General features: G+C 37.5%; 52 protein-coding genes, 9 pseudogenes and 2 riboswitches (1 of these 63 running past the window's edge). Of the genes and pseudogenes, 39 read left to right on the top strand and 22 right to left on the bottom strand.

All coding sequences use genetic code 11. The features are described 5' to 3' along the window. Nucleotides 1-732, bottom strand: partial view of an MBL fold metallo-hydrolase gene (locus J7E77_RS20805; protein ID WP_214716779.1) — the 5' portion only. The gene continues 177 nt to the left of window position 1, outside the view; only the first 732 of its 909 coding nucleotides appear in the window; its start codon is at nt 730-732; its stop codon lies beyond the left edge, outside the window. A 249-nt stretch (nt 733-981) separates the two neighbouring features. Here J7E77_RS20805 and J7E77_RS20800 point away from each other — a divergent pair, with 249 nt between their 5' ends. After that, on the top strand, nt 982-2,532 hold the full coding sequence (locus tag J7E77_RS20800; RefSeq protein WP_214716778.1) for an amino acid permease: 1,551 nt from the start codon (nt 982-984) through the stop codon (nt 2,530-2,532). Between the two features lie 680 nt (nt 2,533-3,212). Here J7E77_RS20800 and J7E77_RS31835 read toward each other — a convergent pair. Continuing rightward, nucleotides 3,213-3,309 (bottom strand): annotated as a pseudogene (locus J7E77_RS31835) (EamA family transporter); the annotation flags it as partial. Nucleotides 3,310-3,689: 380 nt separating this feature from the next. Between J7E77_RS31835 and J7E77_RS20790 the strand changes: the two are divergent. From J7E77_RS20790 to J7E77_RS31475, 5 genes and pseudogenes are all read left to right on the top strand, one after another. Continuing rightward, nucleotides 3,690-5,378, top strand: a complete 1,689-nt coding sequence (locus tag J7E77_RS20790; RefSeq protein WP_214716776.1) for a DUF6044 family protein — start codon at nt 3,690-3,692, stop codon at nt 5,376-5,378. Between the two features lie 23 nt (nt 5,379-5,401). After that, nucleotides 5,402-6,394 (top strand): glycosyltransferase family 2 protein, encoded by a 993-nt coding sequence (locus J7E77_RS20785; RefSeq protein ID WP_214716775.1) that lies wholly within the window; start codon nt 5,402-5,404, stop codon nt 6,392-6,394. An 8-nt stretch (nt 6,395-6,402) separates the two neighbouring features. Further along, entirely contained in the window at nt 6,403-6,834 is a 432-nt protein-coding gene (locus J7E77_RS20780) for a GtrA family protein (protein ID WP_214716774.1), read from the top strand. A 24-nt stretch (nt 6,835-6,858) separates the two neighbouring features. Next, nucleotides 6,859-6,999 (top strand): annotated as a pseudogene (locus tag J7E77_RS31830) (hypothetical protein); the annotation flags it as partial. Between the two features lie 39 nt (nt 7,000-7,038). Continuing rightward, a pseudogene (locus J7E77_RS31475) lies at nt 7,039-7,261 on the top strand (hypothetical protein); the annotation flags it as partial. A gap of 298 nt (nt 7,262-7,559) precedes the next feature. On the opposite strand, the gene J7E77_RS20770 reads toward J7E77_RS31475, so the two are convergent. Next, the gene (locus tag J7E77_RS20770) at nt 7,560-7,715 is read right to left on the bottom strand and encodes a hypothetical protein (protein ID WP_214716773.1); all 156 of its coding nucleotides are present in this window, start codon (nt 7,713-7,715) and stop codon (nt 7,560-7,562) included. A gap of 142 nt (nt 7,716-7,857) precedes the next feature. Continuing rightward, entirely contained in the window at nt 7,858-8,043 is a 186-nt protein-coding gene (locus J7E77_RS20765; RefSeq protein WP_214716772.1) for a hypothetical protein, read from the bottom strand. Between the two features lie 542 nt (nt 8,044-8,585). Between J7E77_RS20765 and J7E77_RS20760 the strand changes: the two genes are divergently transcribed. The 3 genes from J7E77_RS20760 (at nt 8,586) to J7E77_RS20750 (ending at nt 11,675) form a co-directional block, all read left to right on the top strand. Then, nucleotides 8,586-8,933, top strand: a complete 348-nt coding sequence (locus J7E77_RS20760; protein ID WP_214716771.1) for a hypothetical protein — start codon at nt 8,586-8,588, stop codon at nt 8,931-8,933. Nucleotides 8,934-9,164: 231 nt separating this feature from the next. After that, nucleotides 9,165-11,045, top strand: a complete 1,881-nt coding sequence (gene htpG, locus J7E77_RS20755; RefSeq protein WP_214716770.1) for a molecular chaperone HtpG — start codon at nt 9,165-9,167, stop codon at nt 11,043-11,045. Between the two features lie 399 nt (nt 11,046-11,444). Then, entirely contained in the window at nt 11,445-11,675 is a 231-nt protein-coding gene (locus tag J7E77_RS20750) for a hypothetical protein (protein ID WP_214716769.1), read from the top strand. 100 nt (nt 11,676-11,775) lie between these two features. Here the strand turns inward: J7E77_RS20750 and J7E77_RS20745 are convergent, their stop codons facing one another. Beyond that, on the bottom strand, nt 11,776-11,979 hold the full coding sequence (locus J7E77_RS20745) for a VOC family protein (RefSeq protein WP_214716768.1): 204 nt from the start codon (nt 11,977-11,979) through the stop codon (nt 11,776-11,778). 216 nt (nt 11,980-12,195) lie between these two features. On the opposite strand from J7E77_RS20745, the gene J7E77_RS20740 reads away from it, so the two are divergent. Next, nucleotides 12,196-13,179, top strand: coding sequence for an aldo/keto reductase (locus J7E77_RS20740; RefSeq protein ID WP_214716973.1), 984 nt, complete (start codon nt 12,196-12,198; stop codon nt 13,177-13,179). Nucleotides 13,180-13,289: 110 nt separating this feature from the next. Here J7E77_RS20740 and J7E77_RS20735 read toward each other — a convergent pair whose 3' ends face one another. Together J7E77_RS20735 and J7E77_RS20730 are read right to left on the bottom strand one after the other, a co-directional pair. Further along, nucleotides 13,290-13,835, bottom strand: coding sequence for a TetR/AcrR family transcriptional regulator (locus J7E77_RS20735; RefSeq protein WP_214716767.1), 546 nt, complete (start codon nt 13,833-13,835; stop codon nt 13,290-13,292). Nucleotides 13,836-14,194: 359 nt separating this feature from the next. Beyond that, nucleotides 14,195-15,583, bottom strand: coding sequence for an aminotransferase-like domain-containing protein (locus tag J7E77_RS20730; RefSeq protein ID WP_214716766.1), 1,389 nt, complete (start codon nt 15,581-15,583; stop codon nt 14,195-14,197). 224 nt (nt 15,584-15,807) lie between these two features. Here J7E77_RS20730 and azlC point away from each other — a divergent pair, with 224 nt between their 5' ends. The 3 genes from azlC to J7E77_RS20715 all read left to right on the top strand — a co-directional run bounded on the left by azlC (nt 15,808) and on the right by J7E77_RS20715 (nt 17,601). Then, entirely contained in the window at nt 15,808-16,551 is a 744-nt protein-coding gene (azlC, locus tag J7E77_RS20725; protein WP_214716972.1) for an azaleucine resistance protein AzlC, read from the top strand. Beyond that, nucleotides 16,548-16,880: a branched-chain amino acid transporter permease gene (locus tag J7E77_RS20720; RefSeq protein ID WP_214716765.1), complete on the top strand. Its 333-nt coding sequence runs from the start codon at nt 16,548-16,550 to the stop codon at nt 16,878-16,880. The genes azlC and J7E77_RS20720 overlap by 4 nt, the downstream gene beginning before the upstream one ends. A gap of 349 nt (nt 16,881-17,229) precedes the next feature. Next, on the top strand, nt 17,230-17,601 hold the full coding sequence (locus J7E77_RS20715; RefSeq protein WP_214716764.1) for an iron chaperone: 372 nt from the start codon (nt 17,230-17,232) through the stop codon (nt 17,599-17,601). Between the two features lie 142 nt (nt 17,602-17,743). Here J7E77_RS20715 and J7E77_RS20710 read toward each other — a convergent pair whose 3' ends face one another. Then, complete coding sequence (locus J7E77_RS20710) at nt 17,744-18,553, bottom strand: MFS transporter (RefSeq protein ID WP_308160737.1); 810 nt, start codon at nt 18,551-18,553, stop codon at nt 17,744-17,746. 112 nt (nt 18,554-18,665) lie between these two features. Here J7E77_RS20710 and J7E77_RS20705 point away from each other — a divergent pair, with 112 nt between their 5' ends. The 6 genes from J7E77_RS20705 to J7E77_RS20690 all read left to right on the top strand — a co-directional run bounded on the left by J7E77_RS20705 (nt 18,666) and on the right by J7E77_RS20690 (nt 23,687). After that, entirely contained in the window at nt 18,666-19,580 is a 915-nt protein-coding gene (locus tag J7E77_RS20705; RefSeq protein ID WP_214716762.1) for a VOC family protein, read from the top strand. A 451-nt stretch (nt 19,581-20,031) separates the two neighbouring features. After that, nucleotides 20,032-20,481 (top strand): CBO0543 family protein, encoded by a 450-nt coding sequence (locus J7E77_RS31825; RefSeq protein ID WP_374102993.1) that lies wholly within the window; start codon nt 20,032-20,034, stop codon nt 20,479-20,481. 96 nt (nt 20,482-20,577) lie between these two features. After that, on the top strand, nt 20,578-21,603 hold the full coding sequence (locus J7E77_RS20700) for a threonine aldolase family protein (protein WP_214716761.1): 1,026 nt from the start codon (nt 20,578-20,580) through the stop codon (nt 21,601-21,603). A 93-nt stretch (nt 21,604-21,696) separates the two neighbouring features. Continuing rightward, nucleotides 21,697-21,777: riboswitch (ZMP/ZTP riboswitch) on the top strand. Nucleotides 21,778-21,960: 183 nt separating this feature from the next. Beyond that, on the top strand, nt 21,961-23,160 hold the full coding sequence (locus tag J7E77_RS20695; RefSeq protein ID WP_214716760.1) for a phosphoglycerate dehydrogenase: 1,200 nt from the start codon (nt 21,961-21,963) through the stop codon (nt 23,158-23,160). 131 nt (nt 23,161-23,291) lie between these two features. Next, nucleotides 23,292-23,417 carry a hypothetical protein gene (locus J7E77_RS31255; RefSeq protein ID WP_285290631.1) on the top strand — a complete coding sequence of 42 codons (126 nt, stop codon included), beginning with the start codon at nt 23,292-23,294 and terminating at the stop codon, nt 23,415-23,417. A 123-nt stretch (nt 23,418-23,540) separates the two neighbouring features. Beyond that, nucleotides 23,541-23,687, top strand: a complete 147-nt coding sequence (locus J7E77_RS20690) for a hypothetical protein (RefSeq protein WP_214716759.1) — start codon at nt 23,541-23,543, stop codon at nt 23,685-23,687. 272 nt (nt 23,688-23,959) lie between these two features. Here J7E77_RS20690 and ppnP read toward each other — a convergent pair whose 3' ends face one another. Next, a complete protein-coding gene (gene ppnP, locus J7E77_RS20685) occupies nt 23,960-24,274 on the bottom strand; it encodes a pyrimidine/purine nucleoside phosphorylase (protein WP_214716758.1) in 315 nt (104 codons plus the stop codon). Nucleotides 24,275-24,735: 461 nt separating this feature from the next. Between ppnP and J7E77_RS20680 the strand changes: the two genes are divergently transcribed. After that, nucleotides 24,736-26,133, top strand: a complete 1,398-nt coding sequence (locus tag J7E77_RS20680) for an NCS1 family transporter (RefSeq protein ID WP_214716757.1) — start codon at nt 24,736-24,738, stop codon at nt 26,131-26,133. 93 nt (nt 26,134-26,226) lie between these two features. Here the strand turns inward: J7E77_RS20680 and J7E77_RS20675 are convergent, their stop codons facing one another. Then, the gene (locus tag J7E77_RS20675; protein ID WP_214716756.1) at nt 26,227-27,837 is read right to left on the bottom strand and encodes a PucR family transcriptional regulator; all 1,611 of its coding nucleotides are present in this window, start codon (nt 27,835-27,837) and stop codon (nt 26,227-26,229) included. Between the two features lie 150 nt (nt 27,838-27,987). On the opposite strand from J7E77_RS20675, the gene allC (J7E77_RS20670) reads away from it, so the two are divergent. The 11 genes and pseudogenes from allC (J7E77_RS20670) (at nt 27,988) to J7E77_RS20620 (ending at nt 40,773) form a co-directional block, all read left to right on the top strand. Next, nucleotides 27,988-29,229 (top strand): allantoate deiminase, encoded by a 1,242-nt coding sequence (gene allC, locus J7E77_RS20670; protein ID WP_214716755.1) that lies wholly within the window; start codon nt 27,988-27,990, stop codon nt 29,227-29,229. 55 nt (nt 29,230-29,284) lie between these two features. Then, nucleotides 29,285-30,490 carry a pyridoxal-phosphate-dependent aminotransferase family protein gene (locus J7E77_RS20665; protein WP_251028146.1) on the top strand — a complete coding sequence of 402 codons (1,206 nt, stop codon included), beginning with the start codon at nt 29,285-29,287 and terminating at the stop codon, nt 30,488-30,490. 108 nt (nt 30,491-30,598) lie between these two features. After that, nucleotides 30,599-31,933 carry a uracil/xanthine transporter gene (locus tag J7E77_RS20660; RefSeq protein ID WP_214716753.1) on the top strand — a complete coding sequence of 445 codons (1,335 nt, stop codon included), beginning with the start codon at nt 30,599-30,601 and terminating at the stop codon, nt 31,931-31,933. Nucleotides 31,934-31,937: 4 nt separating this feature from the next. Beyond that, nucleotides 31,938-33,131, top strand: coding sequence for an amidase (locus J7E77_RS20655; RefSeq protein WP_214716752.1), 1,194 nt, complete (start codon nt 31,938-31,940; stop codon nt 33,129-33,131). Beyond that, complete coding sequence (locus tag J7E77_RS20650; protein WP_214716751.1) at nt 33,128-33,994, top strand: fumarylacetoacetate hydrolase family protein; 867 nt, start codon at nt 33,128-33,130, stop codon at nt 33,992-33,994. The genes J7E77_RS20655 and J7E77_RS20650 overlap by 4 nt, the downstream gene beginning before the upstream one ends. A 58-nt stretch (nt 33,995-34,052) precedes the next feature. Beyond that, on the top strand, nt 34,053-35,411 hold the full coding sequence (locus J7E77_RS20645) for an allantoinase (protein ID WP_214716750.1): 1,359 nt from the start codon (nt 34,053-34,055) through the stop codon (nt 35,409-35,411). Nucleotides 35,412-36,381: 970 nt separating this feature from the next. After that, nucleotides 36,382-36,684 (top strand): annotated as a pseudogene (locus tag J7E77_RS20640) (LLM class flavin-dependent oxidoreductase); the annotation flags it as partial. Nucleotides 36,685-36,797: 113 nt separating this feature from the next. Then, nucleotides 36,798-36,944, top strand: a complete 147-nt coding sequence (locus tag J7E77_RS20635) for a hypothetical protein (RefSeq protein ID WP_214716748.1) — start codon at nt 36,798-36,800, stop codon at nt 36,942-36,944. Nucleotides 36,945-37,060: 116 nt separating this feature from the next. Beyond that, nucleotides 37,061-38,308 carry an allantoate deiminase gene (gene allC, locus J7E77_RS20630; protein WP_214716747.1) on the top strand — a complete coding sequence of 416 codons (1,248 nt, stop codon included), beginning with the start codon at nt 37,061-37,063 and terminating at the stop codon, nt 38,306-38,308. A gap of 123 nt (nt 38,309-38,431) precedes the next feature. Next, a complete protein-coding gene (locus J7E77_RS20625) occupies nt 38,432-40,012 on the top strand; it encodes a phytoene desaturase family protein (RefSeq protein WP_308160722.1) in 1,581 nt (526 codons plus the stop codon). A gap of 293 nt (nt 40,013-40,305) precedes the next feature. Next, nucleotides 40,306-40,773: an SRPBCC family protein gene (locus J7E77_RS20620; protein ID WP_214716745.1), complete on the top strand. Its 468-nt coding sequence runs from the start codon at nt 40,306-40,308 to the stop codon at nt 40,771-40,773. A 115-nt stretch (nt 40,774-40,888) separates the two neighbouring features. On the opposite strand, the pseudogene J7E77_RS20615 reads toward J7E77_RS20620, so the two are convergent. Then, nucleotides 40,889-41,584: pseudogene (locus tag J7E77_RS20615) on the bottom strand (AraC family transcriptional regulator); the annotation flags it as partial. Between J7E77_RS20615 and J7E77_RS20610 the strand changes: the two are divergent. Then, nucleotides 41,540-41,743, top strand: a complete 204-nt coding sequence (locus tag J7E77_RS20610; RefSeq protein ID WP_214716743.1) for a hypothetical protein — start codon at nt 41,540-41,542, stop codon at nt 41,741-41,743. The pseudogene J7E77_RS20615 and the gene J7E77_RS20610 overlap by 45 nt on opposite strands. Nucleotides 41,744-42,438: 695 nt before the next feature. On the opposite strand, the gene J7E77_RS20605 is transcribed toward J7E77_RS20610, so the two are convergent. The 3 genes from J7E77_RS20605 to J7E77_RS20595 all read right to left on the bottom strand — a co-directional run bounded on the left by J7E77_RS20605 (nt 42,439) and on the right by J7E77_RS20595 (nt 44,119). Next, complete coding sequence (locus tag J7E77_RS20605; RefSeq protein ID WP_214716742.1) at nt 42,439-42,594, bottom strand: hypothetical protein; 156 nt, start codon at nt 42,592-42,594, stop codon at nt 42,439-42,441. A 188-nt stretch (nt 42,595-42,782) separates the two neighbouring features. Beyond that, nucleotides 42,783-43,022, bottom strand: a complete 240-nt coding sequence (locus J7E77_RS20600; RefSeq protein WP_214716741.1) for a DUF6429 family protein — start codon at nt 43,020-43,022, stop codon at nt 42,783-42,785. Nucleotides 43,023-43,990: 968 nt separating this feature from the next. Next, nucleotides 43,991-44,119 (bottom strand): hypothetical protein, encoded by a 129-nt coding sequence (locus tag J7E77_RS20595; RefSeq protein WP_214716740.1) that lies wholly within the window; start codon nt 44,117-44,119, stop codon nt 43,991-43,993. A gap of 155 nt (nt 44,120-44,274) precedes the next feature. Then, nucleotides 44,275-44,419, top strand: a riboswitch (cyclic di-AMP (ydaO/yuaA leader). A gap of 159 nt (nt 44,420-44,578) precedes the next feature. On the opposite strand from J7E77_RS20595, the pseudogene J7E77_RS20590 reads away from it, so the two are divergent. Further along, nucleotides 44,579-46,320: pseudogene (locus J7E77_RS20590) on the top strand (APC family permease). Here J7E77_RS20590 and J7E77_RS20585 read toward each other — a convergent pair. Next, nucleotides 46,309-47,076 (bottom strand): annotated as a pseudogene (locus J7E77_RS20585) (DUF3231 family protein); the annotation flags it as partial. The pseudogenes J7E77_RS20590 and J7E77_RS20585 sit on opposite strands and share 12 nt — an antisense overlap. Further along, complete coding sequence (locus J7E77_RS20580) at nt 47,058-47,546, bottom strand: transposase (protein ID WP_251028138.1); 489 nt, start codon at nt 47,544-47,546, stop codon at nt 47,058-47,060. The gene J7E77_RS20580 and the pseudogene J7E77_RS20585, both read right to left, overlap by 19 nt. Nucleotides 47,547-47,580: 34 nt before the next feature. On the opposite strand from J7E77_RS20580, the pseudogene J7E77_RS20575 reads away from it, so the two are divergent. Then, nucleotides 47,581-47,673: pseudogene (locus J7E77_RS20575) on the top strand (DinB family protein); the annotation flags it as partial. A 243-nt stretch (nt 47,674-47,916) separates the two neighbouring features. Beyond that, nucleotides 47,917-48,738, top strand: coding sequence for a squalene/phytoene synthase family protein (locus J7E77_RS20570; protein WP_214716739.1), 822 nt, complete (start codon nt 47,917-47,919; stop codon nt 48,736-48,738). A 528-nt stretch (nt 48,739-49,266) separates the two neighbouring features. On the opposite strand, the gene J7E77_RS20565 is transcribed toward J7E77_RS20570, so the two are convergent. From J7E77_RS20565 to J7E77_RS20550, 4 genes are all read right to left on the bottom strand, one after another. Continuing rightward, on the bottom strand, nt 49,267-49,737 hold the full coding sequence (locus tag J7E77_RS20565) for a hypothetical protein (protein WP_214716738.1): 471 nt from the start codon (nt 49,735-49,737) through the stop codon (nt 49,267-49,269). Nucleotides 49,738-49,748: 11 nt separating this feature from the next. After that, a complete protein-coding gene (locus J7E77_RS20560) occupies nt 49,749-50,753 on the bottom strand; it encodes a DUF3231 family protein (RefSeq protein ID WP_214716737.1) in 1,005 nt (334 codons plus the stop codon). A gap of 182 nt (nt 50,754-50,935) precedes the next feature. Further along, complete coding sequence (locus J7E77_RS20555) at nt 50,936-51,889, bottom strand: TIGR03943 family putative permease subunit (protein ID WP_214716736.1); 954 nt, start codon at nt 51,887-51,889, stop codon at nt 50,936-50,938. A 12-nt stretch (nt 51,890-51,901) separates the two neighbouring features. Next, nucleotides 51,902-52,900, bottom strand: a complete 999-nt coding sequence (locus J7E77_RS20550) for a permease (protein WP_214716735.1) — start codon at nt 52,898-52,900, stop codon at nt 51,902-51,904. A 352-nt stretch (nt 52,901-53,252) separates the two neighbouring features. Between J7E77_RS20550 and rpmG the strand changes: the two genes are divergently transcribed. Together rpmG and J7E77_RS20540 are read left to right on the top strand one after the other, a co-directional pair. After that, nucleotides 53,253-53,402: a 50S ribosomal protein L33 gene (rpmG, locus tag J7E77_RS20545; protein WP_214716734.1), complete on the top strand. Its 150-nt coding sequence runs from the start codon at nt 53,253-53,255 to the stop codon at nt 53,400-53,402. Nucleotides 53,403-53,516: 114 nt separating this feature from the next. Continuing rightward, nucleotides 53,517-54,716, top strand: a complete 1,200-nt coding sequence (locus tag J7E77_RS20540; protein ID WP_214716733.1) for a GTP-binding protein — start codon at nt 53,517-53,519, stop codon at nt 54,714-54,716. 288 nt (nt 54,717-55,004) lie between these two features. On the opposite strand, the pseudogene J7E77_RS30815 reads toward J7E77_RS20540, so the two are convergent. Together J7E77_RS30815 and J7E77_RS20530 are read right to left on the bottom strand one after the other, a co-directional pair. Continuing rightward, nucleotides 55,005-55,306: pseudogene (locus tag J7E77_RS30815) on the bottom strand (TIGR03943 family putative permease subunit). Next, entirely contained in the window at nt 55,296-55,535 is a 240-nt protein-coding gene (locus J7E77_RS20530) for a permease (RefSeq protein WP_251028137.1), read from the bottom strand. Before J7E77_RS20530 ends, J7E77_RS30815 begins: the two are co-directional and overlap by 11 nt. A 278-nt stretch (nt 55,536-55,813) precedes the next feature. Here J7E77_RS20530 and J7E77_RS20525 point away from each other — a divergent pair, with 278 nt between their 5' ends. Both J7E77_RS20525 and J7E77_RS20520 read left to right on the top strand, forming a co-directional pair. Continuing rightward, nucleotides 55,814-56,755, top strand: coding sequence for a metal ABC transporter substrate-binding protein (locus J7E77_RS20525; RefSeq protein ID WP_214716732.1), 942 nt, complete (start codon nt 55,814-55,816; stop codon nt 56,753-56,755). Nucleotides 56,756-57,100: 345 nt separating this feature from the next. Beyond that, complete coding sequence (locus J7E77_RS20520; protein WP_214716731.1) at nt 57,101-57,277, top strand: hypothetical protein; 177 nt, start codon at nt 57,101-57,103, stop codon at nt 57,275-57,277. The last annotated feature ends 394 nt before the right edge of the window (nt 57,278-57,671 follow it).

Raw genomic sequence — 57,671 nt, 5'->3', positions numbered from 1 at the left:
ACTGTCTTCTGGTGATATATGGGCAGGCGCCATGAACCATTCTGGCTCAAAGGCACCAATCGGCATAAACACCGTATCAATGGTAAATCGTTCGGCTATTTGTTTAAAACCACTAAAATAGCCGGTATCGCCTACAAAATAAAGCGTTTCATCTCGTGTTTGAAAAATCCAGCCACCCCAATGAGATGTATTCATATCCTTCAGCGACCTTCTTGTCCAATGCTGAGCGGGGACGAAATGAATAGTTACTCCCTCATGTTCCGCGCTTTCCCACCAATTCATTTCCATTACCTTCTGATAGCCTTTTTTGTTAAAAAGGGACTTCATACCCGCTGGAACAAAGTATTGGGGATTCCCATTTAATTTTTTTAGTGTGGGGAAGTCCAAATGATCGTAATGACCGTGAGAAATTACAACCACATCAATCTCTGGCAGATCTGCTAACGAGAGGCCCGGTTCCGTTAATCTTTTTTCTAGTCCCATCCGCTTGGCCCAAACAGGGTCCGTTATTATATTCATCCCATTTATTTGAATCAAAAAGGTGGAATGTCCAATCCAAGTATAAGAAGTCTGGCTCCTGTTCTCATTTAATTCTCTCACTTTTTTAGAAGGACACTGTTCAATGTTTACGGATAAATCTTTCACTTTCTTCCTTCGTTCACTCTGCCATTTCCTCATGTCCTTAAACGATTTGTAGCTCTTCACATTATCCAAATTAGTATATATCTTCATTAATAATCACCGATTTTCTTTTGAACTTTTTTATAACCAAATCATTGATATTTAAGTAAAGGATACCATGTATCAAAGCATTTTTAAAAAAATTTATGATCAATTAATCAAAGTTGTCTTTCGTATATGGCATAACTGGGAGACCTTGCATGTCCGACGTTTTTCCATGTCAGAATCTTTTTGTAAAGCTGAGTAAATAATAACCGTTAACCTCAGTTTACAAAATAAATGGTAGGGAGAAAAACCTTAATGGAGAAAAAGCGCAAAGGACTGTCCGCATGGCAACTCACAATGATGGCCTTAGGAAGTGTAATTGGCGGGTCCTTTTTTCTAGGTTCATCAATCGCCATTCATGCAGCAGGGCCCTCAATATTAATATCCTATATTTTAGCAGGTGGATTGGTATATTTAATTCTTTACGCTTTGTCAGAAATGACTGTAGCTAATCCTACAACAGGTTCTTTTAGTAATTTTGCATCACGAGAACTTGGGGAAGGGACGGGATTCGTTGTTGGATGGCTGTATTGGACAGGTACAGTTTTATCCATGTCTAGTGAAGCAACAGCTATATCGATACTAATTAGGGAATGGGTTCCAAATGTATCAATAGGCTTGCTAGGAAGCGCGATTATCATAGGTGTTACGCTGCTTAACCTTTTAGGGGCTGATAAGATTGGTAAGCTCGCAAGCGGTCTTTCTGGTGTAAAAATATTTGCGATTATTTTTTTCATCCTTACGGCATTAGTACTAATTTTCGGAGTACTTCCAGGGTCCCCGCCGGTTGGTGCTGGAGAGTTGAGGACAGAGCCAATCATGCCAGGAGGAATAAAGGGGATTGCCGGAAGCATGCTCCTCGTGATTTTTGCCTATGCAGGTTTTGAAATCATTGGATTAGCCGCGACGGAAGCAGAGAATCCGCGAGATACGATTCCAAAAGCCATTCGTTATACAGTGTTTTCTTTGGTCGGATTGTATATCGTCTATGCTGCAGTCCTACTGCCACTCATCCCAACAGCCTCTCTGAATGAAAGTGTAAGTCCGATGGTCTCCTCGCTTAAAAGATGGGGTATCGGTTGGGCTGGGCGGGCCATTAATCTGGTGTTAATTTCGGCCATTCTATCGGCCATGCTGTCATGCATATTTGGTCTTGGACGAATGATCAGGTCGCTCAGAGATGAAGGGCATGCGCCGAAATGGCTTCAGGATGATCAGGACGTACCTTATAGAGGGATATTATTTTCGGGATTTGCGATGCTTGTAGGATTAGGTTTTGGGCTCTTGTTTCCGAGAGTTTACTTGGTTTTAATCACCACGGGCGGCTTCGCTTTAATTTTTACCTATATTGTCATAATGGCCAGTCATATCCGCTTTCGCAAAAGGAATGGCTGTCCCCCAGAAGGAATTTGTCAAATGCGCGGTTATCCGTACACTTCTTGGATTGCGTTAATAAGCATGATCATAGTCCTTATGTGTATGCCGTTTATTCCCGGGCAGGGAGTTGGTTTGGTAGCAGGGATCGTAATGGTTGTCTTATATTCTTTGATTTATTACGTGATGAGATTTAGCACTAGGTCCAAAGTACAAAATACGACAAGAAAAGGAAAACCGATTATGAAAAAACAACCAAGTTTTGTGCCTGAATTTTCTGAGGAACTGAACGGAAATACCAATGAACAAGAGATTCTCTCGCAAAAAAACGATTCGCACAAATCACAGGATTTGCTCAAGGGCAACCCAATCAAAGATAATGACGAAATGTTTGAGGAAGAAGAGAGAGAAAGAGAACACTACGATGGATGATAGATATCATTAGGTGCGATGCTTCTATTTAAGAAGGATCGCTTTTTCTTTTTAATGCTGGGCGATAAAGAGAAGCATTCGCGGTAAATGGAAGAGAGGTTACATTGACCAAGTAACGAAAAAATGAGCATCCGCGGTAAATGAAAGAGGGTTACATTGACCGAGTAAGGAAAAAATGAATAGCCGTGGTAAATGAAAGAGGGTTACATTGACCGAGTAACGAAAAAATAAGTATTCGCGGTAAATGAAAGAGCGTTACATAGAAGGGTAAATTGGATGTGAGTGTGGAGAAACCTTTACATTAGAAACGGTTATTATGAACTGTCCAAAATGTGAAATGACCTATGCAGTAACACCTTGTGGGTCACATGATAAATACAATATTAAACTTGCTGGCATAAAGTACGCATAATATTAGACAATTAAAAATAATGTCATATCCATCATGATTTTTGCCTTTTGAATTAAAAAGAATAGGTTGCTTCTGCAACCTTTTTTTTTGAGCAAACAAGCAGAGAGTTTAATATGAATAAGTGTCCGAAAGAGTACTAAATAGACAAACTAATGCCATGCTGTTATGATCACGCCGAGAGCAATAAGGGCTATGCCAATTACATTTACCAAACTAAGCTTTTCCCCGATAATTACCGGGATTTCCCCTAAATTCCCCTCGAAAATGAACACTCCCATTAAAAAGATTGCCATAATGATGGCCCTAATGGCCGTCGCAGTGTTGGCATCAATATTTTGTAAACCTAATTTTCCAAATACGGACACTAATGCAGCTGATGTAGCTGAAAGTAGAGCAAATACAAGTCAGGACATATCCACTCACATCCTTCTTTTTCTATCAATCTACTGTTTCGACTTTAGGAACACTAATCCCCTTACTATGGATTTTTTAATTAACTTTTAATATTGCATTAATACAATTTTTAGGTTATCAGACTATACTTTACCTGTATCAATATATTGAAACTTTTGATAAGTGATCATCGAATATAGAAAGATATAAAGTAAAGGAGTAAAAAGGAAATTCATTAAAATTCTTAAACTGTCTGATAATTTGGAGATGCACATAAACAGGTAGCAAATGTCATAAATGAAGCAAACGATGATATTAGTTTACGAAGAAATTTATATAATGTGGTGAAAAAATGTTTAATTTTTGGAAAAACGCTAATCAAGAGAAAAAGCATTTATATTTTGCAATACTTTTATTGATAGTTTACGTTTCGCCCTTATTTATTTTAGGGGAAAACGCCCATATTAGGATTCATGATAATTTAGATTCTAACATTGCCTGGTACAAAGTGTTGAAAAATAGCGGACAATTATTTGGCGGAATTAACAGTACAATCCCGCAAATTATTAATGGCCTGCCGCGAAATGCTTTTGGAACCGAATTCAGCGGGATTCAATGGCTGCATAACTTGTTTCCATCCATGCTCGCGTATTCCATAAGTCAATCGATTACAAGAGTGTTTGCCTTTTTAGGTATGTATCTACTTCTAAAGAAGCATTTTGTAAGAGATGAAGAAGCGTACCTTATCCGTGTATGGGTATCGGTGGCTTTTGCCCTGACCCCATTTTGGCCGTCCGGTATGCTTAGTACTTTGGGAATGCCACTTGCATTATGGGCTTTTTTGAATATTAGAGAGGGTAAACATACCTGGAAAGAGTGGCTCACTCTTATATTGTTACCTTTCTATTCTAGTTTTGTGTTAGGATTTTTCTTCTTTTTATGTTTCATGGGGTTATTGTGGCTAAGAGATTTTCTTGTGAAACGAAAAAGCAATTGGTGCTTCTTTTCCAGTATCGCACTAATGACAGTTATTTATTTACTGATAGAGTATCGTCTTGTTTACTCGTTAGTGTTTCCCGAAGCACCAACCAGCAGAAATGATTTTGTTAATTCAAAGCTTGGACTTTGGCGCACCATCCGATTAGTTTTTAAAAACTATTTTTTAGGCCATACACATGTATTAACACTTCACACCTTAGTAATCGTCCCTCTTTCTTTTCTAGTTCTATGGATGTTGAAAAATAAAAAAAGAAACTGGTTAGAAAATCGCTATCTTTATCTTTTCATGTTTAATATCGTTTTATCCGTTTGGTATGCTTTTTGGTTTTATAAAGGCTGGGAGCCGCTAAAGGAGCGCGTCTCACTCTTAAATACATTCAACTTTGCAAGATTTCATTTCCTAAGACCGTTAATCATTTACCTCATGTTTGCAGTTGGTTCCTATTTACTTTGGAGGATGGGAAAGAATTGGCGGAGATTTGTTAAAATATGTCTCATTGTTCAGATTTTCGTCTTGTTTGCAGCAAATGATGAAATTGTCTACAGGAGTGCTGGAAAGCCCTCTGTAAAGCAATTCTATTCGACAAGCCAATTTCATGAAATTAAAAAATATATCGGTAAACCCCAAAGTAGTTACAGGGTGGCAAGTATAGGACTCCACCCGGCGATTGCTCAATATAATGGTTTTTATACACTAGATACCTATAATAATTTCTATCCCTTAGCTTATAAACGAGAGTTTCGGAAAATTATTTCGAAAGAATTAGATAAAAGTCCTACCTTGAAGGAATACTTCGATGAATGGGGCGGCAGATGTTATCTTTTTGTCGCAAAATTAGGTAAAAAATATGATTTTAAAAAAGATTCAAAGGTAAAGATTGACCATTTACAACTTAATACAAAAGTATTTAAAAAGATGGGCGGACAATATATCTTCTCAGCAGTCCCTATCTTAAATGCGGATGAAAATGGGCTTGTATTCAAAAAGGCCTTTGAGCAAAGAGATTCTGCCTGGAAAATTTACCTTTACCAAGTCAAATAATGTGGTTACAGGAGTGATTCCATATGAATAAACCGGTGTTAACGATTGTGGTCCCTTGTTTTAATGAAGAGGAAGTATTAGCTGAAACGTCGGCACAATTATCTTCTGTTTTATTTGAATTAATGGAGGAGTCGCTTATTTCAATAGACAGCAAGATCCTCTTTGTAGACGATGGCAGCAGGGATCGGACCTGGGAATTAATTGAAGTGGAAAATGAAAGAAATCCAAATATAAGAGGATTGAAGCTTGCTAGAAATGTTGGTCATCAAAATGCACTCTTAGCTGGATTAGAGATAGCCTCTAAGCAATCAGATTGTGTCATTTCAATCGATGCGGATTTGCAGGATGACATAAAGGTCATCCATCAATTTATTGAAAAGTTTTGGGAAGGACAGGATATTGTCTATGGTGTAAGGGATAGCCGAGAGACGGATACGTATTTTAAGCGGACAACTGCTTTAGGTTTTTATCGGATGATGGAAAGAATGGGGATAAAACTTGTCCCAAACCATGCAGATTTTCGTCTTATGAGTAAACGTGCTTTAGATGAGCTATTAAAATATAAAGAAACAAACTTATTTCTTCGTGGACTTGTTCCACTTGTAGGTTATAAATCCACAAAGGTCTACTATGACAGAAAAGAGAGATTTGCTGGAGAATCAAAATACCCACTAAAGAAAATGCTTGCCTTCGCATTTGATGGAATGACATCCTTTAGTGTCGCCCCAATTCGATTTGTCACATTTATTGGATTTATGGCCGTGTTAATAAGTGCCATAGCAGAGGGCTATGCGATAACCCAAGAAATATTAGGTCACACTGAATCCGGATGGACTTCTTTAATTATTTCCATTTGGTTTGTTGGAGGTTTACAAATGTTGGGTATTGGTATTATTGGAGAATATATCGGTAAAATCTATCATGAGGTTAAAAGACGGCCAAGATATGCTGTTGAAAAAGACTTATACTCGCGTTTAGTAGTGGAACAACTGCAAAAGGCAGCAGTTGAAAAATAGGAGAAGCTATGAAATATTCATTCGTTCGCTTTATTATAGTAGGAATTGTTAATACTGTGGTTGGGTTATCCGTTATGTATCTTCTTTTACATCTACTTGGACAGTCCTATTGGATGGCCACTTTTGTTGGCAATTCAATTGGAGCCTTTGTTAGTTTTATTTTAAATAGAAATTTTACGTTCAAAAGCCAAAATTCAATGTCAAAGAGTGCGGTCCGCTTTGTAATTGTTATCTTGTGCTGTTATTTCCTTTCATATGAAATGGGAAGGCGTTTCGTGGTAGACATGTTAAAAAATAATGACTTCATCCCAAAGAATATTCAAACTGATCTCTCAGTCCTAGTTGGTACTTGTTTGTACACGGTATTAAATTATTTAGGACAAAAGCTATTTGTGTTTTCAAAAAAGGATACCGCTATATTCAGTACTGATTCAAAATAAATAAGAAAAAGAGGAGAATTTTAAATGAGTTATTCAGGGGATATACAAAATCCATCCAGTGGCCGTCAAATGTTGAATAATGATCCAGAAGTTACAATCTTCTTCTGGATCATTAAAATTTTGGCAACCACGGTGGGGGAGACAGCTGCAGACTTTTTGAACGAGCAATTGCCACTAACCCAATCAGTACAGCAAACATTGCACTACAAATTCAAGCTATATGCAGTGCTGTCCTTCTGGATTGCCTATGTCTTGGACCCGTCCATTCGGCGCTTCTCTTGGTGATTTCCTGTCACAGTCTCAAAAAAACGGTGGTCTTGGTTTGGGTACGGTGGGAACCAGCACAATCTTCCTGATAACCATCTTGGGATTGCTTACCTACCTAACTAAGACGAAGATCGACTCTCCGAGTATAGTAGAGAAGTAGAACTTGTCTTGGTACAATATTACAAGTTTATTAGGGAAAGAAAATGGACGTTACGTGATTATATTATTCTTGTGATATTATTGCCGGATATTTAACGAGCGGATTTTGGTAACAGTTCCATTTGGTTTTTCCAATACTATGAAAAAAAGGTTACACCAAGAAATATAAACGAGGAGAATAATGGTGAAAATTATAATGGAGTAGCCATACTCCTTTTCAATTTTGATCTTATTCGCTTTTTCTTCACAGTATTGGAATTACTTTATAGAGATCGTACATGTTCTACCCTTAGATTAAATCAGCTAGGATCGTTTTCATCCAGAGACAAAACAGTTACATTTGTTGAATCCCCATTTTCAATTTCTGTTTGAGTGGCATCTCTATTTAGTACATCCTCTGTATCCATACCTTCTGCAATAGTTGGATCTCCTTTTGAATATGTATCTTTTTTCATTTTAGATTCTCCTTTAAATCGGTTTGAGTAATAAATAACACTATTTTATTGTTTGCAAAAATAATTAATTTATTTTATTAGTTGGATAACATTTAATTCAAAGAGAAAAGCACCCTATTTAGAGTGCTTTCCATAATCATATTTACTTACTGAACAAACTTCTAACTCCTTTATAAATTAAGACGAGTGAGAAGATTAAAACAGTTAGTATACCAATGATATCAGTGATTGGGGAAACGCTTTCAAGAAATGAATCAGCTAAGGGAACTCTAATAAGTGCGAAACCAGATAAAATTGTAGCAAGAAATAAAAAAATTCGATTATCCATTTGGTTTACCCTCCTTCCGATGCGATTGATAAAATATATGTCAATATTGTTACGGATATGTCAATTGCGTAAAAAATATAATTACAAAAGAAATGTGTAGAAGTGAAATGATTTTAGAAATAAGGAGGAAGAATGAACCAATAAAACTCAATTTAAGTCTAAATGTAAAATTGACATAATATTTTCATAAATTGCACATTTAAAAAGCCAATTAATATGATATGTTATACAAAAATAGTTCCCAAAATGGTGGGTGTGAATCTGGCTAACTTTTATGATAAATTACCGCTCGATGTACTTGCACAATTTCTTTATCATATTAATAAAAAAATTGAAAATGGCATACTTTCCAAATCGTTGAACTATGAAATTGAACTCATCAATAATTGCGTTAATAAAAAGGGATTAAGTATTACAGAATTAGATAAATATTTAATTAAATAGTTGGTTTTTAATTTAAATGAGAGTTGGGTTTGCAGCCTTTTTTCATATTCCCATTAGGAAGAAAAGCGTATTAATATGCCGAAATTCGGAGGTTAACCATGTTTATTAAAACCTTAGAAAATACAGAAGTTAGCTCAGTCATTTTTATTAGAGATTATTTGCAGTTTTATTTTGAAGGTGAACAGATTAATGGAACCTTGACTACATATTCATTGCCAGTTTCAGTCGTGAATGGCCGATATTTTGAAAGCGCCTCATTAGGATATCGAGATTCTTTATGTTCTCTTATTAACCATCAAGTAAAGAAGTCGAAAATTATTAGTGATCAAAATATTGTTTTAACATTCGATAATGATGATAGGTTAGAGGTTTCATTAAAAAAAGAAGATCGTAGTGGACATGAGGCAGCAATGCTCCGGGTCAATAACGAGATTGCAGTTTGGTAAAAACGCTCTTCATAAAACGGAAGAATAAGCTGCCTTTATTGGTGGCTTTTTTTCACTTTGTTAAAAGATTTGTGAAATAAAAATAGATACTTATTGACACGACAACGTGAAATATGATATTTAAATATATGGATTAGCACTCAGGTGGTGAGAGTGCTAATAGGTGCTGATTTACTTTTTAGATAATCTAAATCAGTTTTTACATATTAAGAATAGAAAGGGGCTTTTTCTATGTCGAAGATACAGTTTAAAGCAGAATCTAAACGATTACTAGAGATGATGATTAACTCCATTTATACTCACAAAGAGGTATTTTTAAGAGAGTTAATTTCGAATGCCAGTGACGCCATTGATAAAATTTATTACAAAGCCTTAACTGACGATGCTTTAAGTTTTGATCAATCCAATTATTATATTAAATTAGAAGCTGACAAAGAAAACCGTACACTTAAGATTATCGATACAGGGATCGGGATGACCAAAGAAGAACTGGAAACAAATCTTGGGACGATTGCCAAAAGTGGTTCCCTAGCATTTAAAAAGGAAAACGAATTAAAAGATGGCTATGACATTATCGGTCAGTTCGGAGTAGGTTTTTATGCTGCTTTTATGGTTGCTGACGTAGTTACTGTGATTAGTAAAAATTTAGATAGTGATGAGGCTTTTAAATGGGAATCCACAGGTGCTGATGGATATACGATTGAGCAGGTAGAAAAAGATTCAGTTGGGACAGAAATTATTTTAAAGATTAAAGAAAATAGTGAAGATGAAAACTATGATGAGTATTTAGAGGAATATCGCTTAAAAGCGATTATCAAGAAATATTCAGATTTCATCCGTTATCCAATCAAAATGGATGTTACCAACAGAAGACTCAAGGAAGGCAGTGAGTCCGAATACGAGGATTATCAAGAAGAAGAAATTATCAATAGCATGGTTCCAATTTGGAAAAAAAATAAGAGCGAGCTTACCGATGCAGATTACGAGAACTTTTATACCGAAAAACGCTACGGTTTTGACAAGCCAATTAAACATATCCATATCAGTGTCGAAGGGACCATTAGATATAATTCAATCCTATATATTCCTGAAAAAACTCCGTTCGACTTCTATTCGAAAGAATTTGAAAAGGGCTTAGAACTCTATTCCAATGGGGTTCTGATCATGGAAAAATGTGCTGACCTGCTGCCAGACCATTTCAGTTTCGTTAAAGGGATGGTCGATTCCGAAGATTTATCTCTTAACATTTCAAGAGAAATGCTCCAGCATGATCGCCAATTGAAGCTGATTGCTAAAAACATTAACAAAAACATCAAAAGCGAATTACTAAGCCTTCAAAGGAAAGAACGAGAAAAGTATGAAGAATTTTATCAATCCTTCGGTCGTCAGTTAAAGTACGGAGTTTATAATGACTTCGGTGCAAACAAAGAATTATTACAGGACCTGATCATGTTCTATTCTTCTAAAGAGAAGAAACTGGTTACGTTAGATGAATATGTATCAAGGATGCCAGAAGATCAAAAATATATTTATTACGCTTCCGGTGAATCGATTGAACGAATTGAAAAATTACCACAGGCCGAATTCGTTTCTGAAAAAGGCTATGAAATCCTTTATTTCACTGAGGATATCGATGAGTTCGCAATCAAAATGTTAATGACCTACAAAGAAAAAGAATTCAAATCCATCTCAAGTGGTGACCTGGGAATCGAAGGGGAAGAAAACAAGGACGATTCCGAATCAACAGAGACGGAAAACAAAGAACTCTTTGACTATATGAAAAATATTTTAGCGGATAAAGTGAAGGATGTAAGGATTTCAAAAAGGTTAAAGTCCCACCCGGTCTGCCTGGCAACTGAAGGGGAAATATCGATTGAAATGGAAAAAATTCTTGCTGCGATGCCGAATAACCAAAATATCAAAGCGGATAAGGTCTTAGAAATCAATAACAATCACGAAGTCTTCCAATCATTAAAAGAAGCATTTGAAAACGATAAATCAAAATTAGATCTCTATACCAAGTTATTATACAATCAAGCACTATTGATTGAAGGATTACCAATTAGTGACCCAGTAGAATTTACGAATGATATTTGCAAAATAATGGTGTAATCTTCTAATGAACTGGCCGTTCTCGCATAAAGTGAGGGCGGCTTTTTAATTTTCATAGGCAAGTATCTGAAATGGTAATATTTAGATCATTGGCGACAGAAATCTAATAAAAATGGCTAATATGGTATCCTATAGGGCTTATTGGCAACAATAATCCGATAAAAAAGGTGAAAAATGAATCCAATAGGGCTTATTGGCAATAATAATCTGATAAAAAAGGTGAAAAGTGAATCCAATAGGGCTTATTGGCGACAATAATCCGATAAAAAAGGCTAAAATAGTATCCAATAGAGTTCATTGGCGACGTTTTTCAGATAAAAAATCCATGAAATGTATCCAATCAGTGTTTTTTATAACAATAAAAAAATACTTCAGTTAAAAGAAAGGCAGGCTACTAAATTGATAAGAGAAATTGTTGTCGAGGCTGACAGTGTAATCATCGATGGGGTGGAAATCTATGGCACATTTGTGAGAGAGTACTGTAAGTCTTGTGGGAATGAATTAATCCTTTATGAGTTATATGATTCGGAATTTTGTCCTCAATGCAACGAGTGGAAAGCTAATGTTTGTGGCGATAATAGTTGTACCTTTTGTAAGGAAAGACCAGAAAAACCATTACCGTTGAAATAGACATTTTTTCCTTAAAAAGAAAAGGCTATCTGTTGTGCGATTCTAATATTTCCTATCAAAATAACTCTTCTTACTTTAATGAGTAAAATCTGTATACGTATTACCTACCTACCAATCTATCTTCTCTTATTAAATAATCATTTCCATCTTGATCTTTAAATGAGAACATGTTTCCAAATGGAAGTCTTAGCATTTCCTCTACTGATACTCCATTTTGTTTCATTTTTTCAAAAGCTGCTTCAATGTCAGTGGTGCTGAAAAGAATGGAGGGATGGGCAACTTTAGAAGGTTGATGTTGTTCCATATTCTACTTAGGAGGGTTTACTGAAGGTCTACTATTATTGGAGCTAGTGTGTTGATTTTATTTATTTTCCTTACAATTTTTAGAGATAATGAACAATTTTAATGGATTTGTTTAGTAATACACAAATTCCGTTCATTTAACAATTGAATGTGCTTTCCTTCTGGTTATAATAGGAAATAGTTAACTATGTTATTTAAGAAAGCGAGGACAAATCAATTGGATTATATGAAACTTGGAAATACCGGTTTGGATGTATCTCGGCTTTGCCTTGGCTGTATGGGTTTTGGTGTAGCAGAGAGTTGGATACATCCTTGGGTAATAGGTGAGGAACAAACTCGTCCTATTATTAAAAAAGCCCTTGAGTTAGGAATCAATTTTTTTGATACAGCAAATGTATACTCAGATGGAACAAGCGAAGAGATTGTTGGAAAAATTTTAAAGGAATATGCCAATCGAGATGAAGTCGTTCTTGCAACAAAAGTATATTTCCCTATGCATGCAGGTCCAAATGGAAAAGGTCTTTCTCGAAAGCATATTATGAGTGAAATTGACAAGAGTCTTAAACGGCTAGGGACAGATTATGTGGATCTTTATCAAATACACCGGTGGGATTATAATACCCCTATAGAAGAGACTATGGAAGCATTGCATGATGTTGTGAAGGCTGGTAAGGCAAGATACATTGGTGCTTCTGCCATGTTGGCATGGCAGTTCCTAAAAGCAAACCATGTCGCTGAAAAAAATGGTTGGACGCGGTTTGTATCCATGCAGAATCACTTAAACCTTTTGTATCGTGAAGAGGAACGTGAGATGCTGCCGTTATGTAAGGAAGAAAAAATCGGAGTGATTCCGTATAGCCCGCTTGCTTCAGGAAGATTGACGCGTGATTGGGCTGAAACAACGCATCGTTCCGAAACGGACCAAGTACAAAAGTCTAAATATGATGCTACTGCTGATACGGACAGATTGATCGCGAAGCAAGTTGCTGCCATTGCCGAAAAACGTGGCGTACCTCGCGCCCAAATTGCACTTGCTTGGTTGCTGCAAAAGGAACCGGTAATAGCTCCTATTATTGGGGCTACAAAAATATCGCATCTTGAAGATGCAGTACCAGCTCTTTCAATCAAGCTAACACCTGAAGAAATAGCATCACTAGAGGAACCATATGTACCGCACCCAGTAGTTGGTCCCTTAGTTTAGGTCAACACGAGCTATACATTGTGTTTTAACGGTGTTCATGATAACAAAGACCAAAACAGTAAAGAAACGGAACTTCCTTCGGAGCAGTGTGCCAACACTGCTCTGTTTTTTTATAAATTCCTATCTAATAAAATCCCTACTTGTTCTGCCATCACACGAGGCGTACAAGGCATTCCATTGTTGAACCACCATTCCACTAGCCCTACGTAAGAAGTGACAATAAATTGAAGAATAATATCTTCATTTAATCCTTGATTTTTTCCTTTTGCTACATCCACTTCATCTTTAAATTCTTCGATGAGAAATTCAAGGAACTGATTACGAAATGAAGGGGCTCCTTTACTGGCTAACATCGTGGAAAAGAATAAATAATGATTTTCAAGGTATTCGAACCAAGGGAGATTTGCATCTATATAATCCAATTCAGATGACGATTCACATATCTCCCGTAGTTTTTCAATATGTTCTGCAATGAGCTTATCCAGTAGATCATATTTATCCGTGTAATGAAGATAGATCGTTCCCCGGCTAACATTGGCCCTGTCGGAAATATCTTGTATTGTAATGTCATCAAAATTTTGTTCGGACATCAATTCAATAACTGCTTTTTTAATCGCTTCTTGGCTTTTGGCTATTCTTCTATCCACTTTAGGCATTGTGAGGGTCACCAAACTTTCATAAAGATATTTAACAATTTAAATGGATTTGTTCATTACTTAACAAAACGTGTTTATTTAACCATTGTAAGTATTTTGTATCTGATCATAATTATAGACATGTGTTCACTAATTTATCAATGTTTATTATATAAATCATCTTGATATGGGAAAATCGAATAATGTACATTCAAATTTTTAGTATTACCAAGTAAGAATTGTGTTGTCTTAATGTGTAACAATCATAAAAACCTAATGACCCGTGTTCTAAGTGTCCCAGGTGCAAAAGCACCATTTGAAAAAACTACTATTGGAAAAAAACGGATGATTTTTCTCATCCGTTTTTCATGTTGTTCGAATTAATTGAGATACTGTCTTAATATACTTAATCCTATTTTTAACTCATCTAATGAGTTTGTGGAAGCTAGTGCAATACGCAAATACTTATCAGGGGTGGTCTGCCCACTTAAAAAACGATCAGAATGAAAGACTCTGATACCTTGTCTTTTCAAATCCGATTCAAGCTGAAAGGCATCGTTAAATCCTTGAATTGGAAGCCAACGATAAAAACTAAAAGGGTGTCCAACATTCTTCCTTAAAGGAAAATATTCAAAATAAATATCATTTGCAGTTTGTGCAAGCTGTTTCTTTAGAGAGACAATTTCATGAGCCTTCCCTGATAAGATAAGCTCTGTGATCACCTCTGCGTCTAAAGAAGAGGTTTTTACATTGATGTTAAAAATAGCCCGCTGAATTTTCTCGCATAACGCATCACCATAGACCATATAGGCAACTCTTAAGCCAGAACATATGGACTTAGAGGTGCCGCAAATATAAATGCTCTGTTCTGGGAGTGAATTGAACATTGGCTGCTGGTAATCGGAGATTATACCTGCCGTCAGAAAAGCATGAATATCATCCTCAATTAATATTAAACGATGCTTACTGATGACTTTAGCTAATTCTTGCTTTCGAAACTCTGGAATCATCACTGTGGTAGGATTACAGCAAGAGGGCATTAGGAAAATGCCGTGAATATTTATTTGGCTACACTGCTTTTCAAGTTCGACTGGTAATATCCCAAACTCGTCTCCAAGAATGGGGACTAACTGAATATGGAACATTTTTGCCAACTCGATAAAATTTGAATACGTGTATAAATCGGTGGCAATTCTATTGCCAGGCTCAAACAAAGCAGCTAAAGCAATTGCCAGTGCATTTTGGGCACCAGAAACGATTGCTATATGCTCATGGTCCGTGTGAATTCCGAAAGACTCAATCCAGTTTAGAGCTGCTGTTTTTTGATGTAGAATCCCTGTCGGTTCGTTGTAGTTTAGTAGCTGTTCTACATAACTTTTGTTCACAACCTTTTGAATAACCTCTGTTACGATAGCATTGGTTTGCTCAAACGATGCCACAAATCCGAGCTCAATGAGGTTTGCTGTTTTATCAGCGGAAATGGTTATAGAACGGGCGGCATTTGGAGCTACAAATGTTCCACTTCCCGTAACGGCATAAATCAATCCCTTGACCTCACATATTTTGTAGGCACGGGTAATCGTGGTGAAGTTTAAGTCAAGAAAATCCGCTAATTCTCGTTGCGGAGGTAACTTTGTCCCAGGTGCCAAAAAGCCATTAATAACATCCTGTTCAAGTAGTAACGCAAGAGATTTATAAAAAGGACGATTTAAGGCTTTCTTATCAGGTTTCCAAGACATTGGATAATTTTCAAATGAATTGATTGGCATAGTACACCTCTAATATTTGTTTTCCATACAATCATATCATTTTTGTATGGAAAACTTATAATTAAATCGGATCGTTTGAAAAGGTGAAGAAACGAGTTTGTTTTATGTATGGAAAAATCAATCTGTACCCTCGTTTTGATAAAAGGGGGTATTTTCTATGTAGGGATAATTGTAATCCATACAATTTTTGAGTTTTTTGTATGGATTTTGTATGTTAAATTTAAATAAATTTAGCAATTGAGGATGTGAATCATTTGAAAAAAAGAAATCAAATATGGATTGCATTTCGTGCGGCTTTTCCATATACAGTCCCCATTTTTGCTGGATTTGTATTCTTGGGAATTGCATATGGCATCTATATGAATTCATTAGGGTTTAGTGCATTTTACCCGATTCTGATGAGTCTATTCATATTTGCAGGATCAATGGAGTTTGTGGCAGCCAATTTATTGCTTGTCGCTTTCAATCCGATTAACGCCCTTTTTCTAACTTTAATGGTGAATGCACGACATTTGTTTTACGGCATATCCATGCTGGATAAGTATAAGGGAATTGGGAAAAAGAAGATCTACATGATTTATGGGCTTTGCGATGAGTCTTTTTCAATCAATTGTACTGTTGATATTCCGAAGAATGTAGACAAGGGCTGGTTTATGTTCTTTGTGACACTACTCAATCATTCCTATTGGGTCATTGGTTCAGCAATTGGCGGCATTTTTGGATCACTTGTCAAGTTCAACACAGAAGGACTCGATTTTGTTATGACAGCTCTCTTTGTAGTCATTTTCATTGAACAGTGGATGAAAGAGAAAAAGCACCACAGTGCTCTCATCGGTGTTGGGCTTTCAACTGTCAGTCTCTTTATTTTTGGCGGAGACCACTTCATTATCCCTGCGATGTTTGCCATTCTTGGGATACTGACCCTCCTTAGAAAGCCAATGGAGAAAGTTGAGGTTAGCACCATATGACAATGAGTTTAACGCAACAGATTATTACGATTGCTATGGTGGTTTTGGGCACAGTGCTTACAAGGTTTCTTCCATTCATCGTTTTCCCATCGGGAAAGCCTACACCGCAGTATGTACAGTATCTCGGTAAAGTGCTGCCAACAGCAGTAATTGGGCTTTTGGTCATTTATTGTTTTAAGGACGTGAGTTTAGTTTCTGGAAGTCACGGTTTACCTGAATTGATTGGGGTAGTAGTAGTGGCATTGCTTCACTTTTGGAAGAAAAACATGCTCCTGTCTATAGCTGTAGGAACGATTGTATACATGATTTTGGTTCAATTGGTATTTTAATTCATCACGTATACCATCCAGTTTATTGAAGCAGCAAAACCAGGACACAGAATAGTTGCCCATGCGACTGAAATAAGACGAAACTTTCGTACAGGATTTTATCGAATTGACAATTTTCATGAGCAAAATCTAATTGCAACCATGGTGTCAGTGTCATATCGTAAGGATCATTATTTTATTGAGCTTGATGAACAAGTCTGAGTCGACGACCTTTTTTCTTGTTTCACAAACGAGGCAGTTTTATGGAAGAAGGAGATTGTGTATTATCTGTAGAAGTTTAAAAAGTTACAAACGAATGGGTTTGAGGAATTTCTCTGAACGACTACATTTTATTTTAGGAGGGAACAACATGGAAGTTTTTGCAGAATATTTAGCGCATATTGATAACCCGCAACATCGGGCCCGAACGGAAGAAGTTTTGGCTTGGGTATCTAAGAAATTTCCAAATTTAATGCCAAAAGTTGCGTGGAATCAGCCTATGTTTACCGATCACGGCACATTTATTATTGGCTTTAGCGTAGCCAAACATCATTTGGCTGTTGCCCCTGAAAGGGCAGGGATTATTCATTTTTCTGATGAAATTGTGCAGGTTGGCTATGACCACACCAAGCAGTTGGTACGTATCCAGTGGGATAATCCGGTTGATTTCACATTACTTGAGAAAATGATCGAGTTTAATATTTTGGATAAGGCAGACTGTTCAACTTTTTGGCGGAAATAATGAGCGTAAAAACAACCACTTTTTTGGTTGCTTTGGTTTTAGGATTTGATTTTAAAAGCGTTCCCGAAGCAAATGAAATTTATCGTGTGCAATAAGAAAAGCGGCAACTCATGAGATTGCCGCCGTTTGTATTGATTAATTTCTAACTAGCAAGTTGTTGTTTGATAGAACTATATATGTAGTTTCTTAGTAATATGGATACCAAACTCAATAGTAAGAATAGTAATCCACCTAAAACGATATATTGAGTACCCATTCCTGATATAAATAATCGGCCAACGGCTGTACCAAATGTTATCCCTAAGTTTCCAAATGATAGAAACAATCCATTAGCGAAATCAGGAGCTTCTGGAGCCGCAGATGTAATCCAAAATTGATTAATCATACCTCCAATAGCAAATAACATTCCCCATGTCAAAACAGTGAGTATCATAGGTAATGTGGACTTCCCCGTTAGAAATGACAATACATAAACTATTGCTAATACGATTGGGTAAGATGTTACAGTTTTCACGGCATTTTTAGTAAGCAACTTACCACCTACTAGGTTTCCTACTAAACTTGCTAAACCAAGTAAAAATAAAACCAAACTTAAACTTTTTCCCGATATATTAGTAGTCGTTTCAAGGTACTCTGCAATGTAACTATTGATACTAGATTGTGAAGAACCTATAAATACGACAGTAGCAATAGCTAACCAAGTAATTGGTTTTTTTAATACGCTTAATTGGGTTCCGTAAGAAAGTCCTTCTTTAACAGGCATAGATGGTACGAATAATAATGTAGCTATGAATGCCATAGCGTTAACGATAGCAAAGAATAACATCGCCATTTCTATGGAAGTTTCACTGGCAATATAATTAGTGATTGGTGAACTAACTAATAAACCTGCGGTTACTCCCAACATTACTTTAGAAACAGCCTTTGGTGCTACTTCCTTGCTGCAAACTATAAGAAATTAAAACAGAATGAAAATGGTAAAATAAATTGGAAAGATAACTAATTTCTTTACACTGGAATTTTGGACACATTCTTGTCGAATAAAAATTAAGGAGGAATAACTATTGTCAAAAACAAATCAAAAAATCGTTCCGCATTTATGGTATGACAAGGAGGCAAAAGAAGCAGCCGAGTTTTACGCTTCGGTATTCCCGGACTCAAAAATTACGGATGTAACAACAATCCACGATACTCCTTCAGGTGACTCCGATATTGTCTCGTTTGAACTTTGGGGGCAGAAGTTCATGGCAATCAGTGCAGGGCCCTATTTCAAGCTCAATCCGTCAGTGTCTATCGTCGTAAATTTTGACCCATCGCGAGAAAAAGAAGCGGGAGAAAAAATAAATGAGGTTTGGAACAAATTGTCCGAAGGTGGCACCGTGTTAATGCCACTTGATAAGTATCCGTTCAGTGAGAAGTTTGGCTGGATTCAGGATAAGTATGGTTTGTCCTGGCAGTTAATCCTTACCAATCCAGATGGTGAAGAGCGGCCTTCATTAGTGCCGTCACTTTTGTTTGTCGGCGATAATGAAGGCAACGCGGAAGAGGCGATTAATTTTTATTTATCCGTATTTAAGAACGCAAAGCAGGGACTTATCGCCCGCTACCCTAAGGGCATGGAACCTGACAAAGAAGGAACCATCATGTTCTCTGATTTCATGCTTGAAAATCAGTGGTTTTCCGCAATGGATAGCGCACATGAGCACAAATTCAGTTTTAACGAGGCATTCTCATTTATGGTGTACTGCGACACACAAGAAGAGATTGATTACTACTGGGAAAGGCTCTCTGCCGTTACTGAAGCCGAGCAATGCGGCTGGCTGAAAGATAAGTTTGGCCTATCCTGGCAGATTGTGCCAACTGAGATGGACGAGATGATGAGCAAAGGCACTCCAGAGCAACTTGCGCGCCTAACGGAAGCATTTCTTAAAATGAAGAAATTTGATCTTGTGAAATTACAGAAAGCATACAAGGGCTAATGAGAATACAGCCTACGGAAGATCTGAGTTAGTCGATCAAATGATGAAGAGTTCAGTGAAATGCTTATATGAAACTAAATTTTCCTTGATGAATGATAATTTTACATAAAAATGTGATTGAATTAACGGGTGCAAGAGTTTAAAATCCGGCTACATAGCCGGATTTTGTGTTCTTCGACTAACGATGCATGTGATATTTAATGTGGAAGACGGCATTCTGTTAGTTGTACTTCGAAACAGAATTGTTCATTGCGCTTTGAGAGAAAGTAAAATGATTGAATTTTGCCATATCCAAATCCATTGAACAAGTTATTTAAAAAGCAATATAGAATTTTAAAAGAGACCCTCAGAGGTCTCTTTTATAATGAACTTCTTTCATAGAATAGACGAAACCAAATTTTGGAATACTGTGGGTAGTATGTAAAGCCGGATATAAGGAGGGAAATTTAAGATGTGGATCCTAATTTTTATCATATTTATTATCTTTAATATAATTTCCTTTTTTGTTCCAAAAAGGATAGGCAGAATTGAGATTTATGCCACTTGTTTTTTTGCTTATGCATACGGAATGACGACTGACATGGTACTCGATTTGCATTATCATCTTTATGGTTATTTTGAAAAGGGTTTTCAATGGAAATCTCTTCTTGGGATCCTTCTCTACTTTCCTTCCATTAGCTTTTTATTTCTTAATTATTATCCGTCAAAAAGAAAGATAGCTTATAAAGCACTTTATATTATCCTTTGGTCCATATTCTCAGTGATTTTTGAATGGTTCACCGTGCAAACTGAATTTTTTTATTATAGTGGATGGAAACTTTGGTATTCTGCGGTAGTATATCCGCTCATCTTTTTAATTCTTGTAATTAACATGAAATTTGTTCAAAGACTAATTAGATAATTACCGATTTATCCTCTAATTACCCATCTTTCTTTAAGAAATATGTTAGGATGGACATGAAGTTACACTTATAAATAATTAGACGGGGGCAATCTGATGTATAGCTTTAAGAACGATTACAGTGAAGGCGCACATCCTAGAATATTAAATGCTTTAATAGAATCCAATCTTGTCCAAGATGATGGCTATGGGGAGGATCAATTTTCCCAAAAAGCGGTTGAACTGTTAAAGGAGAGAATGGGACGGACAGACGTTGATATTCACCTCTTATCGGGCGGAACACAAACAAATCTAATTGCGATTTCTGCTTTCTTAAGACCGCATGAAGCAGCAATGGCAGCGAGTACTGGCCATATTTTGGGGCATGAAACAGGAGCCATTGAAGCGACAGGACATAAAGTACTATCAATTGAAACAGAGAACGGGAAACTTACCCCATCTGATGTGCAAGCGGTACTCGACGGTCATCCAGATGAGCATATGGTCAAACCTAAGCTGGTATACATATCAAACTCCACCGAAATTGGCTCAATTTATAACCGGAGTGAACTCGTGCAGTTAAGTGATTTTTGTAAAAAGAACCATCTCATATTGTATATGGATGGTGCAAGGTTAGGCTCAGCACTTTGTTCAACAGAAAATGATCTTCAGTTTAGCGATCTGCCAACACTTGTGGATGCCTTCTATATCGGGGGAACAAAGAATGGGGCGCTTATTGGTGAGGCTTTGGTGATTTGCAAGGATTCTCTTAAGGAGGATTTCCGATACCATATGAAGCAAAAGGGAGCACTGCTCGCGAAAGGGAGACTTTTGGGCACCCAGTTTCTTGAACTATTCAGGGACAATTTGTTCTTTGATTTGGCCGCGCATGCTAATAAGATGGCTACCATACTTAGAGATGAAATCAGCAAAGCAAATATTCCGTTTCTAACCCATTCACCATCGAATCAAATCTTTCCGATTTTACCAAATGCGCTGATTTCGGAATTAGAGAACCATTATGCCTTTCATATTTGGGAAAAGGTCGATACCGATCACTCGGCGATTCGACTTGTAACATCCTGGGCAACAAAAGAGGAAGAGGTAGCAGCTTTCCTTGAGGATTTGAAAAAATTAATGTAAGAAGTGGAAATAATTTGAACACAAACCTCAAAAAATAATGCCTTTTCTAGCTTGATTATTGTAAGAAAATTTGATATAGTAAGAGAAATTAAAAAGACGATGTGTAACTGGCGAAACACGGATTACCGTGAGGGAGCACATAATGTCTCGTAGCCGTTCGCCTGGGCAGAGGTAGGGATTTATTCCTTACCTCTTTCTGTTTATAGGAGGGGATATTTCAACCGGCTAGGAGCCAAGATTACTTTAATATTTTAAAAATCAAGTAGATACAGATTTTAATAAAATTTGACCATTTCCGCTTGCTTAATGAATTTAGGGAATTTCAAACTATCATATAAGAATAGAGGAGAATACGAGATGAGCACAACAACACTAGACAAAATGAAAACAATCAAAACGTTAAATAATATCGCTGAGAGCGGGCTAAATGTATTCAATAAGGATCATTTTACGATTGACAATGACAGTGAAAATCCTGATGCGATTGTTGTGCGCAGTTTTAATATGCATTCACTAGAATTAGGTCATAATGTAAAGGCCATTGCACGTGCCGGAGCGGGTGTTAATAACATTCCGGTTGAAAAATGTACAGAACAGGGAATTGTGGTTTTCAATACCCCTGGTGCGAATGCGAATGCTGTAAAAGAAATGGTTCTTACTACATTGATGGCTTCATCCCGAAACCTTTTTGACGGCATAGCATGGACAAAGACATTAGAAGGCCAAGGTGACCAAGTACCGAAGCTAGTTGAAGCAGGTAAGAAACAATTCGTTGGAAAAGAAATTAAGGGGAAAACGCTGGGAGTAATTGGTTTAGGCGCCATCGGAGCACTTGTAGCGAATGATGCCCTTGATTTAGACATGGACGTGATTGGTTTTGACCCGTTTATTTCTGTTGATACAGCTTGGAATTTGTCTAGAAATGTTCAGCGCGCGATGACGATTGAACAGTTGTTTGCTAATTCTGATTATATTACGGTTCACGTTCCATTAACCGATGACACAAGAGGAATGTTTAACCAAGCAACCTTTAGCATTATGAAGCCTGGAGTTCACATTTTGAATTTCTCACGCGGAGAGCTTGTGAATGAAACAGATATGGCAGCAGCGCTTGAAGGCGGCAAGGTTGGTAAGTATATTACAGACTTCCCAAATGAAAATGTATTGAAAATGAAAAATGCAATTCCAATCCCTCATCTAGGTGCATCTACGCAAGAATCAGAGGAAAACTGTGCAATTATGGCTGCTCGCCAGGTGAAGAATTTTCTGGAAACCGGAAATATCAAGAACTCAGTGAATTTTCCGAACGCATCCATACCTTATACAGGAAAGAAACGTGTGGCAGTATTCCATAAAAACGTTCCAAACATGGTTGGACAGCTTACACTAGCTATTTCAAGCTATAATTTAAACATCGCAGACATGATTAATAGAAGCCGTGGTGAATATGCTTATACGATGATTGACATTGACAATAAAGTAAATGGCGATATCATTCCTAGTTTGCAAGAAAAAATCGATCAAATCGGTGGAATCGTAACCGCACGTATTATATAAACAAAAAAGTTCAAGGTCCCATTAATAAAATTAATGGGGCCTTGAACTTTTTTTATTTCTGATGTTTTTCTTTGATTAATTGTATCTTGATTTTTGTCTGTTTTATAATCATACTTGCTGGGGTCAAAAGCATGGCCATTTCTAGTGGGTTTTTACTTCCGCTTGTTCTGTTATTTGGGATATTTATTGCTCTTATTAACACACACGTAAAAGACCCAAGGCTGCAGGGATTTATGCGGGATATTAATCAGGTATAAGGACGAGAATTGTATACCGTAATTACTCCTTTGCAAATATTACGTAAGATAAGGTAACAAAAATGGAGACTCACAAAGATAATTGTATTAAATTATCTATATATAAATATTAGAGGGCTTGATATGAGCACGAATGACAAAGTTCTTTTTGCTGGAGATGTATATACGATAATATACGATTATAAAAATGGTCTGTACGAAATTAAAAAAGAAGATGAACGCGGGAAAGTGGTATTGGTTACTGAAAATGAGATAAATATGTTGTTGTAATTTTTATAAGAGGTGCAATCGATTCTAGAGTCTATTCATTTAAGGGAATAGGCTTTTTTTAATAAAGCAACTGGCAAAGGCAGTAAGGTAAAACTTTACGGAAGGGAGAAGACTTACTTGATTGTGGAAAGTAAGTCTATCTTTGATGCTTAAAAGTAGTCTGTTTTTTCTAAGTCTCTTATTAGCGGGTCAGTTCAACCTTATGGGCGAGTCTTTTGTTGTGAAAAAAGCTATACCATTAAAGAAAATATAGTATTTTTATAAATATATGATTACTCTGAAATATAGGAGCAGCAGTAATCAACTACTGAGTGGACTTTTAATTGAAACTTTTCATTTGCAGGTACATAGAAAACACCCGATCCATCAATGACTTTCCAATCTTCTCCTTGTAATTTATATTCTAAAAACCCCGCTAAAATTTCCATTTCTTCTTTTAAATCTGTAGAGAAATCGTAATCCCCTGGCAGCATAATTCCTAGTGTCTTCTTCGTTCCATCTTCAAATAAAACCGTCCGACTCGTTACTTTTCCGTCAAAGTATGTATTAGCTTTCTTGATAATCGTCACATGATTAAATTGTTCCATAGCTTCAATCTTCCTCTCTTCTTAGATACAACCAATTTAACATAAAAATACTTTAGTATAAATAGACAGTAAGAATAAATAGCATTTGAAAATTTCTTTACCAAGGTTGGGGAAATCAAGCTTTCTTATCTTTTGAGATCCCTGCTCCACTAAAACATCCTCTCTCTCTTTCAAAACTCATCATAGTTTTCTTATCTACAAAAGAAAATGTACAAATGCTCCAAATGAACACTTTAAAATTCACTATTTTACCAATGACTTTTAAATAGAATTTTCATAATATTACTTTATTGGACATCATGTAAGGTTTGATAACATCAAAATGGTATCTTAGCTAACAATACAATCGACCATGAATTTAACACCATCTAGGTTGGTGAACCGTATTTCAAAGGTGATTTGAATAAGATTCAACGTTTTTTATTGATCAAGAAAATAAATTTTGAGGAGTTGAAGGGACAATGTCGTCAAATTTGGCAAGTCATCGATTAGAAGAAGTAGAGATTCCTTTTGAAAAGGGATTGGACGAATCACTAAAGCCCAAAACGGAAAAAAGCAGAACAGTAGGGTCCATACCGTATATGTTTATGTGGATTGGAGATGGTGTCAATTTAGGTAACATGACACTAGGGGCTAGCTTGATTGTAGCAGGAAGCGCAACACTAAATCTTTTTCAAACATTTATCGCGGCTGCCATGGCAATTGCTATTATTTCAGGGCTATTTGCTTTAAATGATCGTCTCGGATATAGAGCAGGAATCCCCTACGTAGTACAGCTTAGAATGTCTTTCGGAATAAAAGGTTCTGTCATTTCAGCACTTTTGCGAGGCATACCTGCCATCGTTTGGTATGGTTTTCAAAGCTGGATTGGTGGTTCGGCATTAAATGAAATTGCGAAAGTTGTGACAGGCGGTAGCTTTGATAATGTTGTCATTTGTTTTGTTGTTATTCAATTGGTGCAAATTGTGCTTTCATTGTACGGTTTTCATGCCATCAAATGGGTGGAAATTCTTGCTTCGATTGTGATTATGCTTGGGCTTGTTTATGTATTTGGCGTTCTTTTAGTATCCCACAGTGAGGTTATTGCAGAAAAATGGGTCCATGCAGAAGGTTCATGGGGCTTGCCATTCTTCTCATTCATTATGATATTTTTAGGGAACTATGCAGCAATCTTTTTAAGTGCAGCGGATTACTCACGTGAGCTTAAAACGGGAATTAGTGACACGAAGCGTGGATTTTTATATTTCTCTCCTATTATTATTGCATATGGATTTGTTCTTACAATCGGTGCCATGCTTGCTTCGGCCACTGGTATTTCTAATCCAGTGAAAGCTTTCGCAATTGTGGTTGACAATCCTTATATAACAGTTGCTGTATCAGCGTTTATCGTGATTGGTGCTGTTGCTGTGAACATGGTGGCAAATATAATTCCGCCTACATACGTGATCACATTGCTTACAAAAATGAAGTATATACCGGCTGTTGTGATATCTGGATTGCTTGCATTTTGCTCGTTTCCATGGGTACTTGTCCAGGATGATTCTGCAAAAGGTCTTGGTACATTCATACTAATTTATTCCACATTCTTAGGCCCAATCGTTTCCATTTTGGTTGTTGAATATTATATATTAAGAAAGCAAAAAGTAAACATTGCGGATCTATATGATGAAAAGGGTCCATTTGCCGGATTTAATCCATGTGCGATTCTTGCGATGTTAATTGGTGCTGGAGCTGCCTTTATAGAAGTTGATTTGGGTTGGATCATTGGGGTTATTGTTGCAGGTATTGCTTACTTTTTATTAACGAAGTATGCGTTCAAAGATTCAACGTTTAAAAAAGGTACCATTTTCGAGCGGTAATTGTTATTTCAATGCTGCAATAAATTGCCAAAATGACACCCCTGTATTGAATTAGTTTAACTAATCCAATACAGGGGTGTTTTAATTTTCTGATCAATCATTATGAAGCAATGCTTTGATCTGGAATCCAATTCGGAGGCATAATGTTTGTTCAGGGTCTTTTAAACTTCGACCTAGCAGTTCCTCACACTTTTCCAAGCGGTAAATGACTGTGTTTCGATGAACAAATAGCCGCTTTGCTGTTTCAGAAAGTTGGCAGTGTGACTCCAGGTAAACGGATAGAGTTTGTAGAAGGAGATCATAGTCTTTTTTCGGCTCTGTCACCAGTCCTTTGAATGTGTTTTGGTAGAATTGCTTCATTTGTTCGTAGGGAAGCATACGTAAAATTTCTGGTACTTCTTTCGGTTGGTATGCTTCAATAAATTGGGTATTGCCAAGCGTCGTGCCGTAATAAAGAGCGTTCAATGCTTCTTTGTAAGCGTCTGGAAGACGAAGTGGTTGTTCGGCATAATTGCTAATACCAAAAGAAATCGTTTTGCTGAGTAGAAGAAAAAGAGTCGACTGGATCGTAGTTAAAAAAGTATGAAAGTCTTTCTCTTTCTCTTTCCAACTTCCTTTTGTTTCCATAAGGATAATGAATTTATTATCTATAGAAAATAATTGCATCGTTTCGGCGGATGCATGGACCGATTCTTCAATCAGGTCGTAAATGTGTTCTTTTTCTGATTGATGTTCAGAAAGTAAAAAACTTTTTTCGAAATTGTCTAGTTTGCCAACGGCACAGAAATATCGATACTCGCCAAACAACCCAAATTCTTTTCCGCGGTTAAGTATTTCCTCGGAGGAGGAGAAAGCACCATTTATGAAGTTTGTGAAAAATTCGTTTCGTAGTCGTTGTGTTTTTTGTCTTAAAGCATTTTCTTTCATTAATTCAAAAGCTATCACATTTGCAGCCTGTTCTACTGTTAAAACAGTTGTTCGGTCTGAAGGTGGGATGAATTGATGAATGAAAAGGTAACTTGGCTTTTTTTTGTGAGTATAGACAGGAAATACTGTAAAGGTTCTGCGATTCTCTCCTACGAGTGAAAATGAGGTAAAACCAGCATTTGGTAAGAAAGAAAAACTACCTGTGAGTAAAGAGTAAAAGTCGTATGACATTCCCTTTGTACTGTTAATCTGACGCAATTGATGATTTAACAGTGTCACGGGACTGCTAATCAAAACAGATAGGCTCTCAAGAATGATATCAAGTCCCTGACCATTGACGATGAGATTCGTGAAGTGTTGATGTGTCTTCATCGCCTGGTGAAGTTCGTTTGTGCGCATATCCAAAATACCGCTGAGGGATTGATGTACAATATCCCCTAAAGCTGTCTCAACCGGAATATCGATAATAGGGATGTTCAATTCATTAGCTAGTTGGATCGCTTCCATTGGAAGGTCATGCAAAAATCTGTTCGTTTTAATGCCAAGGCCGGCGCATCCTTGTTTTTGCATTTCCGTTATTAATTCTAATAGTGATAGGGGATTGTTTTTTAAGTGAAATCCAGTGGTAACAAGTAACCCGCCTTTTTTTAAGTATGGAATAATATCAGGTGCATCCATCATATTAACCGTATCAACTTCACGATTTAATCCACTGTTACCGGCAACAACGACTGCGCCAGCATAGACTGGAAGACGTAATAAATTTTCCAGCAACATTTTTATTCACTCCCAGTATGATTTTTGTATTACTTTTTAGTTAAATTAAACAACAAAACAGACAAAGTTTCTACATATTTGTGAATGTTCTTTGAGTTCTTTTCTATTAAAATAAACATAGACAAGAAAAGAGTGGGGGGAGGTTATAAAATGGAGACAGATTCGTCTGTATTATCGAAACCAGTAAACAATATGATTGAATGGCTGTCCTCCTACGGACAGACGGAAAGAAATGGTGTTACTCGCCTATTATACGATAAAAAGTGGCAAGAAGCCCAACAGGCTTTAAAGAAAGTGATAGAGACTCTTGGACTCGCTTCTTACTTTGATGACGTAGGGAATTTATACGGAAGGCTGGAAGGGTCTGGAGAAAAAGCGTCGTCTGTTATTTTAACAGGTTCACATATCGATACCGTAAAGGATGGCGGAAAATATGATGGTGCTTATGGTGTTGTTGCCGGTGTTATTGCACTTGATTATTTATCCCGGAAATATGGACAGCCAAAACGAACAATCGAAGTTGTGTCACTTTGTGAAGAAGAAGGAAGCCGCTTTCCATTAACATATTGGGGTTCCGGGAACATTACAGGTCTACGGACAAAAGAGCAGGTAGAAAAGATAGAAGATAATCATGGTATACCATTTATCCAGGCAATGAACGAAGCTGGTTTTGGACTTGGTCACTTCCGTGAAGCAAAACGAAACGACATAGATTGTTTTATCGAACTTCATATCGAACAAGGTGAAATACTTGAGCGGGAAAACAAATCGATTGGCGTTGTCAGCCACATTGTAGGTCAGCGTCGGTATAATGTAAAGGTAACAGGAGAAAGCAATCATGCGGGGACCACGCCGATGCATTACCGAAAAGACGCTGTTCATACGGCCGCTTTACTTATTCAAGCTTTAATGGAACAGGCAAAAGAAACAGATCCTATGCTTGTGGCAACGGTCGGCAGAATGGAAATTAAACCGAACATACCAAACGTGATTGCGCGTGAAGCCTTGTTCTCAATTGACATCCGCCATAGTGAAGAAGCCTTGCTTGAAGAATTTAGTGTAAAGGTTTTTGAGGCTTTCAAGCAAATTTGCCAGAAACAACAAACAAATCTTCAGATTGACAACTGGATGAACGAACAACCGGTGAAAATGTGTGAAAAGCTAAGTGATTTATCAGCAACGGTGTTAGAAAAAGAAGCAGTACCCTATAAAGTGATGACAAGCGGTGCAGGGCATGATGCCCAAGTATTCGGACAATACATGCCTGCATGCTTGTTATTTGTACCAAGTCATAGGGGCATCAGTCATTCCCCTGATGAATATACAAAAGCCGAGGATTTGGAAAAAGGCGTTCAGCTTTTGATCAAAGTCCTGCACAAATTAGCCTATTAAGGAGGACAATAATGTGACAGTATTTCGCGAATTAAACACACCTTTACGGACAATTATGACACCAGGACCAGTCGAAGCTGACCCCCGGGTATTACGGGCAATGAGTACACCAATTTTAGGGCAATTTGATCCGGCTTTTACCCAGATTATGAATGAGACAATGGAAATGCTTCGCCAAGTGTTCCAGACAAAAAACCAATGGACATTTCCGATTGATGGAACTTCACGTTCTGGTATTGAAGCAGTTTTAACTAGTATTTTAGCACCGGGAGATAAAGTGTTAATTCCTATATTTGGACGGTTTGGGCACTTGCTTACGGAGATTGCTGAACGGAACGGTGCTGAAATTCATACAATCGAAACAGAGTGGGGACAAGTGTTTGATCAGGATGAAATCATTAAAGCCATGGAACGTGTAAAGCCGAAAGTGCTTGCGATTGTGCACGGCGAAACATCGACTGGATGCATGCAGCCACTTGATAAACTCGGAAAGGCCTGCCGTGAAATGGATATTCTTTGTGTCGTGGATGCGGTCGCGACCATTGCTGGAACAGAAGTGAAAGTAGATGAGTGGCAACTTGATGCTGTTATTGGCGGAACGCAAAAATGTTTTTCAGTTCCTTCAGGCATGGCACCAATCACTTACAATGAGCGGGTAGAGAAACTTCTCGCATCCCGGAAAAAAGTGGAAAAAGGTGTACGGACAATTGGAGATGCAGTAGACGTACGTAATCCTATTCAAAGTAATTATTTTGATCTAAGCCAACTCCAGGATTATTGGGGGCCGCGCCGTCTTAATCACCATACGGAAGCGACTTCCATGCTGTATGCTTTACGGGAAGGTGCTAGAATTGTTCTTGAAGAAGGGCTAGAAGAGCGTTTTGCCCGTCACCGTCTTCATGAGAAAGCCATTATGGAAGGGATTAAAGCAATGGGGCTGACACTCTTCAATGATGTAACTTGGAAATTACCGATGGTTACATGTGTCAACATTCCAGAAGGAATTGACGGTGAAGCAGTCCGGTCTATGTTACTTGGACAATTTGGTATTGAAATTGCCAGTTCGTTTGGTCCGCTTCATGGGAAGATTTGGAGAATTGGTGCGATGGGATACAGTTGTAGGAAAGAGAATGTTTTCGCTGTTTTGTCTGCTCTTGAAGCAGCACTTATCCGGAATGGGGCATCTGTTCAAAGAGGCGAAGCTCTGCAGGCAGCACTAGATGTCTATGACCCAGCCTCTCGTATGGCAGTTTTGGTGTAATAGTAAGCCGGTTCTTATCCAAGTTCGTTTATGGTTAAGCCGGCTTTTTTTCTTTAAAGAGATACAGTTGCTATAGTGAAATGCATTTTTTGAAAAGAAGGTGGACATATGTGGGAATGGACGCGGGTAAAACATTGGACAGCAGGGCTACAATGGCTGTTTTTCCTTTTTACCAATACGGTTGTGATACCGATAACCATCGGGAGTGCCTTTCAATTGGAACAAGGAAAAATAATTGCGCTTCTTCAGCTTTCTTTTCTTGTTACCGGAATAGCTTGTATTATTCAAGCACTATTGGGTCACCGCCGTTCAATTATGGAAGGGCAGTCAGGTCTTTGGTGGGGTGTTATTTTAAGTATGTGCTACATAGCGCCGGCACAAGGACTGCCACTGACTGTTGTGGGCGGCAGTATTTCAGCCGGCATTATCATTTCAGGCGTTATTACAATGATTGTCGGTCTATCAGGTTTATCAAGATTCATTGCAAAATGGTTTAATCCGGGGGTCATGGCTGTATTTACGTTTTTATTGGCCGTCCGGCTTAATACCATTTTTTTAAAAGGAATGCTTGGTATTCCTTTTAGTGTAGGAGGGTCACCGGCTCAGATTGACATTCCAGTCTTTTTATTATCAGCTATGGTCGTATTACTCACGATTTTCCTTAGTGTAAAAGGTGGAAACGGCATTGGACGGTATTCACTTCTCATTGGGATTATCGCTGGTTGGATCGCTTATGAAACCGTCTTTAAATCAACAAGTGAGACGGTCAATATGAGCAGTGAGTCAACGATTGGGTTATTTCTTCTTGGAGATCTTTCTTTTGATATTGGAATTATCATCACGGCTGTAGTCGCCGGGATGTTAAACCTTTCAAATACATTTGGCGCCTTAAAAGGAACAGATGAAATTTACAAAAGTGAAACAACGAATGAACAGTACCGGCGCTCGTTTACAATTTCGGGTGCATTTACAATCATTTCTGGCTTGTTCGGCATGGTTCCGTACGCACCGTATGTATCGTCTATCGGGTTTTTAAATCAAACACGAATAGTAGAACGTCTACCTTTTATTCTTGGAGGCGTTATGTTTATTGTCATGGGTGTGGTTCCTGAAATCGGCAATCTAATTGCGAAAATGCCACTCAGTGTCGGGAGTGCTGCGTTACTTGTCGCTTATATGCGCTTATTACAACCAGCGCTTGGCTACTTTGCACAAATTGAACTGACAACAGCCAACTTGTACAGAGTGGCCACACCACTGTTTATCGGAATTATTTTTATGTCTTTTCCGACTGAATACTTTGGATCTGTTCCAGCAACCATTCGTCCGTTGTTAAGCAATGGGCTGCTGATGGGTATTTTATTGGCTCTTGTATTGGAAAATATTCATTTTCGCAATATCTGGAAAAAGAAAGATTATAAGCATATTAAGAGGGGGGCATAAAAAAATGATCGATAAATGGAATGCATTTATGAACAAAGACCAAACTCTTGAGCCAATAGGGTCTGGAGTATTAAACGGACAGACATTTGCGGTAAAAGATGTTTATTCGATTAAAGGGCATACATGTACGGCTGGTAATCCAGACTGGTTACGAACACACGATCCGTCTGTTGAGACAGCAAGCAGTATTCAAAAGCTTCTTGCTGCAGGGGCAAAGTTGACAGGTACCTTACAGACTGATGAACTGATGTACAGTTTAAATGGTGAAAATGCTCACTATGGTACCCCGGTAAATCCAAAAGCCCCGGGCAGAATTCCTGGAGGATCATCGAGCGGTTCCGCTTCTGCGGTGTCCGCAGGCCTAGTAGATTTTTCGCTTGGAACGGACACTGGCGGTTCGGTGAGAATTCCATCTTCTTACTGCGGATTGTACGGGATTCGTCCGACACACAATCTTGTAAGTAGTGATGGTGTCATTCCTTTGGCAAAGAGTTTTGATACAGTTGGATGGATGGCACAGGATGCTAGATTGCTTGCCCAAGTTGGGGAAGTATTACTGCCATCTTCAGATGACAATGGTTTCTTTCAACGCATTTTTCTAGAAGAAGATGCCTGGTCATTGCCGGATGCGAAATCAACTGAAGAGCTTAAAAAACTTTTGCCTGCTATTAAAAATAGTACAGATCATTTTGAACAGGTCCGGGTAGCGGATGAAGGATTTCCAGCATGGACAGAAATATTTAGGACGATTCAAGCGCTGGAAATTTGGGAAGAACATGGCCCGTGGATTACAAAGGAGAAGCCATCATTTGGGCCCGGAATTGCGGATAGATTTCAGATGGCCAGCATGTTGAAGAAAGAGAAGTGCCAAAGCCAGTTTGAACAATGGAAGATGATCAGGCACCGGATGGATCAATTATTAGTGGATGATGCACTTCTCGTTATACCAACTGCTCCAGGTCCCGCACCACTTTTGAATTTACAAGGTGAAACAGCCGAACAGTACAGGGCAAGAGCCATGCAATTAACATGTATTGCTGGGCTTGCAGGATTACCCCAAGTAACTCTTCCGCTCGCAACTGTTGACGGTCTGCCAGTTGGCTTATCAATTATAGCGGGTCGAAACCAAGACAAGCGTCTGTTGGAGTGGGTTGTTTCATTCGCAGAAGTTCACAATTCCAAGGAGGAAAAACGATGAAATTAGCAACAATCCGTCATAATGGAGAAGAAATTGCGGCTATTATTGAAGGGGACGGAGTTTTTCAAATGCAACAGGTCAATGAGCTGTCAGGAAACCTGTGGAGTGAAAAATTGCTTCCACTCATACAGTCTGGGGAGCTTAGCGAATTGACAGCATGGTATAACAATGAAGGTAAGATACAATTACAACAACAAAATGGTCTTGTACTAAAAGAAGTTGTATTTGCGCCTTTGTTCCGCGCTCCCGAGAAAGTACTCGGTGTAGGCATGAACTATCTGGAAAAGGCTCTTGAGTTATCGGGTAAGCCACCGGAGTTAGAGCCAGTTGTATTCATGAAGCCAAATTCAAGCTTAATTGGTCAAGGGGACACGATTGAAATTCCTCCTCAATCACCGAATGTTGCAGGGGAAGCGGAACTGGCGATTATCATCGGAAGAACTTGTGAAAACGTGGAGGAAATAGATTTTTACAATGTTATCGCCGGTTTTACGACTAGCCTTGATATGACGGCAAAAGATATTCAAAATCAAAACCCTGTTTTTCTGCAGCGGGCTAAAAGTTTTAATACGTTTTGCAGCTTCGGGCCGTATTTGATCACGGCAGATGAATTTTCCGATTTAGCATCCATAAAAGTGGAGACGGTATTAAACGGAACTGTTTTTCACGAGAATACCATTGAAAACATGATGTACCAGCCTGCCTTTATTGTGTCTTTCTTTTCCAAGATCATGACACTTCAGCCAGGAGATGTCATATTAACAGGAACACCGGGATCCGTCTTAATCCGTGAAGGTGATACGTTGGAATGCCGTGTAACCGGATTTTCAAGTTTAACAAATAAGGTGAAAAAGCGGGCATAGTAAAAAATGAAAAAGCAGTTTTAGAAATCGGCGTTTTCAAATAACAGGGGGAAGAAAATTGAAACAATTTGATATGATCATTAAAAATGGAACAGTAGTTTTACCGGATAAAGTTAAAAAAACAAATATCGTCATTAAAAATGGAGTAATCGTAGCTATTAGTGATGAGTCCTCATTTGAGGCGGAACGTATTATTGATGCATCAGGCCAGTATGTATTTCCCGGCATGATTGACGTACATGTTCATTTTAGCGATCCTGGCCGTGAATATTGGGAAGGGTTCCGTACCGGCTCACAGATGATGGCGGCAGGTGGTTGTACAACTTTTTTTGATATGCCCTTGAATGGGATTCCTTCCACTATTGATAAAGAGGCACTATATGCTAAAAGCGACAAAGGCAATCAAGAATCTTATACTGATTTCGCGCTCTGGGGAGGACTTGTCCCAGGGAATGAAAATCATTTGGCGGAATTGGCTGAAGAAGGAGTTATTGGATTTAAAGCGTTTCTGTCAACGACCGGGAACAAGGAATTTGAAAATGTGGATGACATAACATTATTAAACGGGATGAAAATCATTGCCGGTTTAAACAAAGTACTCGCGCTTCACTCAGAAAGCGGCCCGATTACTGACTGGCTTACAGCAGAAAAAGTAAAAGCAGGACACGTATCAGCGGACGATTATTTGGCAACCCGACCGATTGCGGCTGAGGCAGAGGCTGTCCAACGTGCATTATATTATGCGGAAGTAACCGGCTGTCCGTTACATTTTGTGCACATCAGCTCGGCAGAAGCAATTGAAAAAATTGAGGAAGCAAAGAGTAAAGGTATGAATGTAACAGTCGAAACATGTCCACATTATTTACTTTTTAATCAAAATACTTTGCGTGAAAAAGGAGCGGTCGCTAAATGTGCTCCACCGCTACGTATGCCAGAAGAGCAGGAAAAACTTATTCAATTACTCATCAACAAGAAGTTTGATATGATTTCTTCTGACCATTCACCATGCACGAGCGATTTAAAAGATCCGGCTACTTATAACCTTTTCCAAGCATGGGGCGGTATTAGCGGTGGCCAATTTTCCTTCCTTTCCATGATGGAATTGGCTTTGAAACACAACATACCATTCGAACATATTGCAGAGTGGACAGCCTTGAACCCAGCAGGGCGCTTTGGACTTTCATCAAAAGGGAAAATTGCTGAAGGGTATGATGCAGACATTGTCCTCGTTTCTGTTGACGAATCATTTACTGTTACAGAAGATAACTTTTTCGCTAAAAACAAAATCAGTGTTTATATAGGACATACGTTCCCATGTAAAGTGATGAGCACGATCAACCGTGGACAGGTTGTCTACGAAGAGGGTGTCATTCGTTCCGAGCAGGCTAGTGGAAAATGGATAACACCAAAAAAATAAAACCAATAGTAAAAGCTGATTGAAGATGAGCATGTTGCTTATCGGTGGCATCGATTACATCGATGTCATTTTTTTATATAACTGTTATTAACAATCATCACCCATCTGAATACTAATAATTGATTGTATTATTTATAAAATTGGTAAAAAGGGAATCGCTATATAATAAACTGTGGTCAATTGGAGGGAGTAACTTTGAAAATTGAGTACGATTATAAATTCGGATTGCCACGAAGCATTGTATGGAAGTATATAAAGGATGAAAAGGTACTAAGGAACTCCATCCCAGGCTGATCTCTACTTTTTTACCTGGAGCATGGATGCATTTTTTAAGAGACTATTATGAGCCTATGTGTGTGGCGCAGATTTAGTAGAAAAAATAAAAGATATTCCCCTAACCAAATTAGAGAAATTAACTGAAGAAGAAATAAAAAGAAAACTTACCTCCATTTATAAAAAAGGAGTTGAAAATAATACAGATCTCTAAATGTTGGTGAAAAATGGTATAGAAAACACCCAGAGCAATATAGGGAATTAAAAAAATCAACTGGCTTTTATTTAGATAATGAGTCCTTAAAGAATCTAAAGGTTAAGGTTCAAATATTTCATTTTAATAGCTATAAGTATGAACCGAGAATCAATGAAGGCTTTTAACTCCACTCTTAAAAACAAACAGCAATTGAAAGCTCGCCAACTGTCGAGTTTTTTATTCTAGTGACTAATAAAGATGCAGATCAATTAACTAATCAGTCAAGTGGGAATTTATAAAAAAATTTGTCTAAAAATTCAAAGTAATGGATTGACAACAACACTAATTAAGATTTATAGTGTATTCAACAATTAGTATCATTAATACCAAGTAAACCAGTAGGTGAAATAAGAGTTAGTGTTAAAGTTTTATGGGACCTCTCCTCAGCAGCAAAAAATTTAATGAAAATTGTACTTTTGAAAATATGTGGAGGGGATCCTTTTGGGATTGAAACTTAGCATTTTGGATCAAAGCGTCATTGCTGAAAATGAAACCGCCTTTGATGCCTTTAACCATTCCATTGAATTATCACAACGGGCAGAAGAGTTGGGGTATCAACGCTTTTGTGTATCTGAGCATCATAATGCTGAGAAATTAGCAGGATCAGTTCCAGAAGTATTAATAGCCCATCTTCTCGTAAAAACGAAACAAATTCGCATTGGCTCTGGAGGTGTGATGCTCCAGCATTACAGTCCATATAAAGTGGCCGAAACCTTTAATGTATTACCTTTATTATCACCTGGGATCGAGTCTATTTTCTACAAGCAAATATAACGTAAGATAAGTTAACAAAAATGGAGACTCACAAAGATAATTGTATTAAATTATCTATATATAAATATTAGGGAGGGCTTCATATGGGCACGAATGACAAAGTTCTTTTCGCTGGAGATGTATATAAGATAATATACGATTATAAAAATGGTCTGTACGAAATTAAAAAAGAAGACGAACGCGGGAAAGTGGTATTGGTTTCTGAAAATGACATAAATAAGTTGTTTTAATTTTTATAAGAGGTGCAATCGATTCTAGAGTCTATTTTCTTTTAAGGAAATAGGCTTTTTTTTTAGTAAAGGAAACATAACATAAATTACATAACTATTTTTGAGGAGTGACGTAGATGGCCATTCAAGTTGACAAAAAGTTTTTGGAAAAAGGTCATGTGGGAGTAATGATTGAATGGCTTGCTTCGTTTGGAAAAACGGAGAATGAGGGTGTGACAAGACTTTTGTATTCTCCATCCTGGCTCGATGCGCAGCTGGCGTTAAAAAGTAAAATGGACCAATCGAAACTAGATACGTATTTTGACAGTGTCGGAAATTTATTTGGAAGATTACCAGGTTCAGAATCCAATGGGAAAACCATCTTGACCGGCTCTCACATCGATACGGTAGTCGATGGTGGGAAATACGATGGTGCCTATGGAATCATTGCCAGTTTCATCGCTGTATTAAGGCTATTTCAAACCTATGGTTACCCAAAGAAAACGATAGAAGTCGTCTCTTTATGCGAAGAAGAAGGAAGTCGTTTTCCGCTCGCCTTTTGGGGTTCGAGAAGTGTTAGTGGTGCCTACAACCTTGACCGAGTGAAAGAGGTGAAGGACCCAGAGGGAATTCCATTTTTAGAAGCGATGACACAAGCGGGGTTTGATCCGGAAAAGTATACTCCTCCAGTTCGGGATGATGTGGAACGGTTTGTGGAGATTCATATTGAACAAGGAATGATTCTCGAGAAAAATCAGAATCAAATCGGGATTGTGACCCATATTGTTGGACAACGCCGTTATTCGGTTCAAATCAAGGGAGAAAGTAACCACGCGGGGACGACTCCAATGCAATATCGGAAGGATGCAGTTAGCACGGCCGCCCATTTTATTTCATTTTTAACAGAAAAAGCGCAAGTTGTTGACCCGCAATTAGTCGCAACGGTTGGAAGATTAAACGTCAAACCGAATGTACCGAATGTTGTCGCCGGTGAGGTAGAGTTCAGCCTGGATATTCGACATCATCAGGAAGCTGTGATTGACCATTATTGTGACGTGATTTTCGCGGAGTTTAAACGATTCGCAGAAAACTTAAATATGGAAGTGACCATCTCCCAGTGGATGGATGTAAAGCCGGTTAAGATGGATGGGGAGATGTGTATGTGGGCCAGTGAAATTGCAGAGGCGAAAAACTACCGTTACCAAGAAATGATCTCGGGTGCTGGACATGATGCCCAAGTATTTGGTCCGGTCTGCGCCACTTCCTTACTATTTGTACCTAGCCATAATGGAATCAGCCATTCACCAAAAGAATTTACGAGTTTGGAAGAGTTAGAAACAGGGATTGAACTATTAACTGAACTTTTATATAAACTAGCCTATTAAAGGGAACTAAAGGTAGAGACTGCATAAAAAATTTTAAAAAAATGTACTAGATTTAGTACTTAGTATCCATCCTCCAGAATATCTTTTTACGTAGATATGGCTTGATCATATTAAAGGAGAGATATGATGGATAACTTTGATGTCATTATGATTGGCAGCGGCCATAATGCTTTAATTACGGCTGCCTATTTAACGCGGGCGGGTCGCAGCGTTCTAGTATTAGAAAAAAATGATCGCCCTGGCGGATTTCTGCGCACCGAAGAGCTGACGCTGCCAGGTTTTAAACATGATGTGTTTGCTGCTGCACATCCTCTCTTTACAACCGGACCAGCCTACGCTGAACTAAGAGGGGATCTAGAAGCACGCGGGCTCCGATACATAAATACGGACCTGCCGACCGGTGTTTCGATGGAAGACGGACGAACGGCTGTCCTGCCTAGTTCATTTGAAGCGCTCATCGCTGAGGCGGAACGGCTGGCTCCCGGTGACGGCGCAGCTCTGGCCGGTATGTTTGAACAGCTAAATCCATATGTTAACGATGTATTTGGATTATTCAATATGGATCTCTCCAGTCCTGAAGCTGCACCGATCCTGAAGCGCTTGCTTCACAAAGGGGGCGGGGCGGGCTATTCGCCTTTCGCTGCCTCATTAGTTTCAACCGCCCGTAATACCGTCAGTTCTTTAAAGTCACCAGTGACACGGGCAATGCTGGCATCCTGGGTCACACACCTTGGCCGCACGCCGGATGAAGTCGGAAGCGGGATTTGGGTACCGCTGACGGTGATGGCACTGATGGGCGGCGGGATGCCGATACCTGAAGGCGGCAGTGAGAAACTGGTTCAAGCATTATCTCAACTGATAAAGGATCAGGGCGGCGAGATTCTTACGCATACTCATGTTGAGCGGATCTTAGTGGAGAACGGTCGAGCGATTGGCGTCCGAACCGCAAAGGGGAAAAAATATCGTGCCAAGCAGGCAGTCGTGGCCTCAACCACACCTGATCAGCTCTACCTCTCGCTCTTGGCCGATACGGAGATTTCACCACCGCTTCGAGCACAAGCGAAACAGTACCGATACGGCCGAGGCTGCGTCCAAATTCATCTAGCGCTAAGTGAGCCGCCAAACTGGCCAGATAAACGGTTTAACCGTGTCGGGCAGCCGCATCTAACAGATGGACTGGACGGATTCACTCTAGCGATTGCACAGGGGGCGGCCAATTTGCTTCCGTCCAACCCTACCTTTACGGTCGATTGTTCTACCAACCTCGATCCAACGAGAGCACCGGAAGGAAAAGCAATCATGAGAATTCAAGTGCTGGAAGTGCCCATCCGTCCACGTAGGGATGCGGCTAACCTTATCGATGTCGGAGATGGTACATGGACGCATGATTTAACCGAGCGGTTCACAGAACGCGTGCTAAATGTGGTGAGCAAGCATATCCCAAACATCCCAAGTGCGGTGATCGGAAAATATGTCGTCACACCGGATACGATTGCCAGGTTTAACCCGAACGCAGGACCGGGGGATCCCTACGGTGGGGCACACGATTTGGCGCAAAGCTATCTTTTTAGACCATTACCAGGGCAGCCGGGTCATCAGACAGCTATTCCAAATGTCTATATGCTTGGTGCTGCAACCTGGCCTGGACATGGCGTGAATGGAGGATCAGGTTATATTGTTGCGCAGCAGCTTCTCTCACAATAAAATATCTGAAAAGAGTAAGACCCTATTTCCCAGTGGAAGTAGGTTTTTTTTACTACAAATAGGAGAATCAGAATTGAATTCTTCATCGTGATAGTTGTGAAAGACAAATTTATAGTTTTTGCTGCGAGATTTGTCCTTCATACCGCTTAGACGGCCAATCATAAAAAAAGGAATGATAATAAAGAGCAGGTATCTGTTCCTTAAACAGCATATTCAGTTCCTTTTAACCATTCACAATCCAATTGAATACATATAATTGATTGTAATTTATGTGGTCAATTGGAGGGGGAACAGTGAAATTCGAGTACGAATACACATTCGGGCTGCCAAGGAACATTGTTTGGAAATATATCAAGGATGATAAGGTGCTACGGAACTCACTCCCTGGTTGTAAGTCTTTTTCAGAAGTGACCAGAGGTGTATACCAAGCTGAAGTGGAGATAAAAATGGGCCCCATTCAAGATCACTTTGTCCTTGAGATTCGACTCCATGAGAAGAAGCCATCCTCCATCCTTCAATTACAAGTAATTGGAACTGGTAATATCGGAGAAATTTCCGGTAAAGCTGAACTTTATTTTAATGATCAACAAGGGACGACCCAACTAAACTGTAAAGCTGAAGCACAGGTAACAGGTGCCCTCGCTTTGGCAGGTCAGCGTGTATTAGAGGGTGGAGCTAATAAGGGTTTGGAGACGTTTTTTCAAAAAGTAGAAAAGGAAATAAAAAGGAGTCTTTATTATTTGAAAAAAAAGGGCAGGTAAAATGGATTCCATTAGTCGAATCGATCTCTACTCCTGTAACATCATGGTGGGAAATGAAAATTGGCAATAAATAAACCAAGGAGCAGTGGTCTAAGGCCGCTGCTCCTTGTTTTATTTACGCGTTTATCCTTTGCTCATAGGATTCCTTCAGGCGTTTTATATCCTCTTTAGGTGGTAAACCAAAAAGTCGGGAATATTCACGGCTGAATTGCGATGGACTCTCATAACCTACCCGGAAGGCAACATCATCTGCACCTGCTGCCTCAGTTAATAATAAATGCCGTGCTTCCTGCAGTCTCAGTTGTTTTTGGAACTGTATAGGGCTCATCGCGGTAACCTCTTTAAAAATTCTATGAAGCGAAGAAACACCCATATTCGCTATTTCCGCAAGCTCCTCCACCCGAATAGCTCGATCATAATTATTCATGATATGTTCGATGGCGTCACTGATTTGATAGGTAGAACTTCCTTCTACTGCAATTTGCCCCAGTGCAGCACCATGCCGTCCTTGTAGAACCCTATAGATGATTTCCTTTTTGATAAGAGGAGCAAGTATCGGGATATCTTCAGGATAGTCAAGTAAGCGAACAAATCTGGCTACCGCGTCCAATAGAGATAACTCTATCAGGTTAACATACATACCTCTTTTAGTATTTTCTTTTTTACTCACACCCATTTGAAACTCTCCTAAAACTTCTAAAATTTCATTAGGCGTAAGTTCAAGCTTAAGAGCCAGATATGGAGACTCTGGAGAAGCTTCCGTTACTTGCCCAATAATTGGCAAGTTAACGGAAGTAACAAGGTAATCGGATTTTCATTCATCATCAGCCCCATAATCCACAGTGATGTTCAGATCCATGTCCACATCCTGCTGCACCTTGTCCGTAAACAAGCTGAACAAGCACAAGGCATTCCTGATGCAGATCCTGAAATGGTGAAATGGATTAGTACAAGGAAACTCGATATTTAATTATAGAAAACAAGGCTGTCCCACTTTTATATTGGGGCAGCTTTTTTAATAGTGAATCATTGGACTTAAGCTAACGGGGGCGTTTACTTGAAAATCAGGGCTACCAATCGGGTGGCTCTTTTTGTAAATAACCAAAGGAGCAGGTTAGCTGAAAAGATTTGATATAATGTAGAGAATACTTAATAAGGAAAAAGGTGGTCTTGGTATGGATAAAAGTGTGCAAGCAGATATTTTAGGTGCCCTATACGGAGAAATTAAACGATAAGACAATAATAGCAGTAGGTGATTAAAGTTTCTTGAATAATCCAATGTGGATTTATGAAGATCCATAACTGGAATTTTTGTAAATGCTGGCAGACTTATAAAAGCAATACAACTGTTTATATGTCAGATTTAATAAAGATGATGGGGAGTAGCTAGGTAAGATAATGAAGGTATATAAGCTAAAGAATAATTTTAATGGAATAAAAAAGGGAACACAATTCTATTTGATTGCTGAATCTGAATTTATAGGTGTCAAAGATTTTGTTTTACGAACTAGTGACTTAGCAATCAGGATATCAATTAATGAAAGGGAGATGCATAAAAATTTTATTTTATTGAAACATAGCTGAACGGTTTGACCAGTTAAATCAATTAAAGTAAACACGGGTGAAAGAGTGAAGGAAAAATAAAAAACCACTCAGAGTGGTTTTTTAATCTTGCATTGCTCCTGCCTCTCGAGAAGTCATTGCACCTTGTCCTTGGCTTACATCTTTTTGAATTTCTTGTTTTACTTTTTGTGCATCAGTTCCGGCAAATTCTGGTCTCATAATAGAACCCACATTCTCTTTAGCTTGTTCCTGTTGCATAGAATTCCTCCGCATTTTATTATTTAACAATCTTATTATTTACAAAAAAATACTCGGTTTATCCTGAGGATTTGATCGAATTTCACTTAAAGGTAAGGGCTCTTTCACTAAAGGGTGCTAGAGTTAAAGACCTGCTTAATATACAACGCAGGTCTTTATTACGAAGGATAAAGGGAATAAGAGATTCCTTATTGTTCTTCTATATTATATTTCTTCATCAGTTTCTTGGCTTGTTCGATTCCTTTTTCTGTTAGATACACTGATTTTGATTGCTTGCTGCCACGAATTAAATCATTCTCGGTTAATTTATTTAGTGACTCAAAAGGATAACCTTTCCAACTTCTCTGAGCCTCACCCAATCCATAATCTTCTGTAAAAGATGTTAAATGTAATAATAATAACGTTAATTCATCAATCTGATCTTTCATTTTATGCATTCCTTTACTTTTTACCTACATTATAGCTAAAACAATTTTCTATTTTCAAAAGTAGAAAATAATGCGTAAAACATATTTGTTGTTGAAAAATGGAACCTATGCCTTTTTAGTTCCGATAGCTTATTAAAGTAACGGGATAGTTGAAGAAGAAGGTGGCAAAAAAAAGACCCTTATTGACTGATTTTATTCAATAAAGGGTTTTTATATTTTCTTATTTTCTCAAACAATAATTGAAAGCTATATAAAAGCAAGGCTCTAAATTGAAGGAACAAAAAATGCTGGAATGGATTTATTCTGACTAACGTAGCTATTCGTGTTCGTTTTAAAAATTTTAATCCCCAAACATCAAATAATATATGAACTATGATATTTGTAATTAGATACAAAGGAAATCTACTGTATGTCAATTTAAGAATCCAGAGTGCTGAAAGAAAGAAAGGACCAAATACAAATGCAGTGTCACCACTTATTTTAGGATTTACTTTTGTATAAAACAACCACCACCTACGTTTTTTACCTATCGTGTATAATATTTTTGAGATGACACTAATAAAAATAGTAGCGGGTAAAAATCTAATTATTGTTCTCCGACCTAATATAGGGAATGAAAGCCAGGGTAGAACAAACAGTAATATTAATAGCATCTTTGGTTTCTTCATTATGCACCTCAAATTTTCTCATTAAGCAAATCAATGAGCGATTAGGTTTTATCCTTTATATTTGATCCGTGAATATTAAATACATACAAACTACAAAAGTCCACCCCTGAGGGTTCAAGGAAGAGTGCAATTAAAGAGCTGGTGCTTGTTAAGCTGACGGGTGCTTATGTTGAAAATCCAGCTGCCATCGAAGCAGCTTTTTTCTTCAGCTAACGGTCAGTAAGCAGAGGACAACAAAAAAAACGCTTCAATGCGGTTTATAGATTCAATATTTAAGTTATACCGTCTTAGCGTGCCAATTTAATCAATATCATTGTTGGTAGGCTCTACATATTGTTCATTTGTAGGAACTCCAAATTGTTTGTTAATTTCTTTAGCTAATTCATCTAAAAAGTCATCAGATAAAAAGGGACTATTTTCTTTGAACATATAATTCCTCATTTCTGTGTGGAATTTTAAAATATTCTACGAGGTTGAAATAATATCTATATTACTAACATTACCACTGTCCTAAAGTTTTAATCTTTTTACATAAATTTCATTTACTTTTGCTATTTACAGGAGTAATATAATCACAGTTTCAAATTCTTAAGTCGCTGAAACCATATGGTACGGGGGAACCATTTTTGTGGGTTGTTATTTAATCCATGGGGTGAATCCTTTCAAGGTAGGGCTACTCAAAGGTCCGAATCCGCCAGCTAACCTCGTAAGCGTTAAATGAGAAGGAAGGTGGAGCTTGTGACACAAGAAAAATGACGTGTCTACAGGTCTATTTACTATGACTTGTAGGCATTTTTTTTATTTATGTAAAAATATTGCTCTTTTTGTGGAAATTACTGTTTAAAGGGTAATATAAAACTTATTAACACTATTGGGTGGTGAGTAATTATGATTTCAGCCTTAAAAAGGTTTTTAATTGGACGACCTTTGAAATCCAATGAATTAGGAGAACAGAAACTTAACAAAACGAAAGCATTAGCTATCCTTTCATCTGATGCTCTATCATCGGTGGCATATGGTCCTGAACAAATACTGATAGTTTTGTTACAGTTGGTGCAGCTGCATTTTGGTATTCAATTCCTATCGCAGTTGGTGTATTAATACTTTTAACAGCTCTTATCTTGTCTTATAGGCAAATCATCTTCGCGTATCCTCACGGTGGGGGAGCATATGTGGTTTCAAAAAATAACTTAGGTGTAAATCCTGGCTTAATAGCTGGAGGCTCTCTATTGGTAGACTACATACTAACTGTTGCTGTAAGTGTGTCTGCTGGTACTGACGCTATAACATCTGCCTTTCCGACCTTACATAAATTTAATGTCGAAATTGCCATAGTATTCGTCATTTTAATTACAATTTTAAATTTAAGAGGAGTAACGGAGTCCGCATCAATTTTAGCCTACCCCGTGTACTTGTTCGTATTAGCGTTGTTCATATTAATTGGTGTGGGAATTTATAATATTCTAACAGGAGGAGTTTCGCCTGAATTACATCCCCCAATTGGTACACCTGTTACCGGAATCAGTTTGTTTATTCTTTTAAGGGCGTTTGCCTCGGGAAGTTCCGCCTTAACTGGGGTTGAAGCTATATCCAATGCAATTCCTAACTTCAAAGATCCCGCACCTAATAATGCTTCCAAAACGTTAATGATGATGGGCGCATTACTTGCCATATTATTTTCAGGAATTATTTATTTAGCCTACTATTATGGGATTACGCCAAGCGCAGAGGTAACCGTTGTATCACAGATTGCTGAGGAGACATTCGGACGGAATTTCATGTACTTTTTTATTCAAGGTACTACAGCATTAATTTTAATCCTTGCTGCAAATACTGGTTATTCTGCTTTCCCATTGCTGGCAGTTAATCTTGCAAAAGATAAGTTTATTCCAAGGATGTTTCTTGTTAGAGGAGACCGATTGGGATACTCAAATGGCATTATCATACTTGCAATCACTTCAATCATTTTAATTATTGCTTTTCAGGCAGAAACAGAGCATCTAATTCCTCTTTATGCTGTTGGTGTGTTTATTCCATTTACCTTGTCCCAAACCGGAATGATCGTTAAATGGATTCGCGAGAAGCCTCAGGGGTGGCTTCCAAAACTAATAATTAATACAATAGGGGCCATTATTAGCTTTATTGTCACAATGATGTTCTTTTTAACTAAATTCACTCAAGTATGGTCGGTATTAGTTTTTTTACCAATTATTCTTTTTGTTTTCTACCGAATTAGAAAGCATTATGAAGCAGTCGGTGCCCAGCTTAGCCTCACAACTTGTGAACCATTGATGCCAATTGAAGGAAATGTACTAATAGTTCCTGTTGCTGGCATGACTAATGTGGTAGCGAATTCGATCAACTATGCAAAATCACTTTCTCAAGATCAAATTATTGCAGTATATGTCTCCTTTGAAAGAGATGACGAGAAAAACTTTGAAGAAAAATGGAAGAAGTGGCAACCAGATGTAAGACTGGTGACGCTGCATTCGCATTACAGAAGTATCATTAATCCCCTTACCAAATTTGTTGATACTATTGAACATAAAGCTAGTGAATCGAATTACCGAGTCACAGTAATCATCCCACAATTTATTACAAAGAAAGGTTGGCACAATAGAGTCTTTTGACGTTGTAACCTCTGATTCCCACGACATTGGAACTGGCAAATTATCCTTGTGCATAATTTTTGAAAGGGCTTGTAGGTTTTCATCTGCGGTTTTTTCTAATTCCTCAAAAAACTTTCTTACTTCTTTCGATTCTGTGACTTGACTGAATCCGATTGAAAGAGCTTTTGCCATAATGCCCTTTTTAATGTTAAGAGAAACACTGATTATTTCTGAAGCAGATAAAAGTCTCCCTTTTCCGAAGAATCCATCAGTAAAATCTTTGGTAGAAATAAATTCAGGGCTCTCGTTAGGATAGAAATAGGGGTCCCTTTGGAATATTCCTTTTTCAAGCAATAACTCAATGGTTAAATCGTACATATTTTTTGCATCATTATCACATGATTTATAAAATTCCCGTATGTCCTTTCTAACAGAAACACTTAAAGCAGTTGTATGCCCCAACAAACCATGTATAGTCATAATATGTAAATAATTTAAGCAGAATGTGTCAGAAAACAATCTCTCTGCACTTTTTTTAAGGTCGGACTCAGTAAATCCAATTGGAACGGGAAATCCATCTTTCTCAATGAAGGAAACAAGCTGCTTCTTTTGCTTTTCCAAGGTCTCAATGGCAATTAAAAAAACTTTTTTTATTGATTCGTCTTCAATAATAGAAAACATATACCTATTTACTATATCAGTCATTGTTCCGTTTACATACTCTCCCCATAGTGTTCCTATTTCGGAAGAAGTAAGTTTTAAATTATCATTTTCCATTTTCTCACCTCTTCTGTATTATTTTCTAATTCAGAAAGAAGTATGAATTTCTTTGGACTTAAACTTTTTAGATGATAACAGTTGAGCCGTTTTCGGGATGCTGTACGTCTATACAGTGCTCCGAGATAGTTTTTGGATCCTCTTACAGAATGAGCTGCTTCTGTTAACGCCGATCTTAAATACTTATTTCCTTTTTTAGTTTTGGCTGATTTTCTTTTTCCAGCGCTTTCATTATGCCCAGGAACTAATCCTGCCCAAGAACACATATGAGCTGTAGTGGGGAATTGTTTCTTCACATCAGTCCCAATTTCGGATAGAATTTGCTCAGCCATTCTGGTCGCTATACCAGGAATCGAATCCAATCGTGATACATCTTCTTGATGAGAGCTGACTCTGCCCGCAACTTCCTTATCAAGCATCTCGATTTGCTCAGTAAGAAAATCAATATGACCTAAAATGGTTTTTAACATGAGGCGCTGATGAGAATCGATATACCCTTTAAGCGCCTATCACCGTGGCAATATAGCTACTATGTTGCGACAAATGGAGCACACCTCCGTTATGCAAGATTTTGGGCTTTACCTATATTTAAAATAGAACAGAGTTACTCAAGTACCAATCCCTTTTCAATGGAACTGTTCTTCAACTAAATGGGGCAAGAGTTAAAGAAGGGGACTGCTGCGGCAATCCCTTTTTTGTTGTGCTAACGGGCAGGTTTATTGAGTAACAAGGGCTTGAATTTCGTGTTAGAACTTTATTATTAGATATTTAATATAGTGGGGATAATACCACTTAAATTAAAGAAATTTTGCATGTTGGCAAAAAAGGGGGCAATACAAGATGAGTGAAGAAATCAATTTACATAGAAGTGCGATAAACATGTTGATGGCGACAAGCCGGACTTTCTTTATTCCTATTAGTCATCTACCGTCAGGATTACAAGAAGCTGTTACATCCGCTTACTTATGCATGAGAGCTATTGATGAGATTGAAGACCACCCCCAACTCCGATTGGAATCCAAACATAATCTATTACATTCAATCAGCTCGCTCTTGAAAAAGCCCTTCAATAATAAGAAGTTAATGGCTTTATTTCACCCATACCACTCCCTCCTACCTGAGGTTACCTTACGATTTGGCGATTGGATAAATCATTGTCCACCGACAATTGTAGAGAACATTTCGAATGCCACATCTACTATGGCGAAGGGGATGGCGGACTGGGCTTTAAAAGAGTGGCGGATTCAGAATGAAGAAGGTTTGAATGAATACACATTCTACGTTGCAGGTTTGGTAGGAGTTATGCTCTCAGATATTTGGAAGTGGTATGATGCTGTGGAAACGGACAAGGAATTAGCTATAGCCTTTGGTCGTGGCTTACAGTCTGTCAATATTCTTCGCAATCGTGCTGAAGATTTAGAACGAGGTGTGGATTTCTTTCCCGATGGATGGGAGTTAGAAGATATGTTTAGGTACGCCCGACGTAACCTAGCATTGGCTGACGTTTATTTAGAGGATATTAAACCCGGTCCGATCCTTAATTTTTGTAAACTCCCGATAGCACTTGCTCATGGTACACTTGATGCTTTAACAGAGGGGAAGGAAAAAATGAATAGAGCTGCCGTAACTGAAATAGTTAGTCGAGTAATAAATAGAAAATAAGATTCTACAATTTAAATTTTTATCTGTGTCCTTTTTATTTTGACTAAGGGATGGATGAACCGCCTCAGATGGAAGAACGGGAGCAACTAATGGAAAAATAAAAGTCCTCAGACACTTGTGAAATAAATTTTTCACGAGTGTTTTTAGTCTATTTAAGTAACCGAAGCTTCCTTCAAAGAACAATTGAAATCAATTGTGATGGAACATGACACCAACAATATCATTTGGAGAGGTTAAATTAATATCTGTAATTTACAAAAATAATAAGTACTTTATTGAACGGAAAACAAAGAAAACTGGGATATACAACGTCGATGACCAAAATGGTCAAATAAAAATATTTGATGCTTTGATATGGTAGTTTTGATTAGTTAAGAATGTGAAGGAATGTACTTAAAGTAACGGGTGCTTTAGCGAAAGATCAGAGCTGCAAATTGTGGCAGCTTTTCTTATTGTGCTACCATGAAAATAGACTAACGGTTGCATTAGAGGAAGATCAACTTAAAGGAACATTACATTAGAAAACCATCAGATTTTATTGAATCTGATGGTTTTTTGAAAGATGGTTTTAAAAAATGTGCTAATAAATAACCCACTAATTAAAAATAACATTGGCAACCAAACCGGTCCGAAGAGTATTCCCATTATCCTCAATGTTGGGGAATAGATTAGACCAACTGTTATAAAATAAGCAGAAAACACAAACGGCAAAAACGAAGATTCTTTTCCACCGCCAGCGTCTTTATAAGCATCCCACATGGCAAACATATATAGACAAGGATAAAACATCAGCCATTGATAATTCGTTCTATCAACGGCTGATTGGATATGACCATGAAAGCTTAACATGATTACTTCGTTAAAATTTGATTGAATGTTAATTAAAAATTCTAAAGAAATGATAAGTAATCCTTTAAGAAACTTTCCGTTTAAGATTTGAGAAAATCCTGGTAATGCAATACTCCAAAGGATGCTTTCAAGTTGTTTTGTTTTCTTCATTTTATTTCCCTCTAAGTATTAGCTAATTTATCATGGTCCACTACTTTTGGTGGTTGTTCCATCCAACCATAATCGATCATTATGTTTGCAGCGTCTTCTGTATATTTTAGAACTTCCCCTAAGATTCGGAGGTAATTTGTAGATAAATCACGTCTAGAACTTGTTGACAAGCTTGTTCCGTAATATCCAATGGCGCCCGCGGCTAGTGCATTTACATGAAACATCATTAGTTTATCGGAAAAAGGGGAAACCGTTGAGTTTAATACTTGGTTATCCCAAGACACAGAAGCAGGAAGATCATTTTCATTTAAAACGGAACTATAAATTTCAATATGCTTTGAAGCGATTTCTTTTCCTCTTGCCATAAAACGACCCACTTCTTTTGACCTTGCCACTTGACTGAAGCCGATGAATGTTGTCATAGCTAACACATTTCTTTGAAGATTAGCATAAAGATTCGTTATTTCTAACGTAGTGAGTGATCTACGTTCTCCAAACCAACCAGCTAAGAAGTTTTGTTTTCGAATAAAATCAACCTTTTCAGGAGTCGTAACATATGGTGCTCGTATATAGAGACCTTTAGATAGTAAAACATTTCCTGTTTTTTTGAGAAGATTCTTCGAATCATCGATACATTCTGAAAAATATTGGAATACATCAGAACGTGTTGCTAAAGACAACGAGATGCCATAAGCTTCTAACCCTATTGAACTCCATTGTTGAAGATAATAAAGAAAGTAAGGATCCGAAAATAATCGAGGAGCTGTAATATCGACATCTTCTTCTTTAAATCCGTATGGAATGGGAAATTTCTCACTGTTAAAGATTAATATAAGTTTTTTTACGTGTGAGTGTGCTAACTCTAGTGCAAATTCTACTACAGGACGAATCTCAGGATCCTCTGCTTTTTCCAAAAAGTATGTAAGTACACAAATTGACAGGCTATCATTCATGTAGGCAGTCCATAGTTGTGAAATTTCAGCAGACGTTAGTTTGATGTTATTTTCACTTTGCATAAGAGGTTTCCTCCATTAATTTGAAATGCAATCCTCATGTTATGTTTCCTAATACTGTAATAAATATTTATCCGTATTATGAATCCAAATATGATGAGAGAAAAAAGTCTTGGAGTTGACTAAGTTAAAGTACACAAAAAAAAAGAAGCTGAAGAATTCTTTTTTAGATTCTTTTTTAATTCTTACAAGATTTTTATACTGATCGGATAAAGATAGGGCTTTTCAGGTTCATTGATTTTCTTCAAGCCTGTAATTTTAATAAGTGGAAGTTCAGTCCCGTTAAATGTTGTTATATCTAATACACCTTCTGCTTCGACCCATGTATCCTTTACAAGGGAAGAAGGTTCTGAGAACTCAGAAAGAAATCCGATTATGCTAGCATCAGCGACACAGTGTGTAATCAAAAACCTTGAAATAACTATGTGGTTGTGGGACAAACCATCTTCTTTATATATGAATCCCTTTAATTTTATTTTTCTACCTTTAAATTTATTGATATCCTTACTTATCTCTTCATAATAAGCAGCAAATACATAATCGTTCATCACGATATTGGATTTTTGTTCTAACTTTTTAATCAGTTGCGCATATTCTTCCTCTGAAATATCTTTTTGATTTTCCAATAGATTTGGGTCCACTGGAGCATCAGATTCTGGGGATTCTTCCTGTCTATTTATGTTAGTATCTTCCCTTTGTTGAGTAGGCTTGCTGTCTAATTGATTTTTATCATCTTGAGGGGCTTGTGTCTGGTTAGACAGAATCAGCATAGCTCCTTTTTTATTGGCAATGGAGGCATCGAGCACTTTGGCGGGAATCAGAAACCCAGTTAACAATGGAAAAACAATAACAAAATAGGAAAATATTTTTTTTGTATTAAATCTAGAATCTCCATGATCATGGTTACAATTATGTTCATCGTGATGGCAATGATGATGACTATTATCCCTAGCTGACCATATTCTTGTATACTGGATAAAAAACAAAATCAAAAATATAATAGAAGCTATTTGGCTAAGACCTTCATATTTTGGATTAATAAACTTTGTCATTTCTCCGGTAAAATGCATCTTAAAAAGCAAACATGAAAAAGATAGTAAAATAAACGCTCTTATAGCCTGCTGAAAATGGAATTGCACGCCTTGTCCTCCTTAAAATAAACTTTGGACCAGCATTAAAGTGATAAAGACAATCGAAACAATCAATGCCAACACAACCATAACAAACCTAAATGGAAATACGCTTATCATCATAATTGTATTTTTTAAATCCATCATTGGACCGAATATTAGGAAGCCAAGGATGGATGTAAGTGGAAAGATACTGCTGAAGGAAGCGCCGATAAAGGCATCGGCTTCAGAACAGAGGGATAAAAAGTAAGCCAATCCCATCATTACAAGTAATGAAGATGTAGGACCACTTCCAGTTTCCAACAAGGCTCTTGCCGGCATATAGGTTTGTACAGTGGCAGCAATTAAAGCTCCCATGATAAGATATTTCCCCATATCAAAAAACTCATCAATTGAATGTATAAGCATTGACCAAAACCGGTTAGAAAAAGGTTGTTTTTTAGAATGAATAGCGGAGGCATCTTTACCGATTGACGCATTTAGTTGATTCCCTTTAAAAACCCAGCTGACTGCAAAAGCTACCATAAGAGAAACTAGAAAACCTAATCCCATTCGCAATCCAGCAATTTTGATATCGTTTCCAAATGCCATGTATGTAGAAGTAATAACGACTGGGTTGATTAGAGGACCTGTCAACATAAAGCCTATCGCGGCGTGGATAGGAACTCCTTTCGAAACGAGCCGCCGAACGATTGGAACGATTCCACATTCACAAGCAGGAAAAAGTGCCCCAACTATACAACTCATTATTACAGCCAAAAATTTGTTTTTAGGAATCCATCTTTGAATTAGATCTTCAGTAACAAAGATTTGGATAAAACCCGCGATAAGAACCCCAATTAAAACAAACGGAAGGGCTTCTATTAAAATACTTAGAAAAATGGTGTTCAGATTTAATAAAGATGGTGGAAAAGCCAAAGGAAGTTTAAAACCGGAGCTGAAAGAAAGAAGTAAAAGAGCCAGTCCAATCATTGAAAAACCTGTAATATCTACGATATTACTTCGAAGAATGCGATTCATGTTTACCCCCCAATTAAATTTATTCTTTTAATTCTTCATTATAAAATTTAAATCGAAATTATTACGTTTTAAATTCTAAAATAAATATATGCATTTGTAAATGAATTTAGGAATCATTTCGATTTAATTTTCTTTTAATTCTTATTTTTTTCAGTAACAGGTGTGCTATCCGGAAATTAGTATATATCCAAAGTTAGTCATTTTTTATATGGAAAGATATTTTGAACAAAGTAATCCATTCAAGTTAAAGAAGATAGCTTTTTCCGCTTGACATAAGAAACAAAATTGATATAAAATGCAAATCGTAATCATTTCGATTCGAAGATGTGAAATATAAGGAGGAAAATGTTGTATGCGCGTAAAAATAACCCTGCAATGTACAGAAACAGCTGATAGAAATTACATCACCACTAAAAACAAAAGAAATAATCCTGAAAGGCTAGAACTAAGGAAATATTCTCCCCGATTGAAACGCTACACAATACATAGAGAAACTAAGTAGGAACAATGGATTGAATCCAATGAACATTAGCAATGTTCGACGTATCTATGTTTAAGTGCATTCTATAAATCGTAATCATTTTGATTTAAAAAAGTAATAGGAAGGAAGGATACTATGAAAGACACAAGAATTCCGGTAACCGTTTTAAGTGGCTATCTAGGAGCAGGAAAGACGACATTATTAAATCATATTCTCCAAAACCGCGAAGGATTAAGAGTTGCTGTTATTGTCAATGACATGAGCGAAATTAATGTGGATGCCGAGTTGGTAAAACAAGGAGGGGGGCTAAATAGGACAGAAGAAAAGCTAGTTGAATTATCAAATGGGTGCATTTGTTGTACATTAAGAGAAGATCTTTTAAAAGAAGTGGAACGGCTGGTGAAGTTAGGAAATATTGATTATATAGTGATTGAATCAACAGGTATTAGTGAACCGGTGCCAGTTGCTCAAACATTCTCCTACGTTGATGAGGAACTGGGGATTGACCTTACAGAGTATTGTAGACTAGATACCATGGTTACGGTTGTTGATGCAAACAGGTTTTGGCATGATTTTGCCTCAGGTGATCTGCTTTTGGAAAGAAGACAGGCATTAGGTGAAGATGACGATCGATCCGTTGCGGACTTATTGATAGACCAAATTGAGTTTTGTGATGTTTTAGTCCTTAATAAATGTGATTTACTAAAAGAGGAACAATTAAATCAATTGGAGGTATTTTTAAGAAAGCTTAATCCCGAAGCGAAATTACACCGTTCCGTTAAGGGGAAAATTCCAACTTCAGAGATTTTAAATACAGAATTATTTAATTTTGAAAAAGCAAGCGAATCTGCTGGTTGGTTAAAAGAACTGGAGGCACCTGAGCATTTACCAGAAACAGAAGAATATGGGATCAGTTCCTTCGTTTATAGAAGTAACGTTCCATTTCATTCTGAAAGATTTAATCGATGGGTAGAAGAAATGCCCGTAGAAATAGTAAGGGCAAAGGGAATAGCATGGTGCGCAACCAGGAATGACCTAGCTTTATTGTTCTCACAGGCAGGTACATCTGTACAATTAGAGCCTGTTACTTATTGGGTTGCATCTTTGCCTCCAGAACAACAAACCCAGTATCTAGAGGAAGACCCTGCATTAAAAAATCACTGGGATGAAAAGTTTGGAGATCGTAAAAATGAACTGGTTCTAATCGGAATCGACATGGATAAAAATCTTGTGAAAGCCTCTTTAGATCGTTGTTTATTGAGCGAAGAGGAGATGACACAAAATTGGAATGAAATGAATGATCCTTTTGTATGGACAATTACTACAGCAGTATAAAATTTCGGTTGTCTCTTCCTGCATATGACCCGGCGAAAAACATTTGAGGCGATTGATTCGTATTGTTATCCAATTCGAATCACAGTGGGATTTTTTCACTAGTTAATGCGATATATGTATTACATTCTGGAAATCATGTGTAATTCTTATTGGCTAGGATGTAAGTTAGTTAAAGAAGACCATGTATCGCCAATACATTAACGGTTGTAAAATAAGAAACCCTGATAAAACTAGTTAAATTATTTAACGAGTATTATCAGGGATTTATTTTTTCTAAAAATAAAGGGATTACTCAATCAGCACTCCTGCATCAAACCCATAAGGCTGCTTAGGAGCTTCTATTTTTGAAATTTGTTTTATTTTTATGATTGGGATAGAACCTCCCTCATATTGGATTTGCTCAATCGTACCTGTTAGTTGTACCCATTTATCCTTTGGCAAGGTTGCTACATTCCCTTTTGCCATCATTCCATAAACTGAGGCATCTGCAGCACAACAGGTAATGCCAAATCGAGCCACTATAATTTGATTTGCATAAAATTCTTTTCCCTATAAACAAATCCTTTTGTGGTAACGGTTTTACCAATCATACTTGATAGATTTTCTTGAATGATATTCATTACAAAGCAATAATTTCCGAATTGCATTCTCGGAAACAAATGATTGAATAATCGCTGAAACAAATACGCCTAATAAAATAAAAGGAATGGCTTCTATAATAATACTTAGGAAAATGGTATTTACATTAAAAAAGGAACTTGGAATTCTAGTAAAAACGGGAAGGTTTTTAATCTCCTCTGCAAAGAGAAAGAGAAACAAGAATAAACAAAATATTAGTAGAATTAAACTATCTTTTAGAAATTTATTATATAGGTCACAACAAAATCTACCTCCTCGAATCTATCATTCCTATCATATGGATATGCTGTCCTAGTGAATTAATTCATTAAAAATGGGTTGACGAAATTAAAATCTCATTATAAAATACAATTCGTAATAGTTACGATTTACGAAGATGTGACAAACTTTGATTATATGAAATAAGTATTTTATTTAAATCGTAATAATTCCTAATTAATAACATGCTGGAGGTAAACATGAAAAAGCTAATTGGTACATTTATTATTTTTCTTCTGTTCTTAAGCGGTTGCTCCAACGCAGTTTCCACGAAAAATGAAAAGACTAGTGAAGGATCCAATAAACTGCAAATTGTTACTACATTTTATCCGATGTACTATTTTGCCCAAAAAGTGGCTGGCAACTCAGCAAACGTTGAACTATTAGTTCCGAACGGTGCAGAACCGCATGATTGGGAGCCCACTGCAAAGGATATGGCTAAAATTCAAGATGCAGATATGTTTATATACAATAGCCGATACTTTGAAAGTTGGACTGAAAAAGTATTAAAGAGTATTAATGATTCAAATTTAAATGTTGTAGAAGCTTCAAATGGGATTGAATTGATGGATGCACTAGAATCAGAGGAAGAGGAGCATAATTCTGAGCATGCGTCTGCCAAAGACCCGCATGTTTGGTTATCTCCGGTTTTAGCTCAGCAAGAGGTTGAAAATATTGCTAAGGCTTTAGAACATGCAGATCCAAAAAATAAAGACCAGTTTGAAAAAAATGCTGCAGATTTAAATTCTCAGCTTACCGATTTAGATCGCTTATATAAAGAGACCATTGATAAAGCAAAGAAAAAGGAATTTGTTACCCAACATGCTGCATTTGGTTATTTGGCAAAACAATATGGTTTAACTCAAATTCCAATAGCAGGTTTATCACCTGATGTGGAACCTACATTAGGTAAATTGGCTGCATTAACGGAATTAACAAAGAAGGATAATGTAAAAATTATTTATTTTGAGGAGTTAACCTCTTCAAAAGTCGCTCAGACGTTAGCCGATGAAATAGGTGCTAAAACTGAAGTTTTAAATCCATTAGAAGGATTAACAAAAGAAGAGCAAGAAAAAGGTTTAGACTATATAGATGTTATGAAAAAAAATCTTGAGGCATTAAAACTATCTATTTTAGAGTAATACTCATATGAGGCTAGGATTATTTATCCTTGCTTTTTTTTATCCTAAAAACGTCATTGGTATGGGAATGGGAATGTTAATAAAAAAATAACTTACTTTAATAAACATAGTCTTATACTCTATGGCTAATTTACTGTATTTATATTCAAACAATTATTAAAAAACTAAAAAAAGCATAGAAAAATAGACCCAGTAATACCATTTCTTAAAAAAGGGCTGGTCTCGTGCGATCTGTTTAAGATGAGTCAGTACCCTTCATCTTAAGATAGTATAAGGTGAAGCCTGAGTAACAACCAGAATAGGATTAATCTACCATGTGTGCTTCCCGTAAGGGAGCGACAGTCAGTGGTGCACCGTGGTCGTTGGAGTCAGACTAACGGATGGGCTCTAACGCACCATAGTTCATCGACCTTCCTCTCCAGCCGTAGAATCAGTATTGACGGTTTAACAATATTTTCATTCTCTGTGGTGAAGAGCTGGTTTTTAGCGATTCATGGATGGCTAACGGGGCAGGATAGTTGAAGAAGGAAACCGTATTTATCCATAGAATATGATATAAGTAAATGCCAGGGAGAAGGATGATGGACCTTGAAAAGGAGATCCTCAATCGAAAAAGCTGAATGGTCGAATGAAAGAGAAAGGTAATATAAACAAGACTGTTTGGATATGGTTTTTAGCTTTGGTGATACGTTAAGTATCAGGAATGATACAGTGATTATAATTAAAAATGGAAATGAAATAGAGATTGAAAAACCTATTGACCGAAAACATTTTGGTACGAAACTTGGTTGAAATTAAGAACTTTATATGAAATAGAATGAATATCTAATTTTTTATTAACGGGTGCTAGAGCTCAAGAAGGAACGCTGCGGCGGTCTTATATTCTTATTTGACTAACGGAGCAGTTTAGTTGTGT

It is taken from the genome of Bacillus sp. ISL-77, assembly GCF_018613105.1.
The sequence above is the reverse complement of the archived record's forward strand: the minus strand, read 5'-3'. Positions and strand labels throughout refer to the sequence as shown.

Excerpts from the sequence above, each read along its gene's own strand:
- J7E77_RS20800 (WP_214716778.1), top strand. The coding sequence starts at position 982 with ATGGAGAAAAAGCGCAAAGGACTGTCCGCATGGCAACTCACAATGATG.
- J7E77_RS20790 (WP_214716776.1), top strand. The coding sequence starts at position 3,690 with ATGTTTAATTTTTGGAAAAACGCTAATCAAGAGAAAAAGCATTTATAT.
- J7E77_RS20785 (WP_214716775.1), top strand. The coding sequence starts at position 5,402 with ATGAATAAACCGGTGTTAACGATTGTGGTCCCTTGTTTTAATGAAGAG.
- J7E77_RS20780 (WP_214716774.1), top strand. The coding sequence starts at position 6,403 with ATGAAATATTCATTCGTTCGCTTTATTATAGTAGGAATTGTTAATACT.
- J7E77_RS20770 (WP_214716773.1), bottom strand. The coding sequence starts at position 7,715 with ATGAAAAAAGATACATATTCAAAAGGAGATCCAACTATTGCAGAAGGT.
- J7E77_RS20765 (WP_214716772.1), bottom strand. The coding sequence starts at position 8,043 with ATGGATAATCGAATTTTTTTATTTCTTGCTACAATTTTATCTGGTTTC.
- J7E77_RS20760 (WP_214716771.1), top strand. The coding sequence starts at position 8,586 with ATGTTTATTAAAACCTTAGAAAATACAGAAGTTAGCTCAGTCATTTTT.
- htpG (WP_214716770.1), top strand. The coding sequence starts at position 9,165 with ATGTCGAAGATACAGTTTAAAGCAGAATCTAAACGATTACTAGAGATG.
- J7E77_RS20745 (WP_214716768.1), bottom strand. The coding sequence starts at position 11,979 with ATGGAACAACATCAACCTTCTAAAGTTGCCCATCCCTCCATTCTTTTC.
- J7E77_RS20735 (WP_214716767.1), bottom strand. The coding sequence starts at position 13,835 with ATGCCTAAAGTGGATAGAAGAATAGCCAAAAGCCAAGAAGCGATTAAA.
- J7E77_RS20730 (WP_214716766.1), bottom strand. The coding sequence starts at position 15,583 with ATGCCAATCAATTCATTTGAAAATTATCCAATGTCTTGGAAACCTGAT.
- J7E77_RS20720 (WP_214716765.1), top strand. The coding sequence starts at position 16,548 with ATGACAATGAGTTTAACGCAACAGATTATTACGATTGCTATGGTGGTT.
- J7E77_RS20715 (WP_214716764.1), top strand. The coding sequence starts at position 17,230 with ATGGAAGTTTTTGCAGAATATTTAGCGCATATTGATAACCCGCAACAT.
- J7E77_RS31825 (WP_374102993.1), top strand. The coding sequence starts at position 20,032 with ATGTGGATCCTAATTTTTATCATATTTATTATCTTTAATATAATTTCC.
- J7E77_RS20700 (WP_214716761.1), top strand. The coding sequence starts at position 20,578 with ATGTATAGCTTTAAGAACGATTACAGTGAAGGCGCACATCCTAGAATA.
- J7E77_RS20695 (WP_214716760.1), top strand. The coding sequence starts at position 21,961 with ATGAGCACAACAACACTAGACAAAATGAAAACAATCAAAACGTTAAAT.
- J7E77_RS31255 (WP_285290631.1), top strand. The coding sequence starts at position 23,292 with ATGGCCATTTCTAGTGGGTTTTTACTTCCGCTTGTTCTGTTATTTGGG.
- J7E77_RS20690 (WP_214716759.1), top strand. The coding sequence starts at position 23,541 with ATGAGCACGAATGACAAAGTTCTTTTTGCTGGAGATGTATATACGATA.
- ppnP (WP_214716758.1), bottom strand. The coding sequence starts at position 24,274 with ATGGAACAATTTAATCATGTGACGATTATCAAGAAAGCTAATACATAC.
- J7E77_RS20680 (WP_214716757.1), top strand. The coding sequence starts at position 24,736 with ATGTCGTCAAATTTGGCAAGTCATCGATTAGAAGAAGTAGAGATTCCT.
- J7E77_RS20675 (WP_214716756.1), bottom strand. The coding sequence starts at position 27,837 with ATGTTGCTGGAAAATTTATTACGTCTTCCAGTCTATGCTGGCGCAGTC.
- allC (WP_214716755.1), top strand. The coding sequence starts at position 27,988 with ATGGAGACAGATTCGTCTGTATTATCGAAACCAGTAAACAATATGATT.
- J7E77_RS20665 (WP_251028146.1), top strand. The coding sequence starts at position 29,285 with ATGACACCAGGACCAGTCGAAGCTGACCCCCGGGTATTACGGGCAATG.
- J7E77_RS20660 (WP_214716753.1), top strand. The coding sequence starts at position 30,599 with ATGTGGGAATGGACGCGGGTAAAACATTGGACAGCAGGGCTACAATGG.
- J7E77_RS20655 (WP_214716752.1), top strand. The coding sequence starts at position 31,938 with ATGATCGATAAATGGAATGCATTTATGAACAAAGACCAAACTCTTGAG.
- J7E77_RS20650 (WP_214716751.1), top strand. The coding sequence starts at position 33,128 with ATGAAATTAGCAACAATCCGTCATAATGGAGAAGAAATTGCGGCTATT.
- J7E77_RS20635 (WP_214716748.1), top strand. The coding sequence starts at position 36,798 with ATGGGCACGAATGACAAAGTTCTTTTCGCTGGAGATGTATATAAGATA.
- allC (WP_214716747.1), top strand. The coding sequence starts at position 37,061 with ATGGCCATTCAAGTTGACAAAAAGTTTTTGGAAAAAGGTCATGTGGGA.
- J7E77_RS20625 (WP_308160722.1), top strand. The coding sequence starts at position 38,432 with ATGATGGATAACTTTGATGTCATTATGATTGGCAGCGGCCATAATGCT.
- J7E77_RS20605 (WP_214716742.1), bottom strand. The coding sequence starts at position 42,594 with ATGCAACAGGAACAAGCTAAAGAGAATGTGGGTTCTATTATGAGACCA.
- J7E77_RS20600 (WP_214716741.1), bottom strand. The coding sequence starts at position 43,022 with ATGAAAGATCAGATTGATGAATTAACGTTATTATTATTACATTTAACA.
- J7E77_RS20595 (WP_214716740.1), bottom strand. The coding sequence starts at position 44,119 with ATGTTCAAAGAAAATAGTCCCTTTTTATCTGATGACTTTTTAGATGAA.
- J7E77_RS20580 (WP_251028138.1), bottom strand. The coding sequence starts at position 47,546 with ATGTTAAAAACCATTTTAGGTCATATTGATTTTCTTACTGAGCAAATC.
- J7E77_RS20570 (WP_214716739.1), top strand. The coding sequence starts at position 47,917 with ATGAGTGAAGAAATCAATTTACATAGAAGTGCGATAAACATGTTGATG.
- J7E77_RS20565 (WP_214716738.1), bottom strand. The coding sequence starts at position 49,737 with ATGAAGAAAACAAAACAACTTGAAAGCATCCTTTGGAGTATTGCATTA.
- J7E77_RS20560 (WP_214716737.1), bottom strand. The coding sequence starts at position 50,753 with ATGCAAAGTGAAAATAACATCAAACTAACGTCTGCTGAAATTTCACAA.
- J7E77_RS20550 (WP_214716735.1), bottom strand. The coding sequence starts at position 52,900 with ATGAATCGCATTCTTCGAAGTAATATCGTAGATATTACAGGTTTTTCA.
- rpmG (WP_214716734.1), top strand. The coding sequence starts at position 53,253 with ATGCGCGTAAAAATAACCCTGCAATGTACAGAAACAGCTGATAGAAAT.
- J7E77_RS20540 (WP_214716733.1), top strand. The coding sequence starts at position 53,517 with ATGAAAGACACAAGAATTCCGGTAACCGTTTTAAGTGGCTATCTAGGA.
- J7E77_RS20525 (WP_214716732.1), top strand. The coding sequence starts at position 55,814 with ATGAAAAAGCTAATTGGTACATTTATTATTTTTCTTCTGTTCTTAAGC.